The sequence below is a fragment of the Enterobacter sp. 18A13 genome (assembly GCF_007035975.1).
In the GTDB taxonomy this organism is placed as follows: Bacteria; Pseudomonadota; Gammaproteobacteria; order Enterobacterales; family Enterobacteriaceae; genus Enterobacter; species Enterobacter vonholyi.
Genome location: NZ_AP019634.1, coordinates 2,399,717 through 2,456,898, shown reverse-complemented (window position 1 = coordinate 2,456,898; position 57,182 = coordinate 2,399,717). Strand labels below are relative to the sequence as shown.

Below are 57,182 nucleotides of genomic sequence, written 5' to 3'. Positions count from 1 at the left end.
ATTTATCATCGACACGCCGGTGGCGGAGGGAGCAACGCGCGTCGCGTCGCTGCGTCTGCTGGCCGAGGCGCGTCTTAACAAGGAGGTCACCGTATGAGCTTTGGCGAACAGCTGATTGCCTGGCGTCGCGAACTGCACCAGAACCCGGAGCTGTCCGGCCAGGAAGTGGAGACCACAACGCGCCTGCGCCAGTGGCTGACGAATGCCGGGATTACCCTGCAGCCTTACGACCTGTCGACCGGGCTGGTGGCGGAAATCGGCTCGGGCAGCAAACTGATTGCGCTACGGGCGGATATTGATGCCCTGCCGATTGAAGAGCGCAGCGGCGTGCCGTTCAGCTCGCAGCGTGCAGGCGTAATGCACGCCTGCGGACACGATATCCACACCAGCGTGATCCTTGGCGCCGCGTTAAAGCTGAAAGAGCGAGAAGCCTCGCTAAACGGCCGGGTGCGGATCCTGTTTCAGCCTGCCGAAGAGAATTTTGGCGGTGCGAAGAGCATGGTGCGCGCCGGTGCCCTGCGCGATGTCAGCGCAATCTTCGGCATGCACAACGAGCCCGGCCTGCCGGTCGGTGAGTTCGCCACGCGCGGCGGGCCGTTCTATGCCAACGTCGACCGCTTTGTGATCCGCATTACCGGTAAAGGCGCGCACGCCGCGCGTCCTCACGAAGGCAACGACGCCATTGTGCTGGCAAGCCAGCTGGTGACGGCGCTGCAAAGCGTCGCCAGCCGCAACGTCAACACGCTGGATTCGGTGGTGCTGAGCGTGACCCGCATCGCGGGCGGCAACACCTGGAACGTGCTGCCGGAAAGCGTCGAGCTGGAAGGCACGCTGCGCACCCATCGCACGGAAGTGCAGCAGAATGTGAAAGCCCGCGTGGGTGAAATCGCCGCCGGGTTTGCCAGCGCCTTCAGCGCGCAGATTGATATCACCTGGTATGCCGGGCCTACCGCACTGGTGAACGATGAGCGCTGGGCTGATTTTGCCACCTCGGTCGCGCGTGACGCCGGATATGAAACCCGGCACGCGGAACTGCATATGGGCGGGGAAGATTTTGCGGTCTATTTGCAGTCAGTTCCCGGCGCGTTTGTCAGCATTGGCAGCAACAGCCCGTTTGGTTTACATCACCCGGCCTTCAACCCTGATGAAGCACTGATTGAGCCCGCTGCCCGCTATTTTGCTCAGCTTGCGGAAAAAGCCCTGCAACACGTTTAATTCAGGAGAGGTAAATATGTCTGCAACCCGACAACTGCGGCTGGGCACCATTCTGCATGGTGCATCCGGAAATATGTCCGCGTGGCGCCATCCTGCGGCGATCGCCGACGCCAGTATTAATTTCGACTTCGTGAAAGCGACGGCGTTAAAGGCCGAGGAAGGGAAGCTCGATTTTCTCTTTGTGGCCGATGGTCTCTATATTAACGAGAAATCGATCCCTCATTTTCTGAATCGTTTTGAACCGTTAACCGTGCTTTCCGCACTGGCCAGCATCACCTCGCGCCTGGGACTGGTGGGAACCTTATCCACCTCCTACAGCGAGCCCTTCACCACGGCGCGCCAGTTTGCCAGCCTCGATCACCTCAGTAACGGCCGCGCGGGCTGGAACGTGGTGACCTCGCCGCTGGAAGGGTCGGCGAAGAACTTTTCCCGCGAAAAACACCCCGAACACGCGCTGCGCTATCGCATTGCCGATGAGTATCTCGACGTGGTGAAAGGGCTGTGGGATTCCTGGGAAGGCGACGCGTTTATCCGCAACAAAGAGAGCGGTCAATTTTTTGACCCGGCCAAACTGCATACGCTCGATCACCACGGTGATTTCTTCCAGGTCGCCGGTCCGCTGAATATTGGCCGCACGCCGCAGGGGCGCCCGATTGTCTTTCAGGCCGGGGCGTCGGACGACGGGAAAAAACTGGCGGCGAAACATGCCGACGCCATTTTCACCCACCACGAGACCTTCGACGAGGCCAAAGCCTTTTATCAGGACGTAAAACAGCAGCTGGAAACAAACGGCCGCCGCGCCTCGGATCTCCATATTTTCCAGGGCGTCAGCGTGATTGTGGGTAAAGACGCCGATGACGTGGAAAATCAGTACCAGACCACGGCGGCGCTGGTGTCGATTAACGACGCCCTCAATTACCTCGGACGCTATTTTGAACATCACGATTTCAGCCAGTATCCGCTCGACGAGCCGTTCCCGGATATCGGCGACTTAGGCAAAAACAGCTTCCGCAGCACCACCGATGAAATTAAGCGTAACGCCCGAGAGCGCAACTTAACCCTGCGTCAGGTGGCCCTTGAAGCCGCTTCGCCGCGTCCACGCTTTTCCGGTACACCGGAAGAGGTAGCCGATGGTCTGCAGGCCTGGTTCGAAGGCTATGCCGCAGACGGCTTCATCATTCAGGGCGGCACGCCGGACACCTTCCCGCGCTTTGTTGACCAGGTGGTACCTGTTCTGCAGGCCCGCGGCCTGTTCCGTACCGACTACCCGGGCACCACGCTGCGCGAAAGCCTTGGCTTAGACCAACCGAAAAACCAGTACACACAACAATAAAAGAGAACCCCGCTATGCAGAAATCATCGCTTATTCTGGCGCTCGCGCTGGCCTTTACCCCTGCCGTCTGGGCAGAGAACGTCAATATTAACGGCACCGGCGTGAGCATTGAGGCCAATAAAACGCCGATTAATACCGCCAAAAACAATGATGCGGTGGCACAGCTGCCGAAAGACTATCGCTTTGCCGTGCCGGGGAAATTTACCGTGGCGGTGGCGGGCCTCAATCAACCGCCGCTGACGGTTTTCTCCGACGACAACAAAACGCTGCTGGGAAGCGAGGTTGACGTCGCCCGTCTGGTCGCCGACAGCCTCGGGCTGGAGCTGAACGTAGTGCCAACCTCCTGGGAAGACTGGCCCCTGGGAGTGGCGTCCGGGAAATACGATGCGGCCATCAGCAACATAACCGTCACCAAAGAGCGTAAAGAGAAGTTTGATTTCGCCACCTACCGGAAGGATTCCCTCGGCTTTTATGTGAAATCCACCAGCCCGATTACGTCGCTGCAGAAGGCGGAAGACATTGCCGGGCTGCGGATTATCGTCGGCTCCGGCACCAATCAGGAGGCCATCCTGCTGGCATGGAATGCTGAAAATCTGAAGAAAGGACTGAAGCCCTTTACCCCGATCTATACCAAAGACGATGCCGCCCAAACCCTGGCGCTGCAGTCCGGGCGCGCGGATGCCTACTTTGGTCCGAACGTGATTGGCGCATGGAAAGCGGCGCTGAACGGGAAAACCAAACTGGTAGGCAGCGTCGACGGCGGCTGGCCGAAGGCTGCGCACATCGCGGTCACGCTGAAGAAAGGCAGCGGGCTGGTTGAGCCGGTGCAAACCGCGCTGAACGGCGTCATCAAAAACGGCGATTACGACAAAGTGCTGAACCGCTGGGGTGAAGGGGTTGAGCGCATTCCTCAGTCAGAAGTGAACCCGGCGGGCCTGGGTGATTAAGGAGGCGTGATGAGCGAACGATTTCGTGATGTTTCACCGGAAGATGCCGAGCTTCAGCCCATTATCGAGGGGCTGTTCGGGGAATATGCGGCCCGCTACGGGGACTACTTCTCCAAAGATGCGGAAATTGAGCTCACCGAGTGGTATTTAGCGCCGCAGGGGCTGTTTATCGTGCTGGAGCGCGACGGGAAGATTATTGCCACCGGCGCGTACAAACCGTTCGACGAACGCACCGCAGAAATCAAACGCATCTGGACGGACAAAACCCTGCGTCAGCAGGGGCTTGCCGGGCGCGTGGTGCAGGAGCTTGAGCGCAGGGCGGTGCTGGCAGGGTACAGTCAGATCTACCTGACAACCGGCTTTCGCCAGCCGGAAGCGGTCAGGCTCTATCTCAGCCAGGGCTATCAGGCGCAGTTCGATCTAAACCGCGATCCGGAAGAGTACAGCCAGCCGCCGTTTGACGGTCGGCTGCGATTCACTAAAACGCTGGTACGCGAAGCGTTCAGTAAAACCGCATGAGGAACGACGATGAGCAACGTTGAAACCATTAAGGTGGTCCCGGCGCGTTATCCGCTGCGGGCCGTCGGCGCCGCGGTGGCGCTGTTTGTCCTGGCGGTCGTGATTCAGTCAGTCGCCTTTAACCCGCGCTGGGCGTGGGCGGTGTTCGCCCGCTGGTTCTTCGACCCGGTGATCCTCGAAGGCGTCGGGCAGACCCTGTTGCTGACGCTGATCGGTACCGCGCTGAGCGTGGTGTTTGGCGGCATGCTGGCCCTGGCGAGACTCTCTTCTTCCTGGCTGCTGAGCAGCCTGGCGTGGGCCTACATCTGGCTGTTTCGCTCGCTGCCGCTGATCGTCGTGCTGATCATCCTGTACAACTTTTCCTATCTCTACGACACGCTCTCGCTCGGCGTGCCGTTCACCGGCATCACCTGGGGCAGTTTTGAAACCATCAACGTGCTGGGGCAGTTCTCTACCGCCGTGGTGGGGCTCACCCTGGTGCAGAGCGCCTATACCGCCGAGATCGTTCGCGGCGGATTCCTCGGGGTCGATCACGGACAGTATGAGGCCGCCGCCGCGCTCGGCCTGCCGGCCTGGCGACGCACGGTGCGCATCATTTTGCCTCAGGCGCTGCGCACCATCCTGCCGTCGGGGTTCAATGAAATCATCAGCCTCGCCAAGGGCACGGCGATGGTGTACGTCCTGGCGATGCCGGAACTGTTCTATACCATTCAGATGATCTACAACCGCACGCAGGAGGTGATCCCGCTGCTGATGGTCGGTGCCGCGTGGTATCTGGCGATCACCACCGTCCTGTCCGCTATCCAGTACGGTGTTGAACGTGCGCTTGCCCGCAGCGAACGCCGCTCTGCCGTTAACCAGAACCGTACCGTCCGTCGCACTCGTTCTGTCACCACTACCCCAGCACAGGAGCCCGTCCATGCAAGCCTCTCCTGAAGGACATATTTCGATTACCGGCGTCAGCAAGTATTTCGGTCGCCATAAGGCGCTCGACAACGTTTCGCTTGAGATCCCGCCCGGTTCCGTGACGGTCATTCTCGGGCCGTCCGGGTCGGGCAAATCGACGCTGCTGCGCACCATTAACCACCTGGAGCGCGTCGACGAAGGCTTTATTCAGATTGACGGGGACTACATTGGCTACCGTCGTCAGGGCGACAAGCTCTACGAGCTGAAGGAGAAAGAGATCCTCAAACAGCGCGTCAACGTGGGCTACGTTTTTCAGAACTTCAACCTCTTTCCGCACCTCACGGTGTTGGAAAACCTGATTGAGGCGCCCATCGCGCATAAAAAGCTCAGCAAAAAAGAGGCGGTGGAAAGAGCGTACAGCCTGCTGGACGTGGTCGGGCTGCGGGATAAAGCCGATGCCTGGTCCCGGCATCTTTCCGGCGGGCAACAGCAGCGTATTGCCATTGCCCGCGCGCTGGCGTTACGTCCACGCGTGATGCTGTTTGATGAACCCACCTCGGCGCTGGATCCGGAGCTGGTGGGGGAAGTGCTGGACGTGATCAAAAAACTGGCGCGCTCCGGCACTACGCTGGTGGTGGTCACTCACGAGATCGGCTTTGCCCGGGAAGTGGCGGATCAGGTGGTGTTTATGGTCGACGGAAAAATTGTCGAGCAGGGCAGCAGTGACGAGGTGTTAAACCGTCCGTCACACGCGCGAACGCGCCAGTTCCTGTCAAAAGTGCTGTAAGGAGCGCAGATGAAATACGGACTTCTGGCGGGGCTACTTTTTACGACGGCGAGCCACGCCAGCATCGATCTGCAAGCTAACGAGCAGCCGCTGCCGGTGACGGTGGATCGGCAGGCCGTGGCGAAGATCCCCGCCGGTTATAAATTCGTTGAGCCGGGTACGCTGACGGTCGCCGTCTCGATGCTGAACTCCCCGCCGCTGGCGCTGCTGGCCAGCGATAACCGCACGCGGATTGGCAGCGATCCGGATATCGCCCGCCTGCTGGCGGGCAGCCTGGGGCTGAAGCTAAAGCTGGTGCCGACGGCGTGGGAAGACTGGCCGCTGGGGATCGCTTCCGGGCGCTACGACGTGGCGCTGGTGAACATTGCGGTGACCGAACAGCGTAAAGAGAAGTTTGATTTTGCGACCTACCGCGTCGATTCGCTGGCGTTTTCGGTGAAATCGACCAGCGAGATTCAGTCAATCAAAAGCGCGGCAGATCTGGCCGGGAAAAGGGTTATTGTTGGCTCCGGCACCAATCAGGAGCGCATCCTGCTGGGCTGGAACGAAGAGAACAAAAAAGCGGGGCGGGCGCCCGCGCTGCCGGTCTATCTTCATGACGATGCCTCGGGCAATCTCTATATCCAGTCCGGCAGGGCGGATGTGTTCTTTGGCCCCCAGTCGGTTTCAGCTTACAAAGCGGCGCTCACCGGCAAAACCCGCGTGGTCGGTTTAGGGCCGAAGAAAGCTTATGTCGCCACCACGACCAAAAAAGGCAATCAACTGGTTTATGCCCTGCAGGCCGCGCTGAACGGTGCGATTGAGCGCGGAGAGTACCAGAAGGTGCTGGCGCGCTGGGGCGAGCAGGGCGAAGCGGTGACGCAATCGGAGGTCAATCCGCCTGGGATAACCTACTAATGGTGCTCTACACTTAGGATTTTCACTCCTGAGGGGGCAACATGATTAAACTTTATGGCGTACCCGGCTGGGGCTCGGCAATCAGTGAGGTGATGCTGACCCTGGCTGATATCCCTTATCAATTTATCAACGTGGACGGGTTTGACCAGCCCGGTCCGCAGCGTGAATTGCTGCACAAGCTCAATCCGCTGTGCCAGGTGCCGACGCTGGAGCTGGAAAATGGTGCCATCATGACCGAAACGGCGGCGATTGCCCTGATGGTGCTCGACCGGTGTCCCGATCTCGCGCCGCCCGTGGGGCAGGCTGAACGTCAGCAGTTTCAGCGTTTGCTCATCTGGTTCGTAGCCAACGTCTATCCCACGTTTACCTATGCAGACTATCCCGAACGCTGGGTGCCGGATGCGCCCGAACAGCTGCAGAAAAACTGCATCGAATACCGGAAGTCCCTCTATTTGTGGTTCGAAAGCCAGCTTAAGGCTACCCCGTTTGCGCTGGGGGAACGGCTGACGCTGCTCGATGTGTATATTGTGGTGGCGCGCACCTGGGGGCCCCGTCACGCCTGGTTTGCCGAAAATGCCCCTAAATTCACGGCGATTGCGGACGCCGTATGTCAGCTACCGGAACTGCACAAGGTGTTAAAGGCAAACAAAATTATCTGATAACGTGGAACCCTCATTCACAACCGGAAGCCTGCACATGCCACACGTAGATATCAAATGTTTTCCCCGTGATTTGAACGACGAACAAAAAGATGCACTGGCGGCAGATATTGCCGACGTGATTATTCGCCATTTCAACAGTAAAGACAGTTCCGTGTCGGTGGCGTTGAAGCAGATCGCGCCTGAAGACTGGAAGGCGCAGGTCTGGGATACCGAAATTGGACCGAAGCTGGAGGAGCTTATTAAGAAGCCCGGGTATTCGATGTAAGATCTTCTGCCGGGGGGCGAATAAATCCTCCCCGGCTCGATTTCCCGTTTTTCGCAAAAATCGATAAAAATGCGTTTTGTCTTATCCGCTACAATTAACTTTTCTGACTGGCATATTATTCATCCTTAGGAAAGATCTTCAACAGAATCAATTAAGGACAGACACGTTAAAGGATAATTTTCTGATGACAAAATTACCCCGTTTTTCATTCGCCTTTCTTCATCCCCGTTACTGGCTAAGCTGGGCCGGCATTGCGGCTCTGTGGCTCATCATGCTGCTCCCTTATCCGCTTCTGTTCAGAATCGGTTATGGCCTGGGTAGACTGGCGATGCGCCTGCTTCCGCGCCGCGTCGAGATTGCACGCCGCAACCTGGAGCTCTGTTTCCCGGAGATGAAAAAGGTGGAGAGAGAGTCATTGCTGCAGCGTAATTTTGAATCGGTAGGAATGGGGGTAATCGAAACCGGGATGGCGTGGTTCTGGCCTGCATGGCGAGTGCGGAAATGCTTTACCGTAACGGGTTATGAGCACATGGAGAAAGCCAGAGCGCAAGGAAAGGGCGTGGTGCTGGTGGGAATGCATTTTCTGACGCTTGAGCTGGGCGCGCGGATATTTGGCATGCTTAACCCCGGTATCGGGGTTTATCGTCCTAATAATAATGCCCTGCTGGACTGGCTTCAGACGCGCGGGCGCCTGCGCTCCAACAAAACCATGCTCGATCGCCATGATTTAAAGGGAATGATCCGTTCGCTGAAGCAGAATGAAATTTTGTGGTACGCCCCGGACCACGACTATGGCAAAACCAACAGCGTGTTTGTGCCGTTCTTCGCGGTGCCGGATGCCGCGACGACGGCGGGCAGCTATATGCTGGTCAAAAGCGCTAACCCTGCCCTCATACCCTTTGTGCCGCGGCGCAGGGCGAATGGCACCGGCTACGAGCTGATTATTCTGGAAGATATCAGTGAGGCGTTGCAGGGCGGCGATAAAGAAGCCGTGGCGACGCAGATGAACAAGGCAATTGAGCAGGCCGTACGCATGGCGCCTGAACAATATATGTGGCTGCACCGTCGCTTCAAAACGCGACCTGAAGGTGTACCTGACCGTTATGCTCGCCAGAAACAGGCGGCTACACGGGGTGATATTCTCTCCGCCAGCGAATTTTCTGACCGCTCAGGCGTACAGCACTAAACCCTCAGCAATGCCCTCACCCTGCGGTGAGGGCATGACCAGCGCTACAGCGCAGAACGGCGGTACGGCGCATAGTCTGCCTGCCACCAGGTCTTCTCAATGCGCGCCATCAGGGTTTCATCATCTAAAGACGGCGCCACGCCTTGTTCAATGGCGGCCCGGGCGACGGCGACGGCAATCTGGCGTGAAACCGTTTCAATCTGATCTACCGGCGGCAGCAGTCCGCCTCTTTCCGTGGTCACCAGTGGAGACTGTGCGGCCAGGCTGCGGCTTGCTGCCATCAGCATCTCTTCCGTCACCCGGCGCGCGTTGCAGGCCAGCACGCCAAGCCCCAGACCAGGGAAAATATAGGCGTTGTTACACTGGGCGATCTCGTAGTGCGTATTCTCCCAGAATACCGGAGCGAACGGGCTGCCGGTGGCCACCAGCGCGGCACCCTGTGTCCAGGCGATAAGGTCCTGCGGCTGGGCTTCCGCCCGCGAGGTCGGGTTCGAGAGCGGCATGATGATGGGGCGCGGACAATGGCGATGCATCTCTTTGACGATCTCTTCGCTGAACAGCCCAGGCTGGCCTGAAACGCCGATCATCACCGTGGGATGCGCGTTCTTCACCACGTCCAGAAGGGAAATATTCTTCGCGTCCACCTGCCAGCTGCAAACGGCATCGCGCGCGGTAAGCAGGTTTTTCTGGAAATCGAGCAGGTTTGTCATGTCGTCGGTCAGCAGGCCGAAGCGATCGACCATAAAGATCCGGCTGCGGGCTTCGGACTCGGTCAGGCCGTCGTCCACCATCAGCGCCACAATTTTTTCAGCGATCCCGCACCCGGCAGAGCCGCTGCCCAAAAAGACCACGCGCTGATCGCGAATGCGCGTACCCGCGGCATGGGCCGCAGCCATCAGCGTACCGGCGGTGATGGCTGCCGTGCCCTGGATGTCATCATTGAAACAGCACAGCTGGTTGCGGTAGCGCTGGAGAAGTCGCGTGGCGTTTTTCTGCGCAAAGTCTTCAAACTGCAGGAGAACGTTGGGCCAGCGCGCTTTAACGGTGCTGACAAACATATCCATAAACTCAGCGTACTGGTCGTCGCTGATGCGCGGGTGGCGCCAGCCCATGTACATCGGGTCGTCGAGATGTTGCTGATTATTGGTGCCGACATCCAGCATAATCGGGAGAGTGGAGGCCGGGTGGATCCCTCCGCAGGCGGTATAAAGCGAAAGCTTACCAATTGGAATGCCCATTCCGCCGATACCCTGATCGCCAAGCCCTAAAATACGTTCCCCGTCCGTTACCACTATCACGCGAACGTCGTTACGCGAAAAGCTTTGCAGCATCTCATCAATACGATGGCGGTTAGGCCATGAAATAAACAGGCCGCGCGCGCGTCGATAAATCGTGGAGAAATGCTCGCAGGCTTCACCGACCGTCGGGGTATAGATAATCGGTAACGTCTCTTTCAGATGCGAACGCAAGAGGTTATAAAAGAGAGTTTCATTGGTGTCCTGAATATTTCGCAGGTAAACATGACGCGAAATATCGCTTTTAAAATGGCAGAACTGCACCCAGGCGCGCTCGGTTTGCTCTTCAATGGTTTCAACGTTATGCGGCAATAATCCATGCAGATTAAAATTATCACGCTCTTCTTTAATAAATGCGAGGCCTTTATTTAGTAGCGGGTTTTCCAGCAATACGGCACCGTTATAGGGGGTGTACAGAACTTCTTTCCGGGACATGGTTAACTCCTGAATTTTTTTAACAAAACAGATTAAGAGATTAAATAAATCATGATGCCTTCGGTCACGACCCCGATGGCCGTGCCAATTAATATGGAAGAGGATGCGGTATCAATATAGGTATCGCTGCGCAACGCAAACATCCCCGCCGCAATCGCGGAAGGTGTTGCGCCAATAATTACGACCTGCTGTAGTAAGGTATGGCTCAGGCCAAAGGCGAGCCCGGCGGCGGCCATCATTGCTGGCTGAATTAAGTTTTTAATACTGATATTGGTAAATGTCTGCACGTTCAGTTTTGGACGTTCGCCGTAAAACAGCAGGCCGAGGGCAAACAGGGACAGTCCGCCTGAAACTTTGCCAACCATCTCAATAGGCATGCTGAGAATAGCAGGGATTTGCACGCCGGCCAGACTGAGCAATACGCCGGAGACCGGGATCCAGACGATAGGATTGCGTGCCGCCTTGATGAGGTTTTGCACGATCATCGCCCCCGGGTGCAGCGCCTCCAGGCCGTCATGACCGTTTTTATCACCCATACGAATCAGGACGATAGTCAGAGGGATCATGATAACGCTGGTAATAATATTGCCAATCAGCACGCCGATAAATCCTTCCGGCCCAATCAAGACCGCCAGGACCGGAGCGCCAAAGTAGGCCATATCGGGAAAGGCGCAAACCAGAGACTGAATGGCGCTGGTTTTGATATCGTGGCGAAAAACGTAGCGCGAAATAAATAGCGTCAGTAAATACGACCCCATTAAACCGACAACTAAAACGGCCATAAAGGTCAGGTTCTTAATTTTATTGGGATCGGTATGCAATGCACCGATAAAAAGATGGAAAGGAAGGGCGAAACGAATCACCACGGTTGCCATGACGTTTGCATCTTCACGCCGGGAATATCCCAGCTTTCCACTTAGCCATCCAAGTAACATTATAAAGACGAGCGGAAACAGTGACTGTAATAGTAATGAAGGCATAGTATTTCCTGTAGGGTATTTTATGTGTTTTATTGCAGCGCTAATCTAGCGCTTAGAAAACAGGGCAGGAGTGACAAGGGTCACACTCTCTCTGGTTTAATTAATTTCAAAAAGATTGCATTAGTTGAATAACTAATACTTTCGTCAAATATTGATAAGGCGCAAGAAAGCGATGCTGGTCATCATAAATAACTTTAGTTACTTAATGATGAATTAAGTTATTTAAAGATAAAGGGCCGTATTGTTCACATTTCTCCCGGCAGGCTCGTGATAATTTCATATTGAGCCTGGTTTAAGAAAAGGCCATCTAAGTCATTATTTATATTTAAAAACATTTATTCGTATCAGGAATAGCTCCAGTTTATTCCTTTCTCTGTATATCCGAACACAATTTTCAGGTGATTATATGAAAGATAATCCTGTACCGACTTCTGAGCTGTCTACCTCGCGTTTCGCCTTTGGGCTCAACAATACCGAGGTGGGCACGGTCCCGTTGATGCTGTTCGTCGGGATTGCCGCCATTGTGGCGACGTCCGCCTGGGCAGGGCTGCTGCCGAAAAATATGATAGGTGGTCTCGCGGTCATCATGACCCTCGGTTTCGCGTTTGCCAAAGTGGGGCGTCAAATCCCGGTACTCAAAGATATCGGCGGCCCGGCGATCCTGTGCCTGATGGTCCCCTCCGTGCTGGTCTATTTTGGCGTATTCGGGAAACATACCCTTGATACCGTGCATCTGCTGATGAAAGAGGCGAATCTGCTCTATTTCGTCATCGCCTGCCTGGTAGTCGGCAGCATTCTGGGGATGAATCGGGTGCTGCTGATCCAGGGGATGATGCGCATGTTTGTTCCGCTGGTGGCGGGAACATGCATGGCCGTGCTGAGCGGCCTCATTGTGGGTTCACTGTTTGGTTATACGCCTTACCACACCTTCTTCTTCATCATTGTGCCCATCATTGGCGGCGGGATCGGCGAGGGGATTTTGCCGCTGTCCCTGGCCTATTCGGCAATACTGGGGCAGACGCCGGACGTCTACGTTGCGCAGCTTGCACCCGCTGCGGTCGTTGGGAATATCTTCGCCATTATTTGTGCGGGCTCGCTGGCGCGACTCGGCGCGAAACGTCGTGCGCTTTCGGGAAATGGCATGCTCACGCGGAGTAAAGACGACGCCAGCCTGTTTGCCGGGGCGCAAAGCACGCAGCAGACGGATTTTCATCTGATGGGCGGCGGGTTACTGATGGTGTGCGCGTTTTTCATCGTCGGCGGACTGTTTGAAAAACTGGTGCACATTCCCGGCCCGGTGCTGATGATCCTGATTGCCGTTCTGTGTAAATACTTCAGGGTGATCCCGGCCTCAATGGAGCAGGGCGCGCATAGCTGCTATAAATTCGTCTCGGCTGCGCTGGTCTGGCCGCTGATGATCGGCCTCGGGATGTTATACGTGCCGCTTGAGAGCGTGGTGTCGGTCTTCTCGGTGGGATACGTGGTGGTATGCGGTTCGGTTGTGATTGCGATGGCGCTGAGCGGCTACGTTATTGCGTCGCGTCTGAATATGTATCCTGTGGAAGCGGCCATTGTGACCTGCTGCCACAGCGGGCTGGGCGGAACGGGGGACGTGGCCATTTTGTCCGCGTCTAACCGGATGTCGCTCATGCCGTTCGCGCAGATCGCCACCCGCATCGGCGGCGCGTCGACGGTGATTTTCGCCACGCTGCTGATGGGCTGGATTATGGCGCACTGATCCGAAATGTCAGGATACTGAATCGCAACGACATTTACAGATTGTCGCTGCGGTTCAGTCCTTTATAAAACTCACCGCGCTGTATAGAATTACCGCAGCCACAGCGACGGGATACCACACGATGACCGGAAGAGTTGATTATCAGATTGAAAAATATCTCCTGACCGAAGCCGCCGAACCGGAGCGCCTGACGCGCCAGTGGGCGGAGGTGCTGGAGGAGTGCCGTGAGCAACAGTCCGGTGCGGAGGATCGTCTGCGTCTCGCGCTGCTTAATGTGGATTTTGTCACCAGCTTCGAGCTGCCGTTCAGGCTGCTCCTCACCCGCGCGCCCCAGCTGATTGACGCTGTCAGAAAAGAGCTTCAGCTCAGTCAGAAAAATGTTCTGTTTAACGGCAAGCGCTTTGGCTGCGTCTATAGCCTTAAAAGGGATCTGGACGGCATACCTGACGAGTTTACCTATCAGCTGAAAACGCGTATCCATCGTAGTGACGCAACAGGATGTAACGAACTGCCTTACCGGCAAATTGCCCAGCAGGTTAAAGCCCCAAAGGAACGCCTCAAGCTGGCGCTGGAAAACGGGCTGTCTGTAACCGCGCTCGACGGACTTTTCTGGTTTGGCATTCAGCGCATCGCGGCCGATGTGCAGAGATTACGCAAAACGGGGATGCGGATAGTGACGTCCAACGCCGAGGTGTTTGATACGCTCACCAAAACAACCCGGCGGATCCCAGCCTATAGCCTTGCTCGCCCGGAATGAGTGTCAGTCTCTTACCCGTCGACGGCATCAAACATGATGGAAAATTGCGGCCAGTTTTTTCACAGCGTCTTCTATTTCCCTTTCCGTGTAAGCTGCAAATCCCATCAAAAAACCGGTGGACGCGGGGGGACCTGCATATAAATCGGTAAGCCCAAGCATATCAACACCCGCGCGGCGGGCGGCGGTGGCTATCTCTTTCTCGGATATTCCGTGCTTCAGGTGACAAGGCATTTGCATTCCGCCCGCAGGCGTTTCACAGGTAACATATTCGGAGAGATATTCGTCCATCATACTTGCCAGCGCGTCTCGACGAGCAACGTAAATACTCCGCATCTTACGAACATAGGCGCCAAAATGGCCCCCCTCCAGAAATTTAGCCAGCGTCAGCTGGGTTATTGAGGCGGTGTGGCCATCCATTAACGTCCTCGCCATGGTAAAGGGCTCTATCAGTTCTGAGGGGACGATCGTGTAGGCAATACGTAGCCCAGGGAACAGAGACTTGGTGAACGTGCCTATATAAATTGTCCGGTTGTACGTATCAAGCCCCTGAAGACTGGCCATAGGCTTGCCTTCGTAGTGAAACTCACTGTCATAGTCATCCTCAATGATCCAGGCTCCGTAACGGTTTGCCCATTTAATAACTGCCAGTCGTCGGTCAAGAGAGAGCGTCACCCCGGTAGGGTATTGATGAGAAGGCGTCAGGTAGATCGCCCTGGCTGGCTCGGTCAGAGAATTAAGCCCGTCAACCGAGATGCCTTTTTCATCAAGAGGAACCGGAATACAGCGAAGCCCTGCAGCGTTGAACGCTTTGTGTGCCCCTTGATAGGAGGGATCTTCAATGACAATGCCATCACCGGCGTCCATCAGCGCGTGGGAACAGAGCGCGAGCGCCTGTTGAGAACTTGTCAGAACGATGACCTGTTCCGCCCTCGCGCGCGTCCCGCGCTCAAGATTGACGTATTCCGCAATTGCCCGTCGCAGGCGCTCTATACCCTGGGGTGGACTTTGCTCTAACGCCTGGTGCTGAAACTCCTTCAGCACCTGTCGCTGAAGACGCTCCCAGATCGAAATGGGAAACATGCGGGTTTCAGGAATGCCGGGCGCAAGGGGGCGAGGGGAGGAAAATTCGCGGATCCCGCCGCTTTCATAGATGACCTTTCCACGGACGCTGAGTTTTGCTTTTCGTATCTCAGCGGTTGGCTGATGCTGCCGGGGACGAGGTTTTAAAAAACGCGCGCTGGAAGAGACGAAGCTCCCTCTGCCTGTTTGTCTCTCAATAAAACCTTCGGCATGCAGGCTGGAGTAGGCCGCTTCTATGGTATCCCGGGAAACGCTGAGAGAAGCCGCCAGAGCGCGTGAGGCAGGAAGGGCCTTACCGTGAGATAATACCCCTTCCAGTATTAGCGTCCGTATTGCTCTCTGGATCCTTTCATGAAGCGGTAGCGATCCGTTAGCGGGGTCGATAATCCATGCCTTAACCGTTTCTAGCTGCGCGTGCTTAAACATTACGTTGTCCACTTTTCCTCTGCGTCTCTTGATTCTAAAGCAATAGTGCCTGTAGCAGGATGAAAAATTGGTCTGCCTTCATGATGAAAATTGGCGGGGCAAAACGTGCCATTCAGCGAATACACTCTTCCTGAAACGAATAAACGGGTGACCAAAGAGGCAATATGAATAATACGAGCGTGACAATTGAGGCAGTTAAAGAACATGATTTTGAAAGCTGGATGCCACTGTGGAGTAAATACCAGGAATTTTATAATGTCGACCTCTCTGGGGCCGTCACTCAACGAACCTGGCAGCGATTTTTCAGCCCCGTTGAGCCGCTATTCTGCGTGGTAGCACGATGTAATGGAGACATAGTGGGTTTTGCGCATTATCTTTTTCACCGCTCGACCTGGGCTGAGAGCGATTACTGCTACCTCGAAGATTTATACGTCTGCGAAGCCGTAAGGGGCAAACACATTGGCAAACAGCTAATAGAATATGTTCAGAGAGAAGCGAGAAAACATCACGCCAGCCACCTTTACTGGCATACGCATGAAGCCAATTATCGCGGGCAACGATTGTACGACTGGATTGCGAAGAAAAGTGGAATGATTGAATATCGTATGCAGGTTAGATAAATCCCTTCGCTGACGTAATGCCCCCCTCAAATATGTACGGGGCATTTTTCAGGAAAAAACAGGCATGTCCTTATGATTTGGCCTGTAAAAGTATCTCCATCAGCCCTGGAAAACGGGCATCCAGATCCTCTCTTCGCAACGAAATCATGTTCTCCCGCCCCTGCGGGCGCTGCCAGATAACGCCGCTGTCGCGCAGAACGCGCCAGTGGTGTGTCATCGTGGACTTCACCACGTCTTCCGGACGCAGCGCGTTACAGCTGAGTTCGCTGCCATCGGCGAGCCGGCGAATAATCGACAGCCGGAGCGGATTGCCGAGGGCAAACAGCACATTTTCCAGCAATATTTGTTCAGTTTCAGGGTGGTTTGGGATCATCGTTTTCCTGCGTATGGCGTCAGATTGAGCTATATCAACAATAGGTCAACCATTAAAAAATAGTTCGATAATACTCGTACAATAGGACTATTATAGCAAACGAACGAATGCACGACCATCCTGGTCGTCACAAACAAGTCATAAGACTTAAGGAAATATCATGCCCCGACCCATCCCTCTCGAACGTTATCGCAACATCGGTATCTCCGCGCATATCGATGCCGGTAAAACCACCACCACTGAGCGCATCCTGTTTTATACCGGGATGAGCCACAAGCTGGGTGAAGTACACGATGGCGCGGCAACCACAGACTGGATGGCGCAGGAGCAAGAGCGCGGGATCACGATTACCTCGGCGGCCGTCAGCTGCTTCTGGCCGGGTATGGACAGAGGATATGAACCGCACCGGATCAACATCATCGACACACCGGGGCACGTGGATTTCACCATTGAGGTGGAACGTTCCATGCGCGTGCTCGACGGCGCCGTGATGGTGTATGACTCCGTGGGCGGCGTGCAGCCTCAGTCGGAAACCGTCTGGCGTCAGGCCAATAAATATCACGTTCCGCGTCTGGCCTTCGTTAACAAAATGGACCGTCCGGGTGCCGATTTCTTCCGCGTCGTGCGGATGATGCAGGAACGCCTGAAGGCCAATCCGGTGCCGATTGTCATCCCGGTAGGCGCAGAAGATCGTTTCACCGGCGTGGTGGATCTCATCAAGATGCGCACTATTCTGTGGGACGATGCGACGCAGGGCATGGTGTTTACCTATGCGCCCGTGCCGGATGATTTAGTCAGCACCGCCCAGGAGTGGCGTGAAAAAATGGTCTCTGCGGCTGCGGAAGCCAGCGATGAACTGATGGATAAGTACCTGGAAACCGGCGACCTGACGGAAGCGGAAATCATCAAAGGGTTGCGTATTCGCACTATCTCGGGCGAAATCCAGCCGATGCTGTGCGGCAGCGCGTTCAAAAATAAAGGCGTGCAGCGCATGCTCGATGCGGTGATTGAGCTTATGCCGTCGCCGCTGGACGTGCCGGCCATTGATGGCGTGGATGAAAAAGGGCAGCACGCGGAGCGTCATCCGAGCGATGATGAGCCGTTCTCGGCCCTGGCGTTCAAGCTGATGAGCGACCCGTACGTTGGTCAGCTGACCTTTATCCGCGTGTACTCGGGCGTGCTGCGTAAAGGCGACGCGGTGTATAACCCGGTGAAAGGGAAGAAAGAGCGTATCGGGCGTATCGTGCTGATGCATGCCAACGATCGTCACGAGGTGGACGAACTGCGCGCCGGAGACATCGCGGCCTGCGTTGGGCTGAAGGATGTGACCACCGGTGACACGCTCACCGATCCGAACGCCGTCATTACGCTTGAGCGCATGGAGTTCCCGGATCCGGTGATTTCGCTGGCGATTGAGCCGAAAACCAAAGGCGATCAGGAGAAAATGGGGATCGCGCTGCAGCGTCTGGCGGCGGAAGATCCGTCTTTCCGCCTGCATACTGACGAAGAGTCCGGCCAGACCATTATCTCCGGGATGGGTGAGCTACATCTTGAGATCATCGTCGACCGCATGAAGCGTGAGTTTGGCGTCGAGGCGAACATTGGCCGCCCACAGGTAACCTACCGTGAAACCCTGCGTAAAACGGTGAAGGATATCGAAGGCAAATTTGTCCGTCAGTCCGGCGGCAAAGGGCAGTACGGCCATGTGGTGCTGAGCCTGGAGCCGCTGGAGCCTGGAAGTGGTTTTAAATTTGAAGATGCCACTAAGGGCGGCGTGGTTCCGCGCGAGTTTATTCCGTCCGTTGAGAAAGGGCTGCGGGAAGCGATGAACAGCGGCGTGCTGGCCGGCTATCCGGTTGTAGACGTCAAAGCGACGCTGACGTTTGGCTCGTATCATGACGTTGACTCCTCGGAGATGGCGTTCCGCATGGCGGCGATCCTCGGCTTTAAAGAGGGCGCCCGCAGGGCGGACCCGGTGATCCTTGAGCCGATCATGCATGTGGAGGTGGAAACACCGGAAGAGTACGCCGGTAACATCATGGGCGATCTCTCTTCACGTCGCGGTATGGTGCAGGGGATGGCGGAGCAGTACGGAAGCCAGATTATTCGCGCTGACGTGCCGCTGGCAGAGATGTTTGGCTATGCCACGACATTGCGCTCGATGTCCCAGGGACGCGCGACGTATACGATGGAGTTCCATCATTTTGCGGAAGCCCCGCGGAATGTTGCGGATGAAATTATTGCGCGTCGTGCGAAGTAATGCGGTCACCCTCTCCCAATTGGGGGAGGGTTTTCTCAATCCAGCGCCTTCACCATTTTCCCGCTCGCCACAAACGTCCCGGCCCCAAGATGATGCAGGGTATTAAGCTTATCCCCGTCAAACTGCCAGCGTCCGGCGACAAACGCGCGTTCATCGGCTGCCGCTGAAACCACTTCACCAAACAGCGTATCGTATTTTTCTGCCACGGAGGTGACGGGTAGTAACCGACACTCCATCCACGCCAGACATTTTTCTTCAATCATCGGCAGGCCAAGCTCAGGACCGTTCACCACCGGGATCCCGTAGCAGTTGAATTTGTCTTCATCGCGCCCGCTGACGCTACCGACCGCGTATGTCCAGTTGGCCGCCGCCACGCCGGGGATGACGATGCCAAACTTTCCGCTGCGCTCGATCAGCTCGCGTGACCAGGTACTTTTATCCACGACGATCGCGATGCGCGGCGGTTCAAACTCAACGGGCATTGACCATGCGGCGGCCATCACGTTACGTCTGTCGAGGCTTTCATCCCGACTGGTGATAAGCACAGTAGGGCCGTGGTTCAGCAGACGGCTGGCATGACGTAATTCAACAGGGCGAAAGTGGCTCATAGGATCTCCTCATCTACACCGATGATTATGGCGAAAAAGCACGTAAATCAAAGTGAGTGGGTAAAATTAGTTTATAAACAGAACATCACAATTAAAGGAAACTGATGCATGTCCCCATTCCTGACCGCCTATTTCGCCCGCATCGGCTGTACGCAGCCGACACGGGTGGATATCGATACCCTGCGCGCGCTGCATTTACATCACAACTGTGCGATCCCTTTTGAGAATATCGATGTCGTTCTGCCGCGCGAAATCCAGCTTGACGATCGGTGCCTCGTTGACAAGCTGGTCACCGCACGTCGCGGAGGCTACTGCTTTGAGCAAAACGGCCTGTTCGAGCGCGTATTGCGTGAGGTCGGATTTACGGTGCGCAGCGTGCTGGGACGCGTGGTATTAGCGAGTCCGCCGCAAATGCCGCCGCGCACGCATCGCCTGCTGCTGGTTGAGCTTAACGGTGAGCGCTGGATAGCCGATGTCGGGTTTGGCGGCCAGACGCTGACGGCGCCGATTCGCCTGCTCGCTAATGAAGAACAGGAGACTCCGCACGGGCTGTACCGTCTGCTGAGCGAGGGCAACGACTGGGTGCTGCAGTTCCGTCAGCACGAGCACTGGCAGTCGATGTACCAGTTTGACCTGACTACGCAGTATTTCAGCGATTACGTGATGGGGAATTTCTGGTCGGCGCACTGGCCGCAGTCGCATTTCCGTCATCATCTGTTGATGTGTCGCCATCTGCCGGACGGCGGCAAGCTGACGCTGACCAACTTCAACTTTACCCACTGGCAGAATGGCCATGTGGAGGAGCAGATCCATTTGCCGGATGCCGAGGCGCTTTATCAGCTGATGCAGGAACGCTTTGGACTGGGCGTTGACGATGCAAAACACGGATTTTCCCTGGCGGAGCTAACGGCGGTAATGGCGGGCTTTGATACACATCCTCAGGCCGGGAAATAATGCGCAAAGAGGGGGCTGTTGGCCCCCGACAACTTCACTTCTGAGACGGGGGAGTAAATAACTCGAGGGTGATTAATTTATCCAGATGATTGTTAAACGCGGTTTCATCCATTTCGGGCATGTTTAAGATATACATCCCGTCAAGACCGCATACCAGACCAATCAAGCGCCAGGCGATATTTTCCGCCCGATCGCCAGGACGAAATACCCCGGCCTCTGTTCCCGCACAGATCAGCGCCACCGTTTCCTGATGCCACATCTCCATGGTCATCACATAGGCGCCTTTGATATCGGCATCGCGGCTGGCCAGGATCTGCGCTTCGCGCCACAGGCGAATATAGGGCTCGAACCTGCCGTCATCGCTGCCGAGCATGGCATGAAGCTGCTCCCGCCATCCCGCCTGTTTACCCGCGACATCCGCATCCAACAGCTCGCGAATTAACCGTACGAAGGCCAGCGATTTTAGCTCTCCGCCGGAGGTAAAATGATGGTGAACCTGTCCGGTCGCAACCCCGGCTTCAGCCGCAACGCGGCGTACCGTCATTGCCGCCAGTCCTTCGGCCAGCGCCACGCGCATGGCGGCCTGTAAGATGGCTTCGCGCCGTTCATCCTTGCTCAGATATCGCATCGTTACTCACTCTCAATGGGAACGAAACGAGTGTAACAAAAAGCTGGACACGCGTTCAACTTTACGTAGGATCGCAATCTGGACATGTGTCCAGGTTTAAAATGAAAAGGAAATTTATGTTTCGTCAGTGGTTAGCGTTAGTGATTATCGTGCTGGTGTATATCCCGGTCGCGATTGACGCGACGGTGCTGCACGTGGCGGCGCCAACATTGAGCATGACGCTGGGCGCCAGCGGTAACGAATTATTGTGGATCATCGATATCTACTCGCTGGTGATGGCGGGTATGGTGCTGCCGATGGGCGCCCTGGGTGACCGGATTGGTTTTAAACGACTGCTCATGATTGGCAGCACGCTGTTTGGCCTGTCGTCGCTGGCGGCAGCGTTTGCCCCTTCAGCAGGATGGCTGATCGCGGCGCGCGCCTCGCTGGCGATCGGTGCTGCAATGATCATTCCTGCCACTCTGGCGGGGATCCGCACGCTGTTTACCGACGCGAAAGATCGCAACATCGCGCTCGGCGTCTGGGCGGCGGTCGGTTCCGGCGGGGCGGCGTTTGGCCCGCTGATCGGCGGTATGCTGCTGGAGCATTTTTACTGGGGATCGGTGTTTTTAATCAACGTGCCGATTGTGCTGGTGGTGGTTTCGCTGGCCGCGCGTTTTGTCCCTCCTCAGCAGGGACGCCCGGAGCAGCCGCTGAATATCAGCCATGCCATCATGCTGATTGTTGCGATTTTACTGCTGGTCTACAGCGCCAAAACCGCGCTAAAAGGCGCGCTGTCGCCGTGGCTGGTAGCTTCCGCGCTGGTGACCGGCTCGGTGCTGCTGTTTATCTTCGTGCGTATTCAACTGCGCGCCCGCGTGCCGATGATCGACATGCGCCTGTTCTGTCACCGCATCATTCTGAGCGGCGTGGTGATGGCGATGACCGCCATGATTGCCCTGGTCGGGTTTGAGCTGCTGATGGCCCAGGAGCTGCAGTTTGTTCACGGCTTTACGCCGTTTGAAGCGGGCATGTTTATGCTGCCGGTGATGGTCGCCAGCGGGTTCAGCGGGCCGATCGCGGGCGTGCTGGTTGGGCGTTTGGGGCTACGCATTGTCGCTGCGGGGGGCATGGGGCTTAGCGCCGTCAGCTTTATCGGCCTGTCGACGCTCGACTTCAGCACGCAGCAGTGGCAGGCGTGGGGGCTGATGGTGCTGCTCGGCTTCAGTGCCGCCAGCGCGCTGCTGGCCTCGACTTCCGCCATTATGGCTGCCGCGCCGAAGGAGAAAGCCGCCGCCGCAGGGGCGATTGAAACCATGTCCTATGAGCTGGGGGCCGGGTTGGGGATTGCGATCTTTGGCCTGCTGTTGACCCGCAGCTTCTCGGCGTCGATTGAGCTGCCGCAGGGGCTGAACGCCTCGCTCGTCGACAAAGCCTCGTCATCGATTGGTGAAGCGATGAAGGTGGCGCAGAACCTGACGCCGCATCTGGCTGAGCCGGTGATTGAGGCGGCGAAAAGCGCGTTTATTATGTCCCACAGCGTGGCGCTGGGCAGCGCGGGCGGAATGCTGCTGTTGCTGGCAGTGGGGATCTGGTTTAGCCTGGCGAAGGTCAATCCGCAGTAAACAGCGCAGTAAAACAGGGCGAGCGGTTGGCGCGGGCGGGGCTGATGGGCTATGTTTTTTACAGGATTATCTGACTCTTGCTGGAAAATATGAGCTCTCGCCACAGCAGTGATGCGTCCCAACCGCTTTCCCGGTTAACCCTGCTTGCGGGGGGCGCGCTGGGCGTCGTTTTTGGTGATATCGGCACCAGCCCGCTTTATACCTTCCGGACGGTGCTTTCGCTCTCAGAGCATGACCCTACGCCAGGCGTCATCCTGGGCCTGCTCTCTCTTATTACCTGGACGCTTATCCTGGTGACCTCCATCAAGTATGCCGCCTTCGCCATGCGAATTGATAATCATGGTGAGGGAGGCATTATGGCCCTGATGTCGCTTCTGGTGGAAAAAGGCAAAGGCGGTCGCTGGGTCATTTTTGCTGCCCTCATCGGCGCCGCGTTAATTTACGGAGATGGCGCGATAACCCCGGCCATCTCCGTGCTTTCCGCTCTGGAAGGGCTGGAGATGGTCATTCCGGAGTCCCAGCCGTACATATTACCCCTGACGGTGGCGGTGTTGCTGGCGCTGTTCCTGATCCAGCCTTTTGGTACCGCCCGCATAGGGAAGATATTTGGCCCAGTGATGGCGCTGTGGTTTCTGGCGATTGCGGCTCTGGGCGTGCGGGGGATCGTTCAGCACCCCTCGGTATTGCTGGCCCTCAATCCTGCGTACGGCATCGCGTTTTTGTTTTCAAACGGGTACACCAGTTTCCTGGTCCTGGGCGGCGTATTTCTCTGCGTGACGGGGGCCGAGGCCCTGTATGCAGACATGGGGCATTTTGGCAAAAAGCCCATCTGGCTTGCCTGGTACGGCATCGTCTTTCCTTCGCTGCTGCTCAACTATGCTGGTCAGTCAGCACTGATTCTGGCCGGTGCCGACAGCAAACAAAATCTATTCTATACGCTCTGTCCGCCAGCCTTGCAGGTACCGCTCATCATTCTTGCCGCGCTGGCGACGATCATCGCCAGTCAGGCGATTATTACCGGCGCGTTTTCCATGACGCGTCAGGCGATTCAGCTCGGCTGGCTACCACGATTACGCATCAAGCAGACGGCGGCAGAAAGCTACGGTCAGATTTATATCGGGATAATCAACTGGCTGCTGATGGTAGTAACCATCGGGCTGGTGGTGTTCTTTAAATCCTCAGATAAGCTTGCAGCGGCGTACGGGATTGCCGTGTCATTAACCATGCTGATGACTACGGGGCTGTTGTTTGTGGCGATGCGGGAAGTGTGGCGCTGGAGCCTGGCCAGCAGCGCGGTTATCGCCCTCTGTTTTCTGGTAATTGATGCCACATTCTTATTTGCCAATCTGATAAAGGTCCTGGAAGGCGGCTATATACCGCTGCTGATGGCCGCAGCGATTTGTACGGTGATGCTGATTTGGCACCGCGGCGTTAAGGCGGTATCCGCATCGGTGGGCGAGAAGGGCGTCAGCGTGGACGCGTTCTTTGCTCAGCTTCAGCAAAAGACGGTGCCCAGAGTGGCGGGATCTGCCGTCTTTTTGACCCGCACGCAGAACAATATCCCGCCGGTAATGCGCTGGCACGTCGCGCGAAACCGGGCGCTACAGCAGGACGTGTTGTCGCTGACCATTGATATTCTCAACGTTCCCTACGTCGGGGAAGAGCAGCGTATCAGGGTGGAACAGCGCGCGCCGGGCTACTGGCACGGCGTTGCGCAGTATGGCTTTATGGAACACCCTGATATCCCGCGTTTGCTGCAGGGCGTTAGCGAGATTAACGCGCTTTTTGCCACCGATGACGCCACCTGGTATGTCGGGCATGAAACCATTGTGGCAGGCGAAGGCGGGGCCGGTATGGCGGCCTGGCAACGGCACATATTTGCCTTCATGAAGCGCAACTGCACGCACGTCATCAACCACTACCACCTTCCCAGCGATCGGGTGGTTGAAATCAGCCGCCGCGTTGCCGTCTAGCGTCGCGCGAAAGCAGGGCTGCTTCCGCGCCGTTCTAGCTCTCCTGGGCCGCGGACAGGACGCTATGCAGCAGCACATTCGCCCCTTTTTCCGACCACTCTGGCAGGATCCTCTCCGCTTCGTTGTGGCTGACGCCTTTCACGCAGGGGATAAAGATCATGCTGGCGGGCGCAATTTTGCTGACATAGCAGGCGTCGTGTCCTGCACCGGAGACCATCGGTTTCGACGAATAGCCCAGTTCCGCCACGGCCTTCTCCGAACGCGCTAGGCATTCGGCATCAAACGCGATGGGCGCGTATTCAAAAATGCGTTCAACGAGAGCCAACACGCCGCGCAGGCTCAGGCTTTCAGCTACCTTATGCAGCGCTGCCTCCATGGCTTCCAGCGCCGCCTGCGCCGGATGGCGAAACTCCACGCTGCATACCACGCGAGACGGCACGACGTTGCGCGAGTTTGGCGTAACCTGCGCCATACCGATCGTCGCACGTCCGTCCGGTGCATGCCGATAGCCAATCTCTTCCACCTTCAGCGCCAGCTCGGCGAAGGCGGTCAGCGCGTCGCGGCGGCTGTGCATCGGCGTGGTGCCCGCGTGGGCGGCAAATCCGTCCAGCGTCAGGGTAAACCAGCGCTGGCCCATGGCCGCGCGGACTAACCCGATATCGATGGCTTCATCTTCCAGAATCGGGCCCTGTTCGATGTGCAGTTCGTAGCAGGCGTGAACCGGAAACGCGCGGGCAGGGGCTTCACCCCGGTAGCCGATGCTCTCCAGCGCTTCACCTACGGTGATACCGTCGATATCCGCGCGGGCATGGGCGTAGGCTTCGCTAAACTGTCCCGTCCAGACCCCTGATGAGAGCATGGCTGGCGCAAAGCGCGCGCCTTCTTCGTTAGTCCAGTTCACCAGCACAACGTCACGCTCGGTCTCAACGTTATTATCGTTAAGGGTTCGCAGCAGCTCCAGCCCGGCCAGCACGCCGTAAACACCGTCGTAGTTCCCCCCCAGCGGCTGGGTATCAACGTGCGAACCGGTCATGACCGGGGCAAGCTGCGGTTTTTTCCCGGCGCGACGGATAAACATATTGCCCATGCTGTCGACGTCACAGGTAAAACCGGCATCCAGCGCCCAGTCGCGCAGCAGGTTGCGCGCAATACGATCTTCCTCGCTCAATGCCAGACGGGTGACGCCACCGGCGGGCGTGCCGCCGATCTGCGCCATCATCTCAAGCGTTGACCACAGCCTTTCGGCGTTGACGCGGATCATGTCTTGTCCTTAGTGCTGCGGTAGCGGAAATCACAGCACGAACCGCCCTGCATGATTGTGGTGGTGCGGGTCAGCTTCACGTCCGGCGCATAGCCAACGATGAATTTTTCATCGCGCGCGCAGGAGAGCAGGTGACCAATCTCGCCCAGCCCCATCTCGTGATACATCTCCGCGTAGCGACAGCGGGTCACGTTATAGTTGTACTGCTGGTCGTCGGCGTCGATCACCTTGACCTCCAGGGCATTATCTTTCTCCCACAGATACTGTAGGGCGATAAAGCTCTTTACGTCCGCGCCGTTGGGCTCTTTGCTGGCAAACGCTTTGCCTGCGTCAATTGCGGCCTGCTCAATAGCCTCGCCGATCACCGCCTGGGCGCGGGCTTTCCCTATCTCGCGCACCAGGATTTCATAAATTGGCTTAATAATTTCGGCTTCAATTTTGCGGCGGGCGAGAATGCCCAGCTCGTTATTATCACTCATCACATTGCCTCGCTGCGTTACTTCGCTTTTGCGCCGCCCAGCACGGTCTGCGGCTGCCATTTGCCGTCGACAACCTTATAGACCGTGAACGACGGCGATTTCAGGTTGCCCTCTTTATCAAACGCAATCTGCCCGGTGACGCCGGAATAGCTGATGGCGCGCAGGGCTGGCAGATAGTCGGAGGGCTCAACGGAGTCTGCTTTTTCCATTGCCGCAACCAGCACGCGGGTAGCGTCATAGGCGAACGGGGCGTGCAGTTCGATATGGGTGTGGTAGCGGGACTGATAGGCCTGTTCGAATGCCTTTCCACCCGGCATCTGGTCAACGGGCAGACCCGGCTCCAGCGCCACCACACCTTCGCCTTCTTTCTGCGCCAGCTTGAGGAACGTCTGGCTGACGAATCCGCCTGCGCCCATCAGCGTGGCGTTCATGCCCAGCTGTTTGATGCGACGGGCCAGCGGTGCGGCCTGGCTGTCGACGCCGCCGAAGAAGATCAGATCGGCGTTTTTACTGCGGATGGCGGTCAGCACGGCGCTGAAATCGACCGTTTTGTCATCCACGTACTGACGATCGACAACCTTCACGCCCTGCGCTTCAAGCGATTTTATAAACTGGTCTGCCAGACCCTGACCGAATGCGGTACGGTCATCGATCACCGCAATGCGTTTGGCTTTCAGGGTATTTACCGCGTACTGGCCGGCGAGCTGGCCGCCGTCATCGTCGTGGCCCATCACGCGGAAGCTGGTGTCAAAACCCTGTTTGGTATAGGCGTGACCTGTCGCGACCGGTGCCACCTGCGCGATGCCCGCATCGTGATAAACGCGGGCCGCTGGAATGCTGGTGCCGGTGTTCCAGTGACCGACCACGCCCGCCACGCCGCTGTCCACCAGACGCTGTGCGACGGCTACGGCGGTGCGCGGGTCAGACTGATCGTCTTCGGACTGCAGCTTGAAGGTCACCGCTTTGCCGCCGATGGTCGGGTGCTGCTTGTTAATGTCGTCAATTGCCAGCTGCGCGCCGTTCTCCAGATCTTTACCGATACGGGCAGACGGGCCGGTCAGCGGCCCCGCCAGACCGATGACCACGGTTTCACCGTCGGCGGCCCACGCGGACGTGGAGGCAAAACTACCGAGCAGAATAGCGGCGCTGAGCGCACTGATTTTTACTGTTTTCATGGTATTTCCCTGATGTTGGCTGGTGTTGTTAAACGGGTATTTCACCCAAATAAATCTGTGCAATCTGGTCGTCATCGAGCAGCGCTTTCGATTCGCCATGATGAACAATGCTGCCGCTGTCCATCACCCACGCGCTGTCGGTGACTTCCAGCGCGAGACGGGCGTTTTGTTCGATGAGCAGCAGGGCGACGCCGCGCTCGCGCAGCCCCGCGATGACGGCAAAAATGTTTTCGACCATCTTCGGCGCAAGGCCCATCGAGGGTTCGTCGAGGATTAGCAGCCGCGGGCGGCTGAGCAGGGCGCGGTTAAGGGCCAGCAGCTGTTGCTCGCCGCCGGACAGCAGCCCGGCAAGCTGATGCTGGCGCTCGCCCAGGCGCGGGAAGCGCTCGAAGATCTCGTTCATCTCGCGCCTGACGGTGACAGTGTCACGCCTGAGCCAGGCACCCATCTGCAGGTTTTCCAGCACCGTCATTCGGGAGAAGATCCCGCGGCCCTCCGGGACCATCACCAGTCCGTCGCGAAGCAGGGCCTCCGGGCTCTGTTTACGCACCGCTTTACCGCTGAATTCAATACTGCCGCTAAAGCTTTCCAGCCCGGTAATGGCGCGCACGGTGGAGCTTTTCCCCGCGCCGTTCGCGCCGATCAGCGTAGCCTGCTCGCCCTCGCGCAGGGTAAAGGAGACATCGCGTACGGCCTGAATGCCGCCGTAATGCACGTCCAGACGTTCCACCTTCAGCAATTCAGACATGAGCGTGACCTCCAAGCCAGGCGGCGATTACAGCCGGGTCGCGCCGCACGCTTTCCGGCGTGCCGCTGACGAGCGTTTTGCCGTAATCAAGCACCGTCAGTCGATCGCAGATGCCCATCACCAGCTTGACGTCATGTTCAATCATCAGCAGGGTTTTGCCGTCATCGCGGATGCGGATGAGCAGTTCGCCGAGCGCCACTTTTTCCGCCGCGTTCATCCCGGCGGCGGGCTCGTCCAGCGCCAGCAGGAGCGGATCCGTTGCCAGCGCGCGGGCGATCTCAAGGCGACGCTGATGACCATAGGCCAGATCGCAGGCGCGAGAGTGGGCGAACTGCGCAATGCCGGTGTACTCCAGCCAGTGCCAGGCCAGTTCGCGGGTCTGCTTTTCTTCCTCGCGAGCGCGTTTGTGGCGGCTCAGCGCGGCCCACAGACCGTTACGGGTGCGCACGTGGCGGCCCACCATCACGTTTTCCAGCACCGACATCTCGTTAAACAGCCTGACGTTCTGAAACGTGCGGGCGATCCCGGCGGCGGTGACTTTCTCAATGTGCTTTGGAAAATAGGGCTTATCGGCAATGGAGAATTCGCCGCTGTCCGCCGGATAAAGCCCGGTGATCAGGTTAAAACAGGTGGTTTTCCCCGCCCCGTTAGGACCAATCAGGCCGTAGATCTCGCCCTTGTTCACGGTAATGGAAACGTCATCCACGGCGGTAAGGCCGCCGAAGCGTTTTGTCATGTTGCGTACGGTTAACAGGCTCATGCTTTCGCCTCCTTGTGGCGTACCGGCCAGATCCCGGACGGGCGCACCAGCATCACCAGCACCAGTGCCAGACCGTAAAACAGCTGACGCAGCACTTCCGGGTCAATCAGCACCGTACCGAACAGCGCCTGCTGAACCGGCGCTGCCTGGCTGCGCAGCAGTTCCGGCAGGGCGGTAAGCAGTACCGCGCCGAGGATCACCCCCGGAATGTGCCCCATACCGCCCAGCACCACCATCGCCAGTACGGCAATGGATTCCTGTAACGTGAAGGATTCCGGCGAGACAAATCCCTGAAACGCGCCGAAAAGCGCACCCGCTACGCCGCCAAAGGAGGCCCCCATCGCAAAGGCGAGCAGCTTATAGTTACGCACGTTGATGCCCATCGCGCGGGCCACATCTTCATCCTCGCGGATAGCGTGCCAGGCGCGACCAATACGGGAATGCTGCAGGCGCAGGCAGACAAAAATAATCGCCACAATCACCAGCATCAGCAGGTAGTACCACAGCCACAGGGCGGGTACTTTGAAACCAAACCAGTGGTAGACGCCGCTAAACTTCAGGCCGAACAGGTTCAGCGTATCCACTCCGGTTATGCCCTTTGCGCCGTTGGTGATGTTCACAGGACGGTCGAGGTTGCGCATCAGGATGCGGATAATTTCGCCGAAGCCAAGGGTCACTATCGCCAGGTAGTCTCCGCGTAGCTTCAGCGTGGGCGCTCCCAGTAAAATCCCGCAGACTGCAGCGACGAGCGCAGCCAGCGGAATAATGAGCAGATACGAGGTGTGCAGCCCGTCCGGGAACCAGACGCCGAGAACAGGAAACACCTCCAGCAGATGTGGGGAGGCCATCAGCGCAGCGAGATAAGCGCCAACCGCGTAAAAGGCGATAAAGCCCATGTCCAGCAGGCCGGTATAGCCCACCACAATATTGAGCCCCAGAGCCAGCATGATGTAGAGCAGGGCGAAGTCGATAACGCGCACCCAGTAGTTGCCGCCAAGCTGCGTGGCCGCCACGGGCGCAACCAGCAGCGCGAGGCAGAACAGAACCATGCCTGAACAGAATTTGCGCGTCGTCGCCGGAGTCTGGAGTTGAAGTGTTGTCATGGTATTCCTTACGCCCTTTGCGCCACGCGCTCGCCCAGCAGGCCAGCCGGACGGAAGACCAGCACCAGGATCAGCACCATAAAGGCAAAGACATCCTGATAGTTGCTGCCAAATACGCCGTGGGTCAGTTCACCCAGGTAGCCTGCGCCCAGCGCTTCGATAATGCCGAGCAGTATCCCGCCGATCATGGCGCCACGAATGTTGCCAATGCCCCCCAGCACGGCGGCGGTAAAGGCCTTGATCCCGGGCAAAAAGCCCATCGAGAAGCTGGCGTTGCCGTAGTTGCTCGCCATCATTACGCCTGCCAGCGCGGCGAACACGCCGCCAATGGCAAACGTCAGGGTAATAATGGCGTTTGGGTTAACCCCCATCAGCGTGGCCACGCGCGGGTTTTCCGCCACGGCGCGCATGCCGCGCCCCAGACGGGTGTATTCGACCAGCAGCCACAGCCCGGTCATCACCGCCAACGCCAGCGCCACGGTGACAATACCGGTAACGGTCACGATGGCGGGCGGGTGCGCTCCGCTGCCGGACGTGACGGCGATAGGGTCCATCGGCAGGATCTGCGGGAACATCAGCGGGTTGCGCGTCCAGATAATCATCGCCACGGTTTGCAGCAGGACGGAGACGCCGATACCCGAGATCAGCGGTGCCAGGCGCGGTGCGCTGCGCAGTCGACGGTAGGCAAAGCGCTCCACGGCTATTGCCAGCAGGGCGCAAACGGCCATGGCAATCACCAGGGCAACGCCAAGCTGCAACAGCAGCGGCATTTGTGGAAAGGTGGTATTCAGGGCGTTTATGGCGGAGAGCGTGGTGAGCGCACCGACCATCAGAATATCGCCGTGAGCAAAGTTAATAATGCGCAAGATGCCATACACCATGGTATAGCCCAGCGCGATCAGCGCGTAGATGCTGCCCAGCATCACACCGTTGATCAGTTGTTGTATGAGTGTATCCAACGTCCGTACCCGCAAAGTGCTCGTTCTGCGGCTACCATCCAATAAATGAATTAAATTGTAAAATACGCATCTATTATTTCTTATGATAAATAAATATTGTTTTATCTTTATGAATTATAAGAAAATAGTTAATGCCTGCTTTTGAGTGAAAAGCCTAAAGAAATCAACATATGAATAAAACAGAACAATTGGCGAGCCTGGCGGCGTATGCAGAAAGCCGACTGGCAAACGATCCGCCGCTTCGGGCCGTACGTGCGTTCGAGGCCATCGCCCGGCTGGGCAGCGTCACGCTGGCCGCGCAGGAGCTAGACATCTCTCCGTCGGCCGTTAGCCATCAGCTCAGGGTGCTTGAAGGGTATCTGCAAATGCCGCTCACGGAGCGTCAGGGGCGCAGGCTGGTGCTGAGCCAGCACGGGCGGGAATATTACCGCTCTATCCGCGCGGCGTTTAACGTGCTGCGCCAGGCGACGGAGCACCTGGCGGAGCAGGCGCAAACGCGTCAGGTCACCATCAGCCTGATCCCACTTTTTGGTATGGGGTGGTTTATCCCACGTTTGCCTGCGTTTATGCGCGCCAATCCGCAAACGGAGATCAACGTGGTGTATGCCAACCATCGTAACTATCTGAGCGACGCGTCGGATATGTCGATTCGTTTTGGCAACGGGCAGTGGGCGGGCTATCAAAGCGAAAAGCTGATTTCCGGTCAGATGGTCCCGGTGTGCAGCCGCGCGTTTTTGCGCATTCACGGCCATATCGACACGCCCGAGCAACTGCTGCAAATGCCGCTGCTGCACGATGAGGAGCGCAGCACATGGGCGCAGTGGTTTGTACAACAGGGGGTGAAGCGCCCCGTGCGCCGCAGCGGTCCGATGTTTGAGGATGGTCTGCTGACGCTGGCGGGCGTTCAGGCTGGTCTGGGGTGTGCGTTAATGCGTGAGCCGCTGATTGCGCCTTATCTTGAGAGCGGCGAACTGGTGAAGATATTTGACCTGCCGATTGATGACGGGCGCGACTATTACCTCTGCGTGCGTACTGACTCAGAGATGACTGAAGACGGCAAGCTGCTGCAAAACTGGCTGCGTCGGGCGGCGGGTGGGGAGTCGTCTGGCGGGTAAAAGAGGGAGATAAAAAAAGCCAGCTTGTGCAGCTGGCTTTTGTACAGACAAGATTTAGAACTGGTAGGTCAGACCCAGCGCAACGATGTTGTCGGTACCGATGCCTGCCTGGCGAGTGAACTGGTTGTCGTCGAGCAGGTTGATTTTGTAATCCACGTAGGTGGACATGTTTTTGTTAAAATAGTAGGTCGTGCCAACATCGATGTATTTAACCAGATCCTGGTCGCCGAAGTTTTCGATGTCTTTCCCTTTAGACTGCAGGTAGGCGATGGATGGACGCAGGCCAAAGTCGAACTGATACTGAGCCACAACTTCGAAGTTTTGCGCCTTGTTTGCAAAACCGTAGATGTCGCTGCGATTACCGTTAGAGGTACCGAAGCGGGTTGCGTTATAGGTCTGAGAGTACTGTGCCGCGAGGTAAATGTTGTTCGCGTCGTATTTAACACCACCGCTGTATACTTCTGCGCGGTCGCCTTCACCGTATACGCCAGCCGCATTCTGGTCAGCGGTACGACGGGAAGAGGACATTGCACCACCTACGCTGAAGCCTTCGCCCAGATCGTAAGTCAGGGACGCGCCGTAGCCGTCACCGTTCTGGTTCAGCAGGCTGCGGCCGCTGGTGTTTTCACCGCTTACGCTGCCGTTTTTGCCCTGGTACTGCAGAGCAAAGTTCAGGCCGTCAACCAGACCAAAGAAGTCCTGGTTACGGTAGGTCGCAACGCCGTTAGCACGAGACTGCAGGAAGTTGTCGGCACCGTAGGTGTCGCCGCCGAATTCTGGCAGAACGTCGGTCCAGGAAGTCACGTCGTAAATTACGCCGTAGTTACGACCGTAATCAAAGGAGCCTGCTTCCGCGAACTTCAGACCTGCAAACGCCACACGGGTCCAGGACTGGTTGTCGCCTTCGTCTTTGTTACCCTGGATCTGGTATTCCCACTGGCCGTAGCCGGACAGCCGATCGTTAACCTGGGTTTCGCCCTTGAAGCCGATACGCATGTAGGTTTTATCGCCATCTGCGCCAGCGTCATCAGAGAAATAGTGCAGACCTGTTACTTTACCGTACAGATCCAGCTTGTTACCGTCTTTGTTGTAAATTTCGGCAGCGTTAACAACGCCTGCTGCCAGCATGGAAGTGACTGCCACTGCAACTAATTTAAGTTTCATCTTAAATATTCCTTATAATTTTTTTTCAGTATTTCCTGAACCACTGTGAACGATTTCTAAACGAGGCTGTTCGTCAATGGCATGCTATTTTTAAGAATCTCGTAGTCTTATTTCAATAATAAGTTTCAAAATATTAGAGATAATTTCAATTAGTGTGATCTCGATCGTGCGAGAAGGCGGTTATTCAAACAATATGGCCGGAATTTATACGATTAATGGTTATTTAGTCAGTGGGATTATTGCTTTTAAGATAATTTCTGATGGTTTTAGTCTATTGCGTTAAATTTCGCAATTTCCGATGGTTTGGCAGGGGGGTATCGCCTGCTTCTCTTTAAAAACAATGGGTTGATTTAATTTTTCAACGTCTATTTCGTATATTTCATTAAAGCTGCCAGGGCTGAATTATTGCAGGTAATGCTATCCAGAGCGTTAATATTTATCACTGACTAATTTCACTGGGTTGTCAGTTTACGTCAACTCGCTTCAGGTGGCTTTACAGAAGGCGCTCAATATAAACCGAACTTAAACAGACGCTCTATTATTATGATAAATATTCTGAGGTGCGATCACATTTTAAATTTATGTTAATTATGTTGCCGGGTTGAAATTAACCCGGCCGTTGGAGAGGCGCTATTGTCTTGTTGCGTACCAGCAGAGCAACGACCCGGCGCAGACCATCAGCGCCCCTTGCCAGAACGAGAATGAAAGGGGAGAGCTTAGCACCGCGGCGGCAAGCGCGGCAGAGAGCACGGGGGTAAAATAGGATACGGCAGCCAGAACCGTGACGTTCCCGTGCAGAATGCCAATATTCCATGCGGCGTAACCAAACCCAAGCGCGATCCCGCACATGACGAGCTTCACCACCACCGGAAGCGTGAACACCATCTCGGGCTGATCGCTCAGAAAATATTTCACCCACAGGCTTAGCGCGGTCAGCAAAACAAACAGGGTAATACCGTTTTGTCCTTTCGCAAATTTGCTGGTGACGGTGCAATAGGCGGCCCAGATAAAGGCCCCGGCAAACGCCAGCGCGTAGCTCAGAGGGCTGGAAACGACATTGCGGGTTATTTCCTCAAGGTGTAATCCTTCTTCGCCGCCCAATACCCAGCAGACGCCCAGCAGCGAAATGACCAGGCCGGGGAGCACCCACAGGGTAGACTTTTGCCCGTTGAACAAAATCGCAAATACGATCGTCAGGCTTGGCCAAAGGTAATTCACCATACCCACTTCAATCGCCTGAGCGCGCGTTGCGGCATAGCCCAGCGACAGCGCCAGACATATTTCGTAGCTGACAAATAAAACGCTGCCGGCAATAAGATAGCGGAGTGAAAACCGCCTGAGATCAGGAAATCCTACCGTCACCAGACACAGTAATCCGCTGAGGGTGTAGATCATCGCCGCACCGCCTACCGGCCCAAGTCCCTCACTCACGCTGCGAATAAGGCCGACCATGGTGCTCCATAACAATATCGCCGCCAGCCCAATAAGCGTTGCTCTCTTTCTGTCCATTACTTCGTCATCGCAATAAAAATCAGAGGGAAAATGTATCGCAATCATCCTGATGCTGTCGTGAATTATTCTCTTAAACCGTTAATCAAAAAGGGGTAATGAAATGTTCCGGGGGTGACTATTAAGGGGGGGAAGGCAGAGGACCTTGATTTGACGCAAAAAAATCAGGGGCTTTGCTGTTAGTTTGCGGCGCGAAATGTTTTCAGATAACGAGGACAACAATGGACGTCAGCCGCAGACAATTTTTTAAAATCTGCGCGGGCGGTATGGCCGGAACAACGGCAGCCATGCTGGGATTTGCCCCCAAAATGGCGCTGGCTCAGGCACGCAACTATAAGCTGCTGCGCGCGAAAGAGATCCGTAACACCTGCACATACTGCTCCGTGGGTTGTGGGCTTTTAATGTATAGCCTGGGCGATGGTGCGAAGAACGCCAGAGAAGCGATTTACCACATTGAAGGGGATCCGGATCATCCGGTGAGCCGCGGGGCGTTATGCCCGAAAGGGGCGGGGCTGCTGGACTACGTTCACAGCGAAAACCGCCTGCGCTACCCGGAATACCGCGCGCCGGGTTCTGATAAATGGCAGCGTATCTCCTGGGATGAGGCCTTCTCCCGTATAGCAACGTTAATGAAAGCCGACCGCGATGCCAACTTTATTGAAAAGAACGCGCAGGGCGTAACGGTCAACCGCTGGCTTTCCACCGGGATGCTGTGTGCCTCTGCGGCCAGTAATGAAACCGGCATGCTGACGCAAAAGTTTGTGCGCTCTCTCGGCATGCTGGCGGTAGACAACCAGGCGCGCGTCTGACACGGACCAACGGTAGCAAGTCTTGCTCCAACATTTGGTCGCGGTGCGATGACCAACCACTGGGTTGATATCAAAAACGCTAACGTCGTGGTGGTGATGGGCGGTAACGCCGCTGAAGCCCATCCGGTGGGGTTCCGCTGGGCGATGGAAGCGAAAAACAACAACGATGCGACGCTTATCGTCGTCGATCCGCGCTTTACGCGTACGGCATCGGTGGCCGATATCTATGCGCCGATCCGCTCCGGTACGGACATTACGTTCTTGTCCGGCGTGCTGCTGTACCTGATCGAAAACAACAAAATCAACGCGGAATACGTTAAGCACTACACCAACGCGAACCTGCTGGTGCGGGATGATTTTGCCTTCGATGACGGGCTGTTTAGCGGCTATGACGCCGAAAAACGTGAGTACGATAAAACGTCCTGGAACTATCAGTTCGATGAAAACGGCTATGCGATGCGCGATGAAACGCTCACACATCCGCGCTGCGTGTGGAACCTGCTGAAGCAGCACGTCTCCCGCTATACGCCGGACGTCGTGGAGAACATCTGCGGCACGCCGAAAGCGGACTTCCTGAAGGTGTGTGAAGTGCTGGCCTCCACCAGCGCCGCCGACAGAACTACCACGTTCCTGTACGCGCTGGGCTGGACGCAGCACACCGTGGGCGCGCAGAACATCCGCACCATGGCGATGATCCAGCTGCTGCTCGGCAATATGGGGATGGCCGGTGGCGGCGTGAACGCGCTTCGCGGTCACTCCAATATTCAGGGCTTAACCGACCTCGGCCTGCTCTCGACCAGCCTGCCGGGCTACCTGACGCTGCCGTCTGAAAAGCAGACGGATCTGCAAACGTATCTTGAGGCCAATACGCCAAAAGCGACGCTGCCGGACCAGGTGAACTACTGGAGCAACTATCCGAAGTTCTACGTCAGTCTGATGAAATCCTTCTACGGCGATGCGGCGCAGAAAGAGAACGACTGGGGCTTTGAGTGGCTGCCGAAGTGGGATCAGGCTTATGACGTCATCAAGTATTTCAACATGATGGATAAGGGTGACGTCACGGGCTATATCTGCCAGGGCTTCAACCCGGTAGCCTCTTTCCCGGACAAAAACAAAGTCGTTCGCAGCCTGAGCAAGCTGAAGTACATGGTCGTTATCGATCCGCTGGTGACCGAGACCTCCACCTTCTGGCAGAACCACGGGGAATCAAACGATGTCGATCCGGCGTCGATTCAGACCGAAGTGTTCCGCCTGCCGTCCACCTGCTTTGCGGAAGAGGACGGCTCCATTGCCAACTCCGGCCGCTGGCTGCAGTGGCACTGGAAAGGCCAGGACGCACCGGGCGAAGCGCGTAACGACGGCGAGATCCTCGCCGGGATTTACCACCGCCTGCGCGAGATGTACCGCACCGAAGGCGGTAAAGGCGCGGAGCCGCTGCTGAAGATGAGCTGGAGCTACAAGCAGCCCGATCGTCCTGAATCCGAAGAGGTCGCGAAAGAGAACAACGGCGTGGCGCTGGCGGATCTCTACGACGCCAACGGCAACCTGGTGGCGAAGAAAGGCCAGCTGCTGAACAGCTTTGCGCTGCTGCGCGATGACGGCACCACGGCATCGTCGTGCTGGATCTACACCGGCTGCTGGACGGAGCAGGGCAACCAGATGGCCAACCGCGACAACGCCGACCCGTCCGGGCTGGGCAACACCCTGGGCTGGGCATGGGCGTGGCCGCTGAACCGTCGCGTGCTCTACAACCGCGCATCTGCCGACGTGAACGGTAAGCCGTGGGATCCGAAACGCATGCTGATCCAGTGGAACGGGGCGAAATGGACGGGGAACGATATCCCGGACTACAGCACCGCCGCGCCGGGCAGCAACACCGGGCCGTTTATTATGCAGCCGGAAGGGCTGGGACGTCTGTTTGCTCTAAACAAGCTTGCGGAAGGGCCGTTCCCGGAGCATTACGAGCCGATGGAAACGCCGCTGGGGACAAACCCGCTGCACCCGAACGTGGTCTCCAGCCCGGTGGTGCGTATCTACGAAGACGACGTCCTGCGCCTGGGCAAAAAGGACAAATTCCCGTACGTGGGAACGACCTACCGCCTGACCGAGCATTTCCATACCTGGACCAAGCACGCGCGGCTTAACGCCATCGCGCAGCCGGAACAGTTTGTGGAGATAAGCGAGACGCTGGCGAAGGCGAAAGGCATTGCCAACGGCGATCGCGTGAAGGTGAGCAGCAAGCGCGGCTTTATCCGCGCGGTGGCGGTGGTCACCCGCCGCCTGCAGTCGCTGAACGTGCACGGCCAGCAGGTGGAAACCGTCGGTATCCCGCTGCACTGGGGCTTTGAAGGCGTGGCGCAGAAAGGCTACATCGCCAATACCCTCACGCCAAACGTCGGGGATTCCAACTCGCAAACGCCGGAGTACAAGGCGTTTCTGGTCAACATCGAGAAAGCGTAAGGAGCGATTCAATGGCGATGGAAACACAAGACGTTATCAAACGCTCCGCGACTAACCCGATAACGCCCGCGCCCCGCGCGCGGGACTACAAGGCAGAGGTCGCCAAGCTTATCGACGTCTCCTCCTGCGTGGGCTGTAAGGCCTGCCAGGTGGCGTGCTCGGAGTGGAACGACATCCGCGACGAGGTGGGGCACTGCGTTGGGGTCTACGATAATCCGGCGGATCTGAGCGCCAAATCCTGGACGGTGATGCGTTTTAGCGAAACCGACCAGAACGGCAGGCTGGAGTGGCTCATCCGCAAAGACGGCTGCATGCACTGTGAAGATCCGGGCTGCCTGAAGGCGTGCCCGTCTGCCGGCGCGATTATTCAGTACGCCAACGGGATAGTCGATTTCCAGCAGGACAACTGCATCGGCTGCGGGTACTGCATCGCGGGCTGTCCGTTTAATGTCCCGCGACTCAATAAAGAGGATAACCGGGTATACAAATGTACCCTGTGCGTGGACCGCGTCAGCGTCGGGCAGGAGCCTGCCTGCGTGAAGAGCTGTCCGACCGGGGCAATCCACTTCGGCACCAAAAAAGAGATGCTGGACGTGGCGCAGGCGCGGGTCGACAAGCTGAAAGCACGAGGTTACCAGAATGCGGGCGTTTACAACCCGCAGGGCGTGGGCGGTACGCACGTGATGTATGTGCTGCACCATAGCGACCAGCCCGAGCTGTACCACAACCTGCCGAAGGATCCGGCGATCGATACCTCCATTAACCTCTGGAAAGGGGCGCTCAAGCCTCTATCCGCGGCGGGCTTTATCGCCACCTTCGCTGGGCTGATTTATCACTACATCGGTATCGGACCAAACAAAGAGGTGGACGAGGACGAGGAGGAACACCATGAGTAAGTCGAAAATGATAGTGCGCACAAAGTTTGTCGACCGCGCCTGTCACCGGACGGTAGTTATCTGCTTCTTCCTGGTGGCGGTGTCGGGGATTTCATTTTTCTTCCCGACCCTGCAGTGGCTGACCGAAACCTTCGGTACGCCGCAGATGGGGCGCATTCTGCACCCGTTCTTCGGCGTGCTGATTTTCGTGGTGCTGATGTTTATGTTCGTGCGCTTCGTCCACCATAACATCCCGGACAAGCAGGATATCCCGTGGGTGAAAGGGATCGTCGAAGTCCTGAAGGGCAACGAGCACAAAGTCGCGAAGGTGGGGAAATACAATGCCGGGCAAAAGATGATGTTCTGGACCATCATGAGCATGATTTTTGTGCTGCTGGTGACCGGGGTAATCATCTGGCGACCGTATTTTGCGCACTATTTCCCGATACAGGTGATTCGCTACGCGCTGCTGATCCACGCCACGTCGGCCATCATTCTGATTCATGCCATCCTGATCCACATGTATATGGCGTTCTGGGTAAAAGGGTCAATCAAAGGGATGATTGAAGGGAAGGTGAGCCGCCGCTGGGCGCAGAAACACCATCCGCGCTGGTATCGTGATGTGGAACGGCTGGAAGCGAAACAGGAAAGCACGGAAGGATTGAAGTAAGACCTGCGCCGTCGGCTCTGCCCGGCGGCGCTGCGCTTGCACGGGCCTATTCTTTTAAATCAGAACCGCTCTTCCACATAGCGGAACGGGTATTTTGTGGGTTTGACTTTGCCGATTTTGCGCTTCGGTAAATCCACCTTGTCGACGTGAATTTCTTTATACGGTATCTGCGAAAGCAGATGCGAAATAATATTCAGGCGCACGCGTTTTTTATCCTCTGAACGCGCCACAAACCACGGCGCCCAGGCGGTATCGGTGGCTTCAAACATGGCGTCGCGCGCAAGGGTATACTCATCCCACAGGTTAAAGGATTTAATATCCATCGGTGATAGCTTCCAGATTTTACGACCATCGTTAATACGGTCGCGCAGGCGCCGCTCCTGCTCTTTCGGCGTCACCTCCAGCCAGTACTTCAGCAGGATAATTCCGGCATCGACCATCGCTTTTTCCATAACCGGCGCGCCGTCCAAAAATTTCTCCGCCTGTTCCTCCGTGCAGAACCCCATCACCCGTTCCACGCCCGCGCGGTTATACCAGCTGCGATCGAAGATCACGATTTCGCCAGCCGAAGGCAGGTGGGGCACATAGCGCTGGAAGTAGAGCTGGCTTTTTTCCTTTTCCGTCGGGGCAGGGAGCGCAACAACGCGAAACACGCGCGGGCTGACGCGCTCGGTGATCGCTTTAATGGTGCCGCCTTTGCCTGCACCATCGCGTCCTTCAAAAACAATACACACTTTTAACCCTTTGGCGACGACCCACTGCTGGAGCTTAACCAGTTCGACGTGCAGGCGGCGGAGCTCTTTTTCATACTCTTTGGTCTTAAGCGGTGCATTCGATACGACATCAACAGCGACAGGGGTTTTCTTTTTGCTTCCCATGATTGTCATCCTCAGGTTGTCCGGCGTGGAAAAAGCGAGGCCGCACTATGAAGTGTAATCCACCTGATATTAAACGTATTGTTTTTAGGTAATTAATTTAGCAACACTTTTTCAAGCAGTTATTTAGGTATTAACGAAGGTGCTTAGCACCCGTTCCCCTTTTAGAACGTCACGGATGCGAAAAATCAGCACGTTTAAGCCCACACGCTAAATATGGTTAGCGTGATAATTTCGTTCTTATTTACTTAAAGGAACTAAGAATGAGTTGGAATAAAGAAGCTGCTGTTTCACACCTCCGATCACGCGCTCTCGGTCGTTCACATAACGAATGTGCAATGTTTACCAGGGAAGCAATAAAAGCAGGTGGCGTCAGGCTGGAGAGAACGCTAAACGCAAAAGATTACGGGCCATCATTACTGCGAGCGGGATTTCATGAAGTTCCTCCGGGTTCTACATTATTAAGTGGCGATGTTGCTGTCATTCAACCCTATCCGGGCGGAAACTCAAGCGGACATATGACAATGTATGACGGCACACAGTGGATTTCCGATTTTCGACAACACGGCATGTACCCTGGGCCGGGGTATCGCGCGGCTCAACCGTCTTTCAAAATTTACAGGAAGAATTGATGCGAGCTGCAATGGTGTTGTTTGCGTGTCTGCTTTCCGCATGTACTGTTAAGCCCGATATCAGCGCTTCAGACCGCGTCCGAGCTTTCTACGCAGCATATCTACCGACCCTTACCAGTAGTGACAGAGAATTCCCACTATCCGAAATGAGCGAATATGTCTCTGCAGACACGCTCAAGAGACTGGACGATATAGAGTCGATACCCGAACAAGATTTACTTGGCTCTGATTACTTCGCTTACGCGCAGGATTATGACCCGTCGTGGATATCGGCGCTCACTGTCGGTACCTCGAACCCCTTTTTGGGTGGTGAGGTAATGCCAGTTTGGATTGGTAAGGAAAACGGCGGGAAGTTAGAACTGGAAGTTTTCGTTCGGCGTGAGGCTGATAAATGGAAGATATACAGGGTCCGTGATGTAAGCGATAACTATGAGCATCCCATATTTAACTCGGGTGCAATAACTCGCGTGAAGTCTGCTGCTGAAAGCGGCCTGTAAAGAATAAACCTCACAAGCCCTGGCACCTGCCGGGGCTTTTTATTGCGCGCGTACCAGGTGTACGGAGCGCGCCCGGTTGTGCGTTCGGCACATCCAGTTAAGGCCCACCATTAGCAATTTAAACAAGCAGATAGAGAGATGTCTAATGTAACAAAATAGCGGTGTGTTAAATGTAAAAGGACGAGTTTTTCTTACGAATCCCCTCGTCCCTTTGCTTCAATTAAGCTTTACTTTGCTTCACTTGGGAAAAAACTGCTCCAACATTTTCGCTAGATCTGGCTTTCCTAACGAATTTAACTCGCTAAGTAAGTTATCGCGGCAATCTTGGGTGAGTTTTGTGGCAATCAAGCCAATAAGTAATTTGATTGCAGTAATTTCTCCGTTAACGTCGTCAAAGGTTTTAGTACTTGTGTTTAGCTTAATATTCACATCATGATGCGGCATAAAAAATTTCCTTATGAAGAGGTTATCAGCCATTCCTCTTTGCTGATTGCACCCATGTTGCTGCATGGGTGAGCTGAGGCTTGATGGTAACTAAGCACGCTAATAATAACCTTGATCACAATGCGGATTTTCAATGTAAGTGATCTTATAGTGCGTCCTACGGGACGCATTCATTAAGACCGCTGACAGTTTTTTTGCTTTCCGGCGATACGGCAGGGGTATTCGCGAATGTGCCACGGCACAGTACCCCTGTCATATCGTCGCTATTCGTTTTAGTATTAATACTACATTTCAGCATTTTTAATCCCACAGCTTATCAAAGGTTAACGTAATAATTTCCTTCTCACTTACTTAAAGGAACTAAGAATGAGTTGGAATAAATAAGCTACTGTTTCGTATCTCCGTTCACACGCTCTGGGGCGCTCTCATAGTGAATGTGCTAAGTTTACCCTCCTTGCCATTCTGGCTGGCGGTGTTAAGGTAGCGAACACAGATTATGCAAAAGATTATGGGGTTGAATTATTACGTGCTGGATTCAGTGAGCTGCCGCCCGGTTCAACGTTAATTGCTGGTGATGTGGCCGTGATACAGCCATACCCTGGTGGAAATGGCATAGGCCACATGACTATGTATGACGGTACACAATGGATTTCTGATTTCGTTCAAAAAAGTATGTATCCGGGGCCTGGATACCGCAAAATGCAACCATCCTTTAAAATTTACAGGATGCATTGATGAAAAGGATATTGTTATCATTCGTTATGTTGCTGGTGGGATGTAGTTCGGCTGCCAATCAAGAACGTAGCGCACAAGACGCTACTGAATCATTTTATAAATCCTATCTTTCCGTATTCGGCAGCGATGAAGCCAGGCCTTATCCTGCCGACGAACTGCGTAAATATGTTTCTGCTGATACGACTGTTCGCATTAATACTATTCAGGAAATCTCTGAACAAGAGTTAATAGAGTCTGACTATTTTACGTATACCCAAGATTATTCTCGTGAATGGATACCTGCGTTACGAGTGGAAAACGCCAGACCATTTTTAAACGGTGAAGCAGTCCAGGTTATTGAAGGGGCGGGTAACGGGAGAAGCATTCACCTTGAGGTATTTCTTCGTCGTGAAGATGATGCATGGAAAATTTACCGCGTTCGTGACGTAACGAACAATCACGAGCACCCAATTTTCAATGCTGGCGCGATTACACGCGCTAAAGCAGCGGCAGAAAGCACACCGTAAAAACCAGACCTTAAACCCTTTAAAGCCCTGACGCCTGCCGGGGCTTTTTGTTTTCCATTGCCCCGTGTCGCGGTTGGAGAAAACTCCTGAATTAATGGATTAACCTGCCAGCCAGCTGATTTGAACTGGCTCACCATACAAGATTATTCAATAATGCCCGCTGCGAGTGATTAACCCGTGGTTGAGGCATGAAAAAGACAATATTTTCGCTGGCGCTTGGCACATTTGGCCTGGGCATGGCCGAATTTGGCATTATGGGCGTGTTAACCGAGCTGGCGCATGACACCGGTATTTCGATTCCCTCCGCCGGGAATATGATCTCGTTTTACGCCTTCGGCGTGGTGATTGGCGCCCCGATTGTGGCGCTTTTCTCAGGCAGGTTCTCCTTAAAAACTACGCTGCTGTTTCTGGTTGCCATGTGCGCGGTTGGGAACGCTCTGTTTACGTTTTCTACGTCATATTTCTGGCTGGCGACCGGGCGCTTGATTTCCGGTTTCCCGCACGGCGCCATTTTTGGCGTCGGGGCGATAATCCTCTCCAAAATTGCGCCGCCGGGGAAGGTGACGGTCGCGGTGGCCGGGATGATCGCCGGGATGACCGTGGCCAACCTGATGGGCGTTCCGCTGGGGACCTGGCTCGGGCACCAGTTCAGCTGGCGTTATACCTTTTTCCTGATAGCCCTGTTCGATGCGCTGGTGATCCTCTCGGTGCTGATCTGGGTGCCGGACATTCATGACAAATCAGAAATTAAACTGACCGAACAGTTCCAGTTCCTGAAGAAACCGGAGCCCTGGCTGATTTTTGCCGCCACCATGTTTGGTAACGCCGGTGTGTTCGCGTGGTTCAGCTTCGTTAAGCCGTTTATGGTCAACGTTTCTGGCTTTTCCGAAGGCATGATGACGATCATCATGATGCTGATGGGCCTTGGCATGGTGTTGGGCAATCTGCTGAGCGGCAAGCTCTCGGGGCGTTTTAGTCCGCTGCGCATTGCGGCCACCACCGACATGGTGATTGTCGCCTCGCTGCTGCTGCTTTTTGCCTGTGGCGAACTGAAAACGGCCTCGCTGGTCATGGGTTTTATCTGCTGTGCCGGGCTGTTTGCGCTCTCTGCGCCGCTACAAATTCTGCTTCTGCAAAATGCGAAGGGCGGTGAGATGCTGGGTGCTGCGGGCGGGCAGATGGCGTTTAATCTCGGCAGCGCGATCGGGGCATATTTTGGCGGGATGATGATTACCCTCGGCTTTAGCTGGCGCTACGTCACGCTGCCTGCGGCGATACTCTCGTTCTCGGCCATGAGCGCGCTGTTGATCTACGGTTACCTGCGGGCCAGACGGGCTCAGGCTAACGCTCACGCGCTAGCCTGATCGAATTCAGGCAAGCCAGGGCTCGCCAAGGGTCAGCATCAGTCGGTTCGCCCATGCGAAGAACGCGGCGGACTGCACCAGATCAAGCTGGGCTAAGGTGTCCAGCCCCTCTTTTTCAAGCGCGGCAAGGTGCAGCGGCGTGGCGGCAGGAGGCGTAACCGATAGCGCCGCCGCAAAATTGATCTCCGCCTCCCAGCACGCAGATTGTCCCTCGCTCAGGGATTGTCCTGGACGCACGGCCAGCAGAGCCTCTACCGCAGCGTCATCCTTTGACAGCTGGCTGGCTTTCCGCGCATGGACAGATGCGCAGTAGATGCAGCCGTTAATTTTACTGGCGACCGTTGCGGCCAGCTCGCGCTCGGCGCGCGGCAATCCTCCCGGCGTATAAAAAATCCCTTTATCCGTTAGCGTGCGCTGTTCAAGCACCGGCAGGTTGCGGCCCAGCAGGCGGAAATAGTCGGAATCGGTGTGGCCAAACTTCGCCAGGATCGCAACCTCGTCATCACGAAAATCCGCCAGCGGTTTGGCGGCGATCCACGGTTCCCAGCCCAGTTCCTGCTGGGTGAAGGCGACGGGAGCCGCCTTGCCGGTGGCCGTGGTTGCGGTCGTGTGCCAGACGCCTGCCGCCACCGGGGCATCGCTTGTGGCGACTGGCCTGTCGTTCAGCAGCCGCAGCCCGGCAATCAGTCGGCTCTGGAAGCTGACAAAGGCGATCAGCTGCGCCAGGGTCACGATACCTTCTTTGCTCCATCCCGCCTGGGTCAGCGCCTTTAACGATGTGGGCGTAGCTTCAACGGGAGAGAAGGTCAGCAGGCGCGCGAAGTTCAGCGCCGGGGTCAGACGGTCGGAGGTCGGGTCCGCCAGGCCAAACCCCGCATAGTGTGCGGCCAGCGCCTCCGCGTTGTGCCACCTGGCGACTTTTGCCGCGACGGCGAAGCGTTCGTCCAGCGCAAAATCGCTGTCCTGCTGGGTAAATAAGATTTCGTAGCTGCCCTGCGCGTGTCTCGTGGCGGCGTCCCGCGTGGCGCGCGCCTCTGCCAGAGGGGAACCGGGTTTAATTTCCGCCAGCTCGGCGAGAATGTCGTGACTTAATGACATAGGTGTCTCCTCAAAGGATGTGGGGGGCAATATGTTCGGCGATCAGTTCGATAGAGCGCAGCGTGTCGCGATGGGTGGGCTCGACCGAATGGACCTGGAATGAGATGTCCGTGGCGCGCCGGAGAACGGAATCGGCCTGCAGCGAACGCAGCACCGTCTCGGGCGAACCGATGTGGGCGTCGAACTGGCGACGAAAATCTGTGACGGTGTCACCTTTAACCGCGTGTCCGGCAGCGCGATGCTGCTTTGCCTGTTTCGTGAGGCCCGGCGTCGCAACCTTCAGCGCATAGTCATCGCTGTCGGCGACGAACGCGGTACGTGAGGCAAGAATGCGCGGTGCGATGCCCGCGGGCAGCGCCTCAAGGTAGGCATCCACAATCGGGTTCTGGATCGCGTCGAGCGGTAAATCCAACTGGTCTGCCGGGCGCGGCTGCGTGCGGGAGAGCATTAAACCGTGTCCGGCCCGCGCGGCGCGAACGGCACCGTCGACGGAAAAGGTGGCAATCCAGATCCGGTCAGCCAGCTGTGGTGCAGGCGGGTAAAGGTGGTTATCCGGATGGGTGAGCGAATCCCCGCGCCAGGCGCTCTGGATCACATGTAGATGGTCGGCAAAGGCCGCGCCGCGCTGTTCAAACGTCAGTCCGAACGGCAGGAAAGAGGTCGGCGTGCCGCCCGAACCAAAACCGACTTCGAGACGTCCATGGGCGAGTAAATCCAGCACCGCGGCATCTTCTGCGACGCGCAGCGGGTTTTCCATCGGCAGGGTAATGATGGCCGTACCCAGCCGAATGGTTTCGGTATGCGCCGCAACGTGGGCCAGAAACAGCAGCGGCGACGGCAGGCCGCCTTCATTCTCATGGAAGTGGTGCTGAGCAATCCAGGCGCTGTCAAAACCGTGGCGTTCGGCGTGGCGGATCTGTTCGGTTGCCAGACGATAGCGCTCCTTCGGCGTGGCATCGTCAAGCAGGCGGGTGAAAAATCCCAGGCGTTTTCGCGTCATGCGAACTCCTCCGTAGCGGGTGAAAAATGGGGAATGGCAGCAATCAGCTCGCGGGTATAGTCGTTCTGTGGCGACGTGAATAAGGTTTCGACGTCGCCCTGTTCGACCACCTGACCGCTGCGCAGCACCGTGACGCTGTGGGCGATCCGGCGAACGGTGGAGAGATCGTGCGTGATGAACAGATAGGTTAATCCCAGCTGCTGCTGCAGCTGCTGAAGCAGTGCCAGGATCTGCGCCTGCACGGTGACGTCCAGCGCGGAGGTGGCTTCGTCCAGCACCAGAATGGTCGGCTCCAGGATCAGCGCCCGGGCGATGGCTACGCGCTGGCGCTGCCCGCCTGAAAGCTCTCTGGCGGTGCGGGTCAGGAGTTCGACGGGCAGCGCAACCCGCTGCGCCACGGTTTCCACTAGCACCTTTCGCTCAGCCTTCGCGAGGCGGGAAAAGTTCTTCAGGGGCTCTTCGATGATGTCAAACAGCGTCTGACGCGGATCGAGAGAGGCGAACGGGTTCTGGTAAACAAACTGGATCTTCTGGCGCAGCTGACGACGGGCCTCGCGGCTGAGGGCGGTGGCATCAATGTCATCAATAATGACCTGTCCGCTGTCGGCCTGTTCAAAACCCAGCAAAATACGGGCGAGGGTGGTCTTCCCCGAGCCGGATTCACCGACCAGCGCATGGGTGCTGCCGCGCCTGACGTCAAACGTCACCCGGTCCAGCGCCTGAAGCTGATGATCTTTGCCCAGCGAGAACCGTTTGCTGATGGCGCGGGCGCGAATGGCCGGTGACGCGAGCGGCAGGCCGGCTACCGGGTCGATGGTCAGGCGCTGGCCCTGGAGATCGCTCAGCAGCTGGCGGGTGTAGGCGTGCTGCGGCGTGCGAACGATGTCGGCGGTGTCGCCGTGCTCCTGAACCTCACCATGGCGAAAAACCAGCAGCCTGTCCGCGCGCTGAGCGGCCAGCGCCAGATCGTGGGTGACAAACAGAACGGCAGTACCCGATTCCCGGCGCAGGATATCCAGCAGATCAAGAATGCGTTTTTGCACCGTCACGTCCAGCGCGCTGGTGGGCTCATCGGCAATGATGACGTCCGGACGCAGCGCTATCGCGATGGCAATCAACACGCGCTGTTTCATTCCGCCGGAGAGCTGGTGCGGATACTGCTTCATGCGCTGTTCGGGGTGGCTCAGGCCGACCTTTGTCAGCAGGGCAAGCACCAGCTCGTCGCGTTGGGCGCGAGTCACCTTATGGTGCAGCTGAATAATTTCCCCGACCTGACCACCGATCGTCTTCACCGGGTTGAGTGAATTACCCGGATCCTGCGGAACCAGGCTGATTCGCGCCCCGCGCAGGGTATCGAGACGCTTCGCTGACCACCGGCTAATCTCCTCGCCGTTGAGCACGATTTTCCCCGCATCGCGACGGGCGTTATCCGCCAGCAGGCCAATGATCGCCTGTGCCGTGGTCGTTTTGCCGGATCCGGATTCGCCGACAAACGCCAGCATTTCCCCTCGCTTGAGGGTAAAGCTGACGTTATGCACCACCTCGCGCCACTGGCGCGCGGTACGGTAGCTGATGGTCAGGTTTTCTACCGAGAGTACGGTCATTTCAGGCCTCCGCTGAACTGCTGGCTGATACGGTTGGTGGCAAGCACGACGGCGATGACGACCACGCCGGGGAAGGTGGTTAACCACCAGGCGGTAGAGAGATAGTTACGGCCTTCGGCGATCAATAAGCCCCATTCCGGCACGGGCGGCGGGGTGCCGTAGCCGAGAAAGCTCAGCGTTGAAAGGGCCAGGATAGCCTGACCAAACTGCAGCGTGGCAAAGGCAAGGACGGCGGTTAAGGCGTTGGGCAGGATGTGTCGCCACAGCACCGCCAGGAACGTCCCGCCGCTGCCAAACGCCGCCTCGACGTAATCCGTATGGCGGATGCGCACCACTTCACCGCGCGCGAGGCGGGCGAAGCTGGCAATGGAGGCCACGCCGACGGCAATGGCGGCGTTAACGGTGCCAAACCCGAGCAGAATAATAACCGTCAGCGAGAGCAGCAGTGACGGAATGGACAACAGCACGTCGACAAAACGCATCAGGAAAGACTCGACGCGTCCGGCGAACGCTCCGGCGATGACCCCCAGACCTGTGCCGACCACCAGCCCCATCGTGACGGCGGCGAGCGCCGCGCTCAGGGAGTGGGACGCACCGTACACAATACGGGTGTAAACATCGCGGCCAAGCTGATCGGTGCCGAGCCAGTGTCCCGCCTGCGGCGCCAGACGTTGCGCTCCGGCGATGCCCTCAATCGGGCTGTAGTGGGTTAACAGGCCGGGCGCCACGGCGGCGAAAATCGCAATGATAATTACCGCCCATGCCAGCCACAGTCCGGGCTGCCACGCGACGCCCTGCCAGCCGGGAACGCGTTTTCGCGCGGCGGCAGCGTAATCGACCAGGCTCATGATGCACCTCCGGTAACAGTTTGCAGACGGGGATCCAGCAGCGGCATAAGCAGGTCCACCAGCAGGTTGATCAGGACAAAACCGAGGGCGGAAATCATCACTACCGCCTGAAGTACGGCAATATCCTGGTTATTCACCGCCTGCTGGGTCAGCTGCCCGAGCCCGCTGCGGCCAAAAACGGTTTCGGTGATCAGCGCCCCGGCAATCAGCTCGCCCAGCAGCAGCCCGGCAATGTTCAGGACAGGCAGCAGGGCGTTGCGGGTCACGTGACGCCACAGCACGGCGGTTTCACTCAGCCCTTTGGCCCGGGCTACGGCAACAAACGGCTGCGTCGCCACCTGGTCGAGGCTGCGCATCAGGATTTGTGCCAGCGGGGCGGAGATCGGGATCGCGACGGTCACGATCGGCAGGATCAGCCCCTGCAGCGGCGTCGGGTTAATCACCGGGATCAGCCGCAGCTGAAAAGAAAAGAGCTGGATGAGGGCAATCCCCAGCCAGAACGTGGGTAAGGAGATAAACAGGACCGGCAGAGACTGGAGGGTATTGCTCAGCCAGCGCAGACCCGGCAGACGCGACGCAAAGGCCAGCGCAAACGCCAGCAGAACCGCGAGTAAAAAGGCGGGCAGGGCGAGGCTCAGGGTATCCGGCAGATTGCTGGCAATCAGCTCGCTGACCGGCACCCCGGCCTGTAACGAATAGCCGAAATCCCCGAGCAGCATCGCCAGCAGCGTATGGCCGTATTGCTGCCACAGCGGGCTGTCCGCGCCGTAGGCCACTCGCATCTCCTCAATTTGCGCCGGGCTTAAGCCCAGGTCCGGGTTCTGAAATTTAATCAGCACCGCGTCGCCCGGCAGCACCTGGAGCAACACGAACGAGAGGGTAAAGGCGGTCCACAGTACCAGCAGCCCGTGCCCAAAGCGTTGAAGAAGTGCGTGGCGCATCGTCAGCTCCTCAGTGTTTCTCAATCCACGCGCCGTAGAACGACGGGCGGCCGACCGCTTCAAAATTGACGCCTTTTAGCCACGGCGCACCGGCAAAGACCTGCGGCTCCTCGAAAATTGGAATGACGTAGGCGTTATCCAGCAGGTAGCGCTGGGCGTCGCCGGTCAGCTGCAGGCGTTTTTGCGGATCGACCTCTGAGGAGATATTTACCAGCAGCGCATTCAGCTTGTCGTCACGGAAGCTTTTGACCTTGTCGCTGGAGCCGCCTTTTTGCAGCAGCGCGTCGCGGTTAGCGGGGTAGAACATGCTTTTCACCACGTCAGGATCGGCGCGTCCCACTTCGGAGACGGTTAACGGGGTTTTCAGCGGATCAAGGTTATCCAGCGTGCGGCTGCCAGCGTCACCAGCCTTCACGCTCAGCGCCACGCCCACCTGTCGCCACTGCTGGGCAACCAGCTGCAGCACCTCTTTGTTTTGCGGCTGCGGCAGGGATTCGTACACCGTCAGCGCCAGCCGCTGGCCGTCTTTGGCGCGGATCCCGTCGCTGCCCGCTTTCCAGCCCGCCTCGTCCAGCAGCTGGTTGGCTTTTGCCGGGTCAAAGGTCAATTTGTCGCTGAGATCGACAAAACCGGCGGCGGAATCGGCAATCACCGACTTCGCCTGCGGATAGTTGGCCGAGAAGAGGGTCTCGACCACCTGTTTTGCGTTGGTGGCATGCAGCAGCGCCTGGCGCACGCGAATATCGGAGACTAGCGGGTTATCCGGGCGGAAGCTGATGCTGTCGTTCACCCCGCGCGTTGGGGCGGCGTAGATTTTATAGCCCTGGTCTGTCGCCTGCTTTTCGTCATACGCCTGGACCTGGCGAATAAAGTCGGCCTGACCGGCCAGCAGGGCGCCGACGCGCACGCTGTCTTCCTGGGTCACGATAAACTTGATGCCGTCCAGATTGGCCGGCCCCTGCTGCGCCAGGTTTTTCGGTCCCCACTGGTAGTCCTTACGCGCTTCCAGCGTCACTTCGCGACCCAGCTTCTCGTCCTTCACCACAAACGGGCCAGAGCCAATGATATGCCGGGCGTCACCCAGCTCTTCAAAGTTGCGCTTCAGCGTGCTGAGCGAGACCAGGCCCGAGCCAATCGTGGCGGTGCCCTGCAGGAACCCCGGCGACGGTTTTTTGAAGTAGAACTTCACGGTCAGCGGGTCGACCACTTCGCTGCGATCGTAGTTATTGATCACTTCTGACACCGGCAGGCGCTGCGCTTTGTTGCCTAAGCCGTAGGTATCAAAGTTCTTCGCTACGGCGTTGGCGTCCAGCGGCGTGCCGTCGGAGAAGGTGATGCCGGGACGCAGCTTAAATGTGTATTCGGTTTTATCGGCGTTGGTGGTCCAGCTTTCGGCTACCCAGGGCTCCACCTGTAACGTTTTCGGGTTCTGCCACGTCAGTTTGTCGGTGATCTGGTTCAGAATGCCGCCGTTCGGGTAGAAGCCGCCGGCAGGCGGGTAAAGGTTGGTATGCGCCTGTTGCTCCAGATAAATCAGAGTGCCGCCTTTGACGGGCGCATCTGCTGCCCACGCTGCGGTGGTCGTCAGAATCAGCGCCGTCAGCAGCGGCAGACGAAATGGGGTTTGCATGGTGAATTCCTTTGTTATCTTCTTGTTAGCGTCGGATTCATCATCGGGCGCGGGGGAAAACAAGGGAACAAAGGAATTAAGATAAGGATTGCCGGAAAATGGCTATAAAAAAACCGCCCCTGTCAGGAGCGGTAATTGAACGGTGGGTGATTATGAACGCAGGTCAATCACCATACGGCCACGGATCTGGCCCTGTTCCATCTCTTTAAAGATGGCGTTGATGTCCTCGATAGGACGCATCGTGACTTTCGGCACGACCTTGCCTTCAGCGGCGAACTGGAACGCTTCCTGCAGATCCTGACGGGTGCCAACCAGCGAACCCACCACCTGAATACCGTCCAGCACCAGACGCGGAATATCCAGGCTCATCGCTTCCGGCGGCAGGCCAACCGCGACCACGCGGCCACCGGCACGTACGGCATCTACCGCCGAGTTGAAGGCGGCTTTTGCGACGGCAGTGACGACTGCAGCATGCGCGCCGCCGGTTTTCTCCTGCACAATTTTAGCGGCATCTTCGCTGCGGGAGTTGATGGTGAGATCCGCACCCATGCTGGCCGCCAGCTTCAGCTGTTCGTCGTTAACGTCAAGGGCGATGACTTTGGCGTTAAAGACGTTTTTGGCGTACTGCAGCGCGAGGTTGCCCAGACCGCCCAGACCGTAAATCGCAATCCACTGGCCTGGTTTGATTTCGGACACCTTCACCGCTTTGTAGGTGGTGACCCCGGCGCAGGTGATGCTGCTGGCCGCCGCCGAATCCAGACCGTCCGGCACTTTTACCGCGTAATCCGCGGTGACGATGCACTCTTCCGCCATGCCGCCGTCAACGGAGTAACCGGCGTTTTTCACGTCACGGCACAGGGTTTCGTTGCCGGTATTACAATATTCGCAGTGCCCGCAGCCTTCAAAGAACCAGGCCACGCTTGCGCGGTCGCCGACTTTCAGCGATTTCACGCCTGGGCCGACTTCTTTTACGATACCAATCCCTTCATGGCCCAGGATAACCCCGGTTTTATCGCCAAAATCACCGTTCTTCACGTGGAGGTCGGTATGGCATACGCCACAGCACTCCATCTTCAGCAGAGCTTCCCCGTGCTTTAGCGGGCGCAAGGTTTTTTCGGTGACATTAACCTGATGATCCTGAGTGACAACAGCAGCCTTCATGTGTATCTCCTTGTTCATGATGAGTATCTGCATAGCAGGTGTAATACTCCTCAAGGATTAGTGGTTTGGCGCTGTAATGCAAGGCAACGGCAACATAATGTCATTATTTAATCCATTTTCAGAATAAGAATACGGCGTTCCTCTAATAATTTAGGGGGAAAATACTGGCCCGGCGAGAGAGACTCGCCGGGCGCAGACTTACAGCTGTGCTTCTATCTCCTTAATCTCTTTACGCCATTGAGCCTGCAGCTGCGGCTTTTGATGCTTAGGCTTACGCGCCAGATCGTCTTCCAGCAGCGTTTCCAGTGCGACCAGCCGTTCGAGCAGATCGTCATACGGCGAGGATTGAACCGCCGAAGCGGTGATAGCAGGTGCGGTGGATGTCACCAGCCCCGCGCTTTCACGCAGACGCTCAAAGACCGCTTCTGCATCGTGCCACTCGCTCAGCTTTTCCTCTTCAATCAGCCAGAAACGGTTGCAGCTTTGGCTAATTAACTGTCGGTCATGGCTGACCAGCAGAACGCCGCCTTCAAACTGCTGAAGGGTTTGCGCCAGCGCCTCTTTGCCTTCCATGTCAAGGTGGTTAGTTGGCTCATCCAGCATCAGCAGGCTGTAGCGGGCAAGCGTCAGGCCCACGAACAGCAGGCGCGAACGCTCGCCGCCGCTGAGCGTGCTGACTTTCTGCCCGTGGCGGGACCACGGGAACCCGGCGCTTATCAGGGCCATTTTGCGATTCTGCGGATCCGGTGCGAAAGGCTCCAGCGCGTCGAGAAGCGTGGCGTTGTCTGCAAGCTGATGAAGCGTCTGGTCGTAGTAGCCAGGCGACACGCGCGGATGGATTTTCAGCCCGCTTTCCGCCGGTTCATCCGTAAAATGTCGCCAGATAAGCTTCATCAGTGACGATTTGCCGCAGCCGTTACGACCAACAATCGCCACGCGATCGCCGCTTTTCAGCCGCGCCGTTTCGATGTTAAACAGCGGCGGTAGCCCAGGCGCGGGCGGGACGCCGAGGTTTTCCATCTCCAGTAGACGGTCCGCCCGCAGCGCGTCGCCGCGAAGAGTTAACGTCCACGGGCTGCCCGCCGTGAGCGCGGTCTGGCTCTCTTTGAGCCGTTCGACCTGTTTTTCCATCTGTTTGGCTTTGCGGGCCAGGTCTTCGTTGTCGTAAACCTTGCCCCAGGTCGCCAGACGTTTGGCGCTGGCGGTTACGCGGTCGATCTCCTTTTGCTCCGCCTTGTGGCGCTGCGCGTCGCTTTCATCTTTGGCGTCAAGCGCCTTGCGTGCAGCCGTGCAGGGAAGGGCAAAGTAGTGCAGCGTTTTATCGCGCAGGATCCAGCTGCCGTTGGTGACGGCATCCAGCAGCTGTCTGTCATGCGAGACCAGCACAAAGCTACCCGACCAGTTCTGTAGAAAGTGTTCCAGCCAGAGCATGGTCGGCAAATCAAGGTGGTTGCTGGGTTCATCGAGCAGAAGCAGGTCCGGCTCGTGAATCAGCGCCCGCGCCAGCAGCAGGCGGGTGTGCTGTCCGCCGCTCAGCGTGGAGGATTGCAGCAACATATCCTGCGGCGTGAAGCCCATGCCTGCCAGCTGCGTTTCGGCTTTCCAGCGCAGGCTGTCCCGTTCAGTTGAGGGCAACTGGGCCAGGACGGCATCCAGCATGGTCAGCGGAAAAATAGCGTCCGGGAGATGTTGCTCCACGCGCGCCATAAGGCAGTGCCCGGCCAACGCTACCGTTCCGGCCGCAGGGGAATCCGTGCCGTCCAGCACCTTCAGCAGCGTACTTTTACCGCAGCCGTTGTCGCCCAGCAGACCAATGCGGTCGCCTTTTTTCAGCGTAAAGGAGAGTGAGTCGAAGAGCGTGCCAAACGCCGTATCAACGCGTAAAGATTGTGCAGTGAGTAAAGTGCTCATTGTTGCTTACCCAAGAGTTACAGGCATGTTTATGCCTCGTCAAACATCGCTGACGATAACTCAGTAAGCCCGAGAGAAGGGATTTCAGGGGTTGGTGTCTTCGCTCAAGCAGAAGTTATCGCAGCACGATACCGATAACGCTTGAGCTGGTGCGATCACCAAATGTATGTGAAACATTGAAAATTTCACGATACAGCATAATTGGCCTCCTTATATATTCAGTGGGTTAATGGATGAATGGAGTGTAGCGGGGGAAAAGGGGTTTGGCTAGTGGGTATTCGATGGTGCGGTCTGTTGCCCTCACCCTGACCCTCTCCCACAGGGAGAGGGAAAACACCCGGCCCGTAGGCCCGGTAAGCGAAGCGCCACCGGGCGGAGCGGATTAAATCGACGTACGGCGATAGCTGCGGTATTCAGGCTTCCAGAAGTTGTCGTCGATGGCCTGCTGCAGCGCGTCGGCAGAGGTTTTCACCGCCACGCCCTGCTGCTGCGCCATTTTACCTACCGCGAAGGCGATTGCACGCGACACCTTATGTATGTCCTTCAGCTCCGGCAGCACCAGCCCTTCACCGTTGTTGACCAGCGGAGAGTAGCCCGCGAGGGTTTCGCTCGCCGACATCAGCATCTCATCGGTAATGCGGGACGCGCCGGAGGCGATGACGCCCAGTCCAATGCCCGGGAAGATATAGGAGTTGTTGCACTGCGCAATCGGATAGGTTTTATCCTTCCACACCACCGGGTCGAACGGACTGCCGGTCGCAACCAGCGCGTTACCTTCGGTCCAGGCAATGATGTCCTGCGGCGTTGCTTCCACGCGGGAGGTCGGGTTGGAAAGTGGCATCACGATAGGGCGCTCGCAGTGCTTGTGCATCTCGCGAATAATCTCTTCGGTGAAGAGACCGGTTTGCCCGGAAACGCCGATCAGAATATCCGGCTTCACGTTGCGCACCACGTCCAGCAGGGAAAGGACTTCGTTGTCGGTATCCCAGTTTTTCAGGTTTTCGCGTTTCTGCACCAGCTTCGTCTGGAACGGCAGCAGGTTCGGCATGCCGTCGGTCAGCAGGCCGAAACGGTCAACCATAAAGACGCGGGAGCGGGCCAGCTCTTCGCTTAAGCCTTCGCGCTGGGTCTGGGCGATAATCTGCTCGGCAATACCGCAGCCCGCAGAGCCTGCGCCCAGGAAGACGATTTTCTGGTAGCTCAGCTGGCTGCCGGCTGCGCGGCTGGCGGCGATAAGCGTACCCACCGTCACGGCCGCGGTGCCCTGGATATCGTCGTTAAAGGAGCAGATCTCATCGCGATAGCGGTTCAGCAGCGGCATCGCGTTTTTCTGCGCGAAGTCTTCAAACTGCAGCAGAACGTCCGGCCAGCGGTGCTTCACTGCCTGGATGAAGTCGTCGACAAACTGATAGTACTCGTCGTCGGTAATACGCGGATGGCGCCAGCCCATATAGAGCGGGTCGTTTAGCAACTGCTGGTTGTTAGTGCCGACGTCCAGCACGACCGGCAGGGTATACGCCGGGCTGATGCCGCCGCAGGCAGTATAGAGAGAGAGTTTACCGATGGGGATCCCCATCCCGCCAATGCCCTGGTCGCCGAGGCCGAGAATACGTTCGCCGTCGGTCACCACAATTACTTTGATATTGTGGTTCGGCACGTTCTGCAGAATATCGTCCATGTTGTGACGGTTCTGATAGGAGATGAATACCCCGCGGGAGCGACGGTAGATCTCTGAGAAGCGCTCGCAGGCCGCACCCACTGTAGGGGTGTAGATCACCGGCATCATCTCTTCGAGATGGTTCTGCACCAGGCGATAGAAGAGGGTTTCGTTGGTGTCCTGAATGTTGCGCAGGTAAATGTGTTTGTCGATTTCAGTTTTGAAACCCTGATACTGGATCCACGCGCGCTCTGCCTGTTCTTCAATGGTTTCAACCACTTCCGGCAGTAAACCCAGCAGGTTAAAGCTGCTGCGCTCTTCCATACTGAAGGCGCTGCCTTTGTTGAGCAGGGGGAATTCGAGTAAAACCGGTCCTGCGTATGGGATGTATAAGGAACGATGTTTTTTCAGTTTGTTGTCCATGTCACTCACTCTTTTTATGAAGATCCGTCCCTGACACTGCTGTTTGTCATCTTTCTGGCCTGTGCGATGGGATGCGGTCCGACGGTATTATAAAGGAGCTAAATATTAATTACCGCAACACATAAACAAAAACACCACCGGGATTACCGATGGTGTTCTGGATCTCAGTCTGAAACTTACTTGCCGGCGTGGCGTTTTCTGCCGGTGGCGTGCGTGACCTGCGTTTCGTGGTCGCCTTCAATCACCACTTTACGCTGATTCGAAAGCTTGTAGTTCAGTCCCAGAATATGGCGTGCCTGACGGTTTGATTTCATGTTAACT

The 57,182-nt window shown here is 56.8% G+C and carries 51 protein-coding genes and 1 pseudogene (1 of these 52 cut by a window edge); 25 read left to right on the top strand and 27 right to left on the bottom strand.

Annotated elements, in window-relative coordinates:
- From FOY93_RS11995 to FOY93_RS11945, 10 genes and pseudogenes are all read left to right on the top strand, one after another.
- A protein-coding gene (locus FOY93_RS11995) for an LLM class flavin-dependent oxidoreductase (protein ID WP_136194938.1) crosses the window boundary here: on the top strand, nt 1-97 show its 3' end. The gene continues 905 nt to the left of window position 1, outside the view; 97 of the gene's 1,002 nt are visible here — the last part of the coding sequence; the start codon falls outside the window, past its left edge; the stop codon is at nt 95-97.
- The gene (locus tag FOY93_RS11990; RefSeq protein WP_136194937.1) at nt 94-1,215 is read left to right on the top strand and encodes an amidohydrolase; all 1,122 of its coding nucleotides are present in this window, start codon (nt 94-96) and stop codon (nt 1,213-1,215) included. Before FOY93_RS11995 ends, FOY93_RS11990 begins: the two co-directional genes overlap by 4 nt.
- Nucleotides 1,216-1,231: 16 nt before the next feature.
- Nucleotides 1,232-3,495 (top strand): annotated as a pseudogene (locus tag FOY93_RS23710) (NtaA/DmoA family FMN-dependent monooxygenase).
- A 9-nt stretch (nt 3,496-3,504) separates the two neighbouring features.
- A complete protein-coding gene (locus FOY93_RS11975) occupies nt 3,505-4,014 on the top strand; it encodes a GNAT family N-acetyltransferase (RefSeq protein ID WP_111963655.1) in 510 nt (169 codons plus the stop codon).
- 9 nt (nt 4,015-4,023) lie between these two features.
- Nucleotides 4,024-4,950, top strand: coding sequence for an amino acid ABC transporter permease (locus FOY93_RS11970; protein ID WP_136194935.1), 927 nt, complete (start codon nt 4,024-4,026; stop codon nt 4,948-4,950).
- Nucleotides 4,934-5,707, top strand: a complete 774-nt coding sequence (locus FOY93_RS11965) for an amino acid ABC transporter ATP-binding protein (protein WP_023311967.1) — start codon at nt 4,934-4,936, stop codon at nt 5,705-5,707. Before FOY93_RS11970 ends, FOY93_RS11965 begins: the two co-directional genes overlap by 17 nt.
- A gap of 9 nt (nt 5,708-5,716) precedes the next feature.
- Nucleotides 5,717-6,604 (top strand): ABC transporter substrate-binding protein, encoded by an 888-nt coding sequence (locus tag FOY93_RS11960; protein ID WP_136194933.1) that lies wholly within the window; start codon nt 5,717-5,719, stop codon nt 6,602-6,604.
- A gap of 41 nt (nt 6,605-6,645) precedes the next feature.
- Nucleotides 6,646-7,263 carry a glutathione S-transferase family protein gene (locus FOY93_RS11955; protein ID WP_136194932.1) on the top strand — a complete coding sequence of 206 codons (618 nt, stop codon included), beginning with the start codon at nt 6,646-6,648 and terminating at the stop codon, nt 7,261-7,263.
- Nucleotides 7,264-7,300: 37 nt separating this feature from the next.
- Nucleotides 7,301-7,531 carry a tautomerase PptA gene (gene pptA / locus FOY93_RS11950; protein ID WP_136194931.1) on the top strand — a complete coding sequence of 77 codons (231 nt, stop codon included), beginning with the start codon at nt 7,301-7,303 and terminating at the stop codon, nt 7,529-7,531.
- A gap of 184 nt (nt 7,532-7,715) precedes the next feature.
- The gene (locus tag FOY93_RS11945; RefSeq protein ID WP_136194930.1) at nt 7,716-8,717 is read left to right on the top strand and encodes a Kdo(2)-lipid IV(A) acyltransferase; all 1,002 of its coding nucleotides are present in this window, start codon (nt 7,716-7,718) and stop codon (nt 8,715-8,717) included.
- 44 nt (nt 8,718-8,761) lie between these two features.
- Here the strand turns inward: FOY93_RS11945 and FOY93_RS11940 are convergent, their stop codons facing one another.
- Together FOY93_RS11940 and FOY93_RS11935 are read right to left on the bottom strand one after the other, a co-directional pair.
- Nucleotides 8,762-10,447 (bottom strand): NAD-dependent malic enzyme, encoded by a 1,686-nt coding sequence (locus FOY93_RS11940; protein ID WP_136194929.1) that lies wholly within the window; start codon nt 10,445-10,447, stop codon nt 8,762-8,764.
- A gap of 32 nt (nt 10,448-10,479) precedes the next feature.
- On the bottom strand, nt 10,480-11,427 hold the full coding sequence (locus FOY93_RS11935; protein ID WP_143345177.1) for an AEC family transporter: 948 nt from the start codon (nt 11,425-11,427) through the stop codon (nt 10,480-10,482).
- A gap of 406 nt (nt 11,428-11,833) precedes the next feature.
- Between FOY93_RS11935 and FOY93_RS11930 the strand changes: the two genes are divergently transcribed.
- Both FOY93_RS11930 and FOY93_RS11925 read left to right on the top strand, forming a co-directional pair.
- Nucleotides 11,834-13,165, top strand: a complete 1,332-nt coding sequence (locus FOY93_RS11930) for a 2-hydroxycarboxylate transporter family protein (RefSeq protein WP_143345176.1) — start codon at nt 11,834-11,836, stop codon at nt 13,163-13,165.
- A 121-nt stretch (nt 13,166-13,286) separates the two neighbouring features.
- The gene (locus tag FOY93_RS11925) at nt 13,287-13,922 is read left to right on the top strand and encodes an ECs1377 family protein (RefSeq protein WP_143345175.1); all 636 of its coding nucleotides are present in this window, start codon (nt 13,287-13,289) and stop codon (nt 13,920-13,922) included.
- A 27-nt stretch (nt 13,923-13,949) separates the two neighbouring features.
- Here FOY93_RS11925 and pdxR read toward each other — a convergent pair whose 3' ends face one another.
- Nucleotides 13,950-15,428 (bottom strand): MocR-like pyridoxine biosynthesis transcription factor PdxR, encoded by a 1,479-nt coding sequence (gene pdxR / locus FOY93_RS11920; protein WP_133294504.1) that lies wholly within the window; start codon nt 15,426-15,428, stop codon nt 13,950-13,952.
- Nucleotides 15,429-15,592: 164 nt separating this feature from the next.
- On the opposite strand from pdxR, the gene FOY93_RS11915 reads away from it, so the two are divergent.
- Complete coding sequence (locus FOY93_RS11915; protein ID WP_047651034.1) at nt 15,593-16,048, top strand: GNAT family N-acetyltransferase; 456 nt, start codon at nt 15,593-15,595, stop codon at nt 16,046-16,048.
- Nucleotides 16,049-16,118: 70 nt separating this feature from the next.
- On the opposite strand, the gene FOY93_RS11910 is transcribed toward FOY93_RS11915, so the two are convergent.
- On the bottom strand, nt 16,119-16,421 hold the full coding sequence (locus tag FOY93_RS11910) for an ArsR/SmtB family transcription factor (RefSeq protein WP_045354132.1): 303 nt from the start codon (nt 16,419-16,421) through the stop codon (nt 16,119-16,121).
- A gap of 160 nt (nt 16,422-16,581) precedes the next feature.
- Here FOY93_RS11910 and fusA point away from each other — a divergent pair, with 160 nt between their 5' ends.
- Entirely contained in the window at nt 16,582-18,681 is a 2,100-nt protein-coding gene (fusA, locus tag FOY93_RS11905; RefSeq protein WP_133294503.1) for an elongation factor G, read from the top strand.
- Between the two features lie 35 nt (nt 18,682-18,716).
- Here fusA and FOY93_RS11900 read toward each other — a convergent pair whose 3' ends face one another.
- The gene (locus FOY93_RS11900; protein WP_133294502.1) at nt 18,717-19,289 is read right to left on the bottom strand and encodes a flavin reductase family protein; all 573 of its coding nucleotides are present in this window, start codon (nt 19,287-19,289) and stop codon (nt 18,717-18,719) included.
- 108 nt (nt 19,290-19,397) lie between these two features.
- Here FOY93_RS11900 and nhoA point away from each other — a divergent pair, with 108 nt between their 5' ends.
- Nucleotides 19,398-20,243 carry an N-hydroxyarylamine O-acetyltransferase gene (gene nhoA, locus FOY93_RS11895; RefSeq protein WP_143345174.1) on the top strand — a complete coding sequence of 282 codons (846 nt, stop codon included), beginning with the start codon at nt 19,398-19,400 and terminating at the stop codon, nt 20,241-20,243.
- A gap of 34 nt (nt 20,244-20,277) precedes the next feature.
- On the opposite strand, the gene FOY93_RS11890 is transcribed toward nhoA, so the two are convergent.
- A complete protein-coding gene (locus FOY93_RS11890) occupies nt 20,278-20,871 on the bottom strand; it encodes a TetR family transcriptional regulator (RefSeq protein ID WP_127731041.1) in 594 nt (197 codons plus the stop codon).
- Between the two features lie 116 nt (nt 20,872-20,987).
- Between FOY93_RS11890 and FOY93_RS11885 the strand changes: the two genes are divergently transcribed.
- Nucleotides 20,988-22,475: an MFS transporter gene (locus FOY93_RS11885; RefSeq protein ID WP_143345173.1), complete on the top strand. Its 1,488-nt coding sequence runs from the start codon at nt 20,988-20,990 to the stop codon at nt 22,473-22,475.
- Nucleotides 22,476-22,564: 89 nt separating this feature from the next.
- Nucleotides 22,565-24,448: a potassium transporter Kup gene (locus FOY93_RS11880; protein WP_136194925.1), complete on the top strand. Its 1,884-nt coding sequence runs from the start codon at nt 22,565-22,567 to the stop codon at nt 24,446-24,448.
- 34 nt (nt 24,449-24,482) lie between these two features.
- Here the strand turns inward: FOY93_RS11880 and FOY93_RS11875 are convergent, their stop codons facing one another.
- From FOY93_RS11875 to FOY93_RS11845, 7 genes are read right to left on the bottom strand one after another with little or no spacing between them, the layout of a single operon-like run.
- Nucleotides 24,483-25,709: a Zn-dependent hydrolase gene (locus FOY93_RS11875; RefSeq protein WP_143345172.1), complete on the bottom strand. Its 1,227-nt coding sequence runs from the start codon at nt 25,707-25,709 to the stop codon at nt 24,483-24,485.
- Nucleotides 25,706-26,188, bottom strand: a complete 483-nt coding sequence (locus tag FOY93_RS11870) for an L-2-amino-thiazoline-4-carboxylic acid hydrolase (RefSeq protein ID WP_143345171.1) — start codon at nt 26,186-26,188, stop codon at nt 25,706-25,708. Before FOY93_RS11870 ends, FOY93_RS11875 begins: the two co-directional genes overlap by 4 nt.
- Nucleotides 26,189-26,205: 17 nt before the next feature.
- Nucleotides 26,206-27,363: a branched-chain amino acid ABC transporter substrate-binding protein gene (locus FOY93_RS11865; protein ID WP_143345170.1), complete on the bottom strand. Its 1,158-nt coding sequence runs from the start codon at nt 27,361-27,363 to the stop codon at nt 26,206-26,208.
- A gap of 28 nt (nt 27,364-27,391) precedes the next feature.
- Nucleotides 27,392-28,111, bottom strand: coding sequence for an ABC transporter ATP-binding protein (locus FOY93_RS11860; RefSeq protein WP_143345169.1), 720 nt, complete (start codon nt 28,109-28,111; stop codon nt 27,392-27,394).
- Entirely contained in the window at nt 28,104-28,871 is a 768-nt protein-coding gene (locus FOY93_RS11855) for an ABC transporter ATP-binding protein (protein WP_143345168.1), read from the bottom strand. Before FOY93_RS11855 ends, FOY93_RS11860 begins: the two co-directional genes overlap by 8 nt.
- A complete protein-coding gene (locus FOY93_RS11850) occupies nt 28,868-29,974 on the bottom strand; it encodes a branched-chain amino acid ABC transporter permease (RefSeq protein WP_143345167.1) in 1,107 nt (368 codons plus the stop codon). The genes FOY93_RS11855 and FOY93_RS11850 overlap by 4 nt, the downstream gene beginning before the upstream one ends.
- An 8-nt stretch (nt 29,975-29,982) precedes the next feature.
- Nucleotides 29,983-30,933 (bottom strand): branched-chain amino acid ABC transporter permease, encoded by a 951-nt coding sequence (locus FOY93_RS11845; protein WP_143345166.1) that lies wholly within the window; start codon nt 30,931-30,933, stop codon nt 29,983-29,985.
- Nucleotides 30,934-31,103: 170 nt separating this feature from the next.
- On the opposite strand from FOY93_RS11845, the gene FOY93_RS11840 reads away from it, so the two are divergent.
- Nucleotides 31,104-32,048, top strand: a complete 945-nt coding sequence (locus FOY93_RS11840) for a LysR substrate-binding domain-containing protein (RefSeq protein ID WP_143345165.1) — start codon at nt 31,104-31,106, stop codon at nt 32,046-32,048.
- Between the two features lie 54 nt (nt 32,049-32,102).
- On the opposite strand, the gene FOY93_RS11835 is transcribed toward FOY93_RS11840, so the two are convergent.
- Complete coding sequence (locus FOY93_RS11835; protein WP_115875197.1) at nt 32,103-33,212, bottom strand: porin OmpC; 1,110 nt, start codon at nt 33,210-33,212, stop codon at nt 32,103-32,105.
- A 630-nt stretch (nt 33,213-33,842) separates the two neighbouring features.
- Nucleotides 33,843-34,721: an aromatic amino acid DMT transporter YddG gene (gene yddG, locus FOY93_RS11830; protein WP_115875195.1), complete on the bottom strand. Its 879-nt coding sequence runs from the start codon at nt 34,719-34,721 to the stop codon at nt 33,843-33,845.
- Between the two features lie 221 nt (nt 34,722-34,942).
- Here yddG and fdnG point away from each other — a divergent pair, with 221 nt between their 5' ends.
- From fdnG to fdnI, 3 genes are read left to right on the top strand one after another with little or no spacing between them, the layout of a single operon-like run.
- On the top strand, nt 34,943-37,990 hold the full coding sequence (fdnG, locus tag FOY93_RS11825) for a formate dehydrogenase-N subunit alpha (protein ID WP_143345164.1): 3,048 nt from the start codon (nt 34,943-34,945) through the stop codon (nt 37,988-37,990).
- A gap of 11 nt (nt 37,991-38,001) precedes the next feature.
- Nucleotides 38,002-38,886, top strand: coding sequence for a formate dehydrogenase subunit beta (fdxH, locus tag FOY93_RS11820; RefSeq protein ID WP_143345163.1), 885 nt, complete (start codon nt 38,002-38,004; stop codon nt 38,884-38,886).
- Nucleotides 38,879-39,535 carry a formate dehydrogenase-N subunit gamma gene (gene fdnI, locus FOY93_RS11815; RefSeq protein ID WP_143345162.1) on the top strand — a complete coding sequence of 219 codons (657 nt, stop codon included), beginning with the start codon at nt 38,879-38,881 and terminating at the stop codon, nt 39,533-39,535. Before fdxH ends, fdnI begins: the two co-directional genes overlap by 8 nt.
- Nucleotides 39,536-39,594: 59 nt before the next feature.
- On the opposite strand, the gene ppk2 is transcribed toward fdnI, so the two are convergent.
- On the bottom strand, nt 39,595-40,413 hold the full coding sequence (gene ppk2 / locus FOY93_RS11810; protein ID WP_008501727.1) for a polyphosphate kinase 2: 819 nt from the start codon (nt 40,411-40,413) through the stop codon (nt 39,595-39,597).
- A 260-nt stretch (nt 40,414-40,673) separates the two neighbouring features.
- On the opposite strand from ppk2, the gene FOY93_RS11805 reads away from it, so the two are divergent.
- Nucleotides 40,674-41,042 (top strand): NlpC/P60 family protein, encoded by a 369-nt coding sequence (locus tag FOY93_RS11805; RefSeq protein WP_133294487.1) that lies wholly within the window; start codon nt 40,674-40,676, stop codon nt 41,040-41,042.
- Nucleotides 41,042-41,539, top strand: a complete 498-nt coding sequence (locus FOY93_RS11800) for a YqhG/Tai3 family protein (protein WP_133294486.1) — start codon at nt 41,042-41,044, stop codon at nt 41,537-41,539. Before FOY93_RS11805 ends, FOY93_RS11800 begins: the two co-directional genes overlap by 1 nt.
- Nucleotides 41,540-41,776: 237 nt before the next feature.
- On the opposite strand, the gene FOY93_RS11795 is transcribed toward FOY93_RS11800, so the two are convergent.
- Nucleotides 41,777-42,016 (bottom strand): hypothetical protein, encoded by a 240-nt coding sequence (locus tag FOY93_RS11795; RefSeq protein ID WP_143345161.1) that lies wholly within the window; start codon nt 42,014-42,016, stop codon nt 41,777-41,779.
- A gap of 701 nt (nt 42,017-42,717) precedes the next feature.
- On the opposite strand from FOY93_RS11795, the gene FOY93_RS11785 reads away from it, so the two are divergent.
- Complete coding sequence (locus FOY93_RS11785) at nt 42,718-43,224, top strand: DUF3828 domain-containing protein (RefSeq protein ID WP_143345160.1); 507 nt, start codon at nt 42,718-42,720, stop codon at nt 43,222-43,224.
- A gap of 188 nt (nt 43,225-43,412) precedes the next feature.
- Nucleotides 43,413-44,588 carry an MFS transporter AraJ gene (gene araJ, locus FOY93_RS11780; protein ID WP_133294483.1) on the top strand — a complete coding sequence of 392 codons (1,176 nt, stop codon included), beginning with the start codon at nt 43,413-43,415 and terminating at the stop codon, nt 44,586-44,588.
- 6 nt (nt 44,589-44,594) lie between these two features.
- On the opposite strand, the gene FOY93_RS11775 is transcribed toward araJ, so the two are convergent.
- The 10 genes from FOY93_RS11775 to sra form a co-directional block, all read right to left on the bottom strand.
- Nucleotides 44,595-45,686, bottom strand: coding sequence for an alkylhydroperoxidase domain protein (locus tag FOY93_RS11775; protein WP_143345159.1), 1,092 nt, complete (start codon nt 45,684-45,686; stop codon nt 44,595-44,597).
- Between the two features lie 10 nt (nt 45,687-45,696).
- Nucleotides 45,697-46,686, bottom strand: coding sequence for a putative FMN-dependent luciferase-like monooxygenase (locus FOY93_RS11770; protein WP_143345158.1), 990 nt, complete (start codon nt 46,684-46,686; stop codon nt 45,697-45,699).
- Nucleotides 46,683-48,290, bottom strand: coding sequence for a dipeptide ABC transporter ATP-binding protein (locus FOY93_RS11765; RefSeq protein WP_133294480.1), 1,608 nt, complete (start codon nt 48,288-48,290; stop codon nt 46,683-46,685). The genes FOY93_RS11770 and FOY93_RS11765 overlap by 4 nt, the downstream gene beginning before the upstream one ends.
- Complete coding sequence (locus FOY93_RS11760; RefSeq protein ID WP_115875177.1) at nt 48,287-49,138, bottom strand: ABC transporter permease; 852 nt, start codon at nt 49,136-49,138, stop codon at nt 48,287-48,289. Before FOY93_RS11760 ends, FOY93_RS11765 begins: the two co-directional genes overlap by 4 nt.
- Complete coding sequence (locus FOY93_RS11755) at nt 49,135-50,079, bottom strand: ABC transporter permease (RefSeq protein ID WP_143345157.1); 945 nt, start codon at nt 50,077-50,079, stop codon at nt 49,135-49,137. The genes FOY93_RS11760 and FOY93_RS11755 overlap by 4 nt, the downstream gene beginning before the upstream one ends.
- Before the next feature lie 10 nt (nt 50,080-50,089).
- Nucleotides 50,090-51,709 (bottom strand): TIGR04028 family ABC transporter substrate-binding protein, encoded by a 1,620-nt coding sequence (locus tag FOY93_RS11750; protein WP_133294478.1) that lies wholly within the window; start codon nt 51,707-51,709, stop codon nt 50,090-50,092.
- 150 nt (nt 51,710-51,859) lie between these two features.
- The gene (gene adhP / locus FOY93_RS11745) at nt 51,860-52,870 is read right to left on the bottom strand and encodes an alcohol dehydrogenase AdhP (RefSeq protein WP_115875167.1); all 1,011 of its coding nucleotides are present in this window, start codon (nt 52,868-52,870) and stop codon (nt 51,860-51,862) included.
- A gap of 198 nt (nt 52,871-53,068) precedes the next feature.
- A complete protein-coding gene (locus FOY93_RS11740) occupies nt 53,069-54,781 on the bottom strand; it encodes an ABC-F family ATP-binding cassette domain-containing protein (protein ID WP_143345156.1) in 1,713 nt (570 codons plus the stop codon).
- Between the two features lie 382 nt (nt 54,782-55,163).
- Entirely contained in the window at nt 55,164-56,861 is a 1,698-nt protein-coding gene (locus tag FOY93_RS11735) for an NAD-dependent malic enzyme (RefSeq protein ID WP_023335794.1), read from the bottom strand.
- Nucleotides 56,862-57,037: 176 nt separating this feature from the next.
- Nucleotides 57,038-57,175, bottom strand: a complete 138-nt coding sequence (gene sra / locus FOY93_RS11730) for a stationary-phase-induced ribosome-associated protein (protein ID WP_008501714.1) — start codon at nt 57,173-57,175, stop codon at nt 57,038-57,040.
- Between the last annotated feature and the right edge of the window lie 7 nt (nt 57,176-57,182).

Excerpts from the sequence above, each read along its gene's own strand:
- FOY93_RS11990 (WP_136194937.1), top strand. The coding sequence starts at position 94 with ATGAGCTTTGGCGAACAGCTGATTGCCTGGCGTCGCGAACTGCACCAG.
- FOY93_RS11975 (WP_111963655.1), top strand. The coding sequence starts at position 3,505 with ATGAGCGAACGATTTCGTGATGTTTCACCGGAAGATGCCGAGCTTCAG.
- FOY93_RS11970 (WP_136194935.1), top strand. The coding sequence starts at position 4,024 with ATGAGCAACGTTGAAACCATTAAGGTGGTCCCGGCGCGTTATCCGCTG.
- FOY93_RS11965 (WP_023311967.1), top strand. The coding sequence starts at position 4,934 with ATGCAAGCCTCTCCTGAAGGACATATTTCGATTACCGGCGTCAGCAAG.
- FOY93_RS11960 (WP_136194933.1), top strand. The coding sequence starts at position 5,717 with ATGAAATACGGACTTCTGGCGGGGCTACTTTTTACGACGGCGAGCCAC.
- FOY93_RS11955 (WP_136194932.1), top strand. The coding sequence starts at position 6,646 with ATGATTAAACTTTATGGCGTACCCGGCTGGGGCTCGGCAATCAGTGAG.
- pptA (WP_136194931.1), top strand. The coding sequence starts at position 7,301 with ATGCCACACGTAGATATCAAATGTTTTCCCCGTGATTTGAACGACGAA.
- FOY93_RS11945 (WP_136194930.1), top strand. The coding sequence starts at position 7,716 with ATGACAAAATTACCCCGTTTTTCATTCGCCTTTCTTCATCCCCGTTAC.
- FOY93_RS11940 (WP_136194929.1), bottom strand. The coding sequence starts at position 10,447 with ATGTCCCGGAAAGAAGTTCTGTACACCCCCTATAACGGTGCCGTATTG.
- FOY93_RS11935 (WP_143345177.1), bottom strand. The coding sequence starts at position 11,427 with ATGCCTTCATTACTATTACAGTCACTGTTTCCGCTCGTCTTTATAATG.
- FOY93_RS11930 (WP_143345176.1), top strand. The coding sequence starts at position 11,834 with ATGAAAGATAATCCTGTACCGACTTCTGAGCTGTCTACCTCGCGTTTC.
- FOY93_RS11925 (WP_143345175.1), top strand. The coding sequence starts at position 13,287 with ATGACCGGAAGAGTTGATTATCAGATTGAAAAATATCTCCTGACCGAA.
- pdxR (WP_133294504.1), bottom strand. The coding sequence starts at position 15,428 with ATGTTTAAGCACGCGCAGCTAGAAACGGTTAAGGCATGGATTATCGAC.
- FOY93_RS11915 (WP_047651034.1), top strand. The coding sequence starts at position 15,593 with ATGAATAATACGAGCGTGACAATTGAGGCAGTTAAAGAACATGATTTT.
- FOY93_RS11910 (WP_045354132.1), bottom strand. The coding sequence starts at position 16,421 with ATGATCCCAAACCACCCTGAAACTGAACAAATATTGCTGGAAAATGTG.
- fusA (WP_133294503.1), top strand. The coding sequence starts at position 16,582 with ATGCCCCGACCCATCCCTCTCGAACGTTATCGCAACATCGGTATCTCC.
- FOY93_RS11900 (WP_133294502.1), bottom strand. The coding sequence starts at position 19,289 with ATGAGCCACTTTCGCCCTGTTGAATTACGTCATGCCAGCCGTCTGCTG.
- nhoA (WP_143345174.1), top strand. The coding sequence starts at position 19,398 with ATGTCCCCATTCCTGACCGCCTATTTCGCCCGCATCGGCTGTACGCAG.
- FOY93_RS11890 (WP_127731041.1), bottom strand. The coding sequence starts at position 20,871 with ATGCGATATCTGAGCAAGGATGAACGGCGCGAAGCCATCTTACAGGCC.
- FOY93_RS11885 (WP_143345173.1), top strand. The coding sequence starts at position 20,988 with ATGTTTCGTCAGTGGTTAGCGTTAGTGATTATCGTGCTGGTGTATATC.
- FOY93_RS11880 (WP_136194925.1), top strand. The coding sequence starts at position 22,565 with ATGAGCTCTCGCCACAGCAGTGATGCGTCCCAACCGCTTTCCCGGTTA.
- FOY93_RS11875 (WP_143345172.1), bottom strand. The coding sequence starts at position 25,709 with ATGATCCGCGTCAACGCCGAAAGGCTGTGGTCAACGCTTGAGATGATG.
- FOY93_RS11870 (WP_143345171.1), bottom strand. The coding sequence starts at position 26,188 with ATGAGTGATAATAACGAGCTGGGCATTCTCGCCCGCCGCAAAATTGAA.
- FOY93_RS11865 (WP_143345170.1), bottom strand. The coding sequence starts at position 27,363 with ATGAAAACAGTAAAAATCAGTGCGCTCAGCGCCGCTATTCTGCTCGGT.
- FOY93_RS11860 (WP_143345169.1), bottom strand. The coding sequence starts at position 28,111 with ATGTCTGAATTGCTGAAGGTGGAACGTCTGGACGTGCATTACGGCGGC.
- FOY93_RS11855 (WP_143345168.1), bottom strand. The coding sequence starts at position 28,871 with ATGAGCCTGTTAACCGTACGCAACATGACAAAACGCTTCGGCGGCCTT.
- FOY93_RS11850 (WP_143345167.1), bottom strand. The coding sequence starts at position 29,974 with ATGACAACACTTCAACTCCAGACTCCGGCGACGACGCGCAAATTCTGT.
- FOY93_RS11840 (WP_143345165.1), top strand. The coding sequence starts at position 31,104 with ATGAATAAAACAGAACAATTGGCGAGCCTGGCGGCGTATGCAGAAAGC.
- FOY93_RS11835 (WP_115875197.1), bottom strand. The coding sequence starts at position 33,212 with ATGAAACTTAAATTAGTTGCAGTGGCAGTCACTTCCATGCTGGCAGCA.
- yddG (WP_115875195.1), bottom strand. The coding sequence starts at position 34,721 with ATGGACAGAAAGAGAGCAACGCTTATTGGGCTGGCGGCGATATTGTTA.
- fdxH (WP_143345163.1), top strand. The coding sequence starts at position 38,002 with ATGGCGATGGAAACACAAGACGTTATCAAACGCTCCGCGACTAACCCG.
- fdnI (WP_143345162.1), top strand. The coding sequence starts at position 38,879 with ATGAGTAAGTCGAAAATGATAGTGCGCACAAAGTTTGTCGACCGCGCC.
- ppk2 (WP_008501727.1), bottom strand. The coding sequence starts at position 40,413 with ATGGGAAGCAAAAAGAAAACCCCTGTCGCTGTTGATGTCGTATCGAAT.
- FOY93_RS11805 (WP_133294487.1), top strand. The coding sequence starts at position 40,674 with ATGAGTTGGAATAAAGAAGCTGCTGTTTCACACCTCCGATCACGCGCT.
- FOY93_RS11800 (WP_133294486.1), top strand. The coding sequence starts at position 41,042 with ATGCGAGCTGCAATGGTGTTGTTTGCGTGTCTGCTTTCCGCATGTACT.
- FOY93_RS11795 (WP_143345161.1), bottom strand. The coding sequence starts at position 42,016 with ATGGCTGATAACCTCTTCATAAGGAAATTTTTTATGCCGCATCATGAT.
- FOY93_RS11785 (WP_143345160.1), top strand. The coding sequence starts at position 42,718 with ATGAAAAGGATATTGTTATCATTCGTTATGTTGCTGGTGGGATGTAGT.
- araJ (WP_133294483.1), top strand. The coding sequence starts at position 43,413 with ATGAAAAAGACAATATTTTCGCTGGCGCTTGGCACATTTGGCCTGGGC.
- FOY93_RS11775 (WP_143345159.1), bottom strand. The coding sequence starts at position 45,686 with ATGTCATTAAGTCACGACATTCTCGCCGAGCTGGCGGAAATTAAACCC.
- FOY93_RS11770 (WP_143345158.1), bottom strand. The coding sequence starts at position 46,686 with ATGACGCGAAAACGCCTGGGATTTTTCACCCGCCTGCTTGACGATGCC.
- FOY93_RS11765 (WP_133294480.1), bottom strand. The coding sequence starts at position 48,290 with ATGACCGTACTCTCGGTAGAAAACCTGACCATCAGCTACCGTACCGCG.
- FOY93_RS11760 (WP_115875177.1), bottom strand. The coding sequence starts at position 49,138 with ATGAGCCTGGTCGATTACGCTGCCGCCGCGCGAAAACGCGTTCCCGGC.
- FOY93_RS11755 (WP_143345157.1), bottom strand. The coding sequence starts at position 50,079 with ATGCGCCACGCACTTCTTCAACGCTTTGGGCACGGGCTGCTGGTACTG.
- FOY93_RS11750 (WP_133294478.1), bottom strand. The coding sequence starts at position 51,709 with ATGCAAACCCCATTTCGTCTGCCGCTGCTGACGGCGCTGATTCTGACG.
- adhP (WP_115875167.1), bottom strand. The coding sequence starts at position 52,870 with ATGAAGGCTGCTGTTGTCACTCAGGATCATCAGGTTAATGTCACCGAA.
- FOY93_RS11740 (WP_143345156.1), bottom strand. The coding sequence starts at position 54,781 with ATGAGCACTTTACTCACTGCACAATCTTTACGCGTTGATACGGCGTTT.
- FOY93_RS11735 (WP_023335794.1), bottom strand. The coding sequence starts at position 56,861 with ATGGACAACAAACTGAAAAAACATCGTTCCTTATACATCCCATACGCA.
- sra (WP_008501714.1), bottom strand. The coding sequence starts at position 57,175 with ATGAAATCAAACCGTCAGGCACGCCATATTCTGGGACTGAACTACAAG.